This is a genomic window from Bradyrhizobium sp. USDA 336 (assembly GCF_044908355.1).
GTDB classification, from domain to species: domain Bacteria; phylum Pseudomonadota; class Alphaproteobacteria; order Rhizobiales; family Xanthobacteraceae; genus Bradyrhizobium; species Bradyrhizobium yuanmingense.
This window is the reverse complement of record NZ_JBIYDC010000002.1, coordinates 2191017-2245784: the sequence shown is the minus strand read 5'-3', so window position 1 is coordinate 2245784 and position 54768 is coordinate 2191017. Positions and strand designations below refer to the sequence as shown.

Below are 54768 nucleotides of genomic sequence, written 5' to 3'. Positions count from 1 at the left end.
TTGCGCTGGGCCTGGAGCAACATCCGCCAGCTCGTGCCCACCGTGAACGTCTGGCGCGGAGCTGGACCTGCGTCGCCTCTGCCGCGTGCGGACCGGGACATCGGCGCAGTCGCCTCGACCACGATGGACGGCCGACCCATGACGTTCGACAAGATGCTGGAGGAGACCTACACCGACGGCATCGCCGTGCTGCATCGGGGCAGGCTGATCTATGAGCGCTATTTCGGCGCGTTGAAGCCGCACAAGCCCCATATTGCGATGTCGGTGACGAAGTCGTTCACCGGTGTGCTTGCGGGGATTCTGGTCGCGGAGGGCAAGATCGATCCGCAGGCGCCCGTCACGGACTATGTGCCGGAGCTGAAGCCAAGCGCGTTCGGCGATGCGCGCGTGCACGAGGTCATGGATATGACCACGGGGCTGCTCTACACCGAGGTCTACACCGACAAGAACTCGGACGTGTGGGGTCTCAGGCGCGCCAACGGCATGGCGCCGATCCCGACGGATTATGATGGCCCGACCACTATCTTCGATTTCCTCATCGCGCAGAAGAAGCAGGGCGAGCACGGCAAGGCCTTTGCCTACAAGACCGTCAACACCGACGTGCTGGCGTGGATCGTCAGGCGCGCCAGCAACATGACGCTGTCCGATCTGCTCTCCGAGCGCATCTGGCAGCCGATGGGCGCGGAGGAGGATGCGCATTATCACGTCGACCGCATCGGCACCGAGAGCGGCGGCGGCGGTCTCTCCACGACCTTGCGCGATCTCGCCCGCTTCGGCGAGACGATGCGCAATCACGGCCGCTTCAACGGCCGCCAGATCGTGCCGTCTCCGGTCGTTGAGGACATCGCGCGCGGCGGCGATCCCGACAAATTCAAGCCGGCCGGCTACACCACGCTGCCGGGCGCGTCCTACCGCAATCAATGGTGGGTCACGCACAACGACCACGGCGCCTACATGGCGCGCGGCGTCTACGGCCAGGGCATCTACATCGATCCCAAGGCCGAGATGGTGATCGCCCGCTACGCCTCGCATCCCATGGCGGGCAACGCCGCCAACGATCCCGTGACGCTGCCGGCGTATATGGCGCTGGCGAAGGCGCTGATGGCGGGCGGGTAGGGTGGATTAGCCTGCGGTTGCGCGAAGCGCAGCCCGCCGGCGTAATCCACCATCTCTCGTCGCGCCGTGTTAGCAGATGGCGGATTACGCCTTCGGCTAATCCGCCCTACGAGCTGCCGCTGAAGTAGCGACCTCGGCCTTCATCGTTCGAGACGCCCGCTTGTGCGGGCTCCTCACCATGCTGGCCGCAAGACGAGACCTCATCCTGAGGGCCCGCCAGAGGCGGGCGTCTCGAGGGATGGGCCGCGGGTGAGCTCGTGCCTCAGTCGCGCGCCTCCTGCCAATGCGGATAGGTGACATAGGCGGTTACGGCGCCTTGCTCGTGCGAGCGGATCGTGACCGTCTCGCCCTTCGGCATATGGACGATCTCGCCGGGCCCCGCGGTCACGGTGCTGCCGTCGCCCGTGACCGACAGCTTCCCTTCGAGGACGATCATGACATCGTCGACCTTCATCGTCTCCTTGAGATTTTGGTTCGGCGCGTAGCGGCCGAAGCCGATCGTGATAGGTCCGCCGTGGCGCTGGTCGACCATGTTGGCAACGAAGATGTCGGCGTCCTGTCCCGGTGAACGCTCGAGCGAGGCGTCAGCGATGGCGAATTTGCGAACTTTCATGAGGTCTTTCCGTCTTGTGGGGCTGGAAGGGCACCAATAGACGCCGTGGCCGTTGTTTGGTTCCGCTCGCGGGGAGGTTGACGCAGTGGGAACGCACGAAATATAAGTATTGACTTATATTAGTAGCGGTCGATATTTGTCGGCAGATGGACCACAGGGAGAACCGAAATGCAGATCGACGTCGCCAGGGTCTTGGGGCTTGTGACGCGCTCGGTGAGGAGCTTCGAGAGAGACGGCAAGCCGGCCAGCGCGGTCACGCTGACGCGGCTCTACGACACCAGCGTGGACGATCTCTGGGACGCCGTGACCAGCAGGGAGCGGATCCCGCGCTGGTTTGCGCCGGTCGAGGGCGACCTCCGGCTCGGCGGACGCTACCAGGTCAAGGGCAATGCCGGCGGCACCATCACATCCTGCACGCCGCCGACCCATTTCGCCGCGACCTGGGAATTCGGCGGCGCCACGAGCTGGATCGACGTCAGCCTGACAGCCGAGCGAAGCCAGGCGCGCCTGACGCTTGAGCACACCGCGATCATCGAGGATCATTGGAATCAGTTCGGTCCGGGTGCGGTCGGTATCGGCTGGGACCTCGCGCTTGCGGGACTGGAGCGATATCTTGCGACCGGGGCATCGGTCGATCATGAAACGGCGGAGGCCTGGATGGTCTCGCCCGAGGGCAAGGAATTCATGACGACGAGCGGCGAATATTGGCGTGCGGCGCATGTCGCAAGCGGGGTCGATCCTGACGAGGCGAGGCAGCGCTCGGACCGCACCATCGCGTTCTACCGCGGCGAGACGCCGCCCGACATCGTTCATCCCGGCACCGGAAGCTGATGCACGCCTTCGAAGTCCTCGCCGATCCCGTGCGCCGCCGCATCCTCGAGCTGCTGGCGCCCGGTGAGTTGGCATCCGGCGAGGTCGTCGAAGTCATCGGTGCCGAGTTCGGCATCACCCAGGCGGCGGTCTCGCAGCACCTCAAGGTGCTGCGCGAGAGCGGCTTTGCGAGCGTCCGGGCCGAGGCGCAAAGGCGTCTCTATTCGGTCGACGCGGCCGGGCTGCAAGCGGTCGATGCCTGGGTCGGCCAGTTCAGGACGTTCTGGGAGCCGAAGCTGGACGCGCTGGCAACGGAGATCGCCCGCGGCAAACGCGAGCGTCGCAAAGCGCCGATCACCAGGCGGAGCGGCAAGAGGGCTTGAGGGAGTTGCGAATCTGGTGGTGAAGGAGCGAGTTCACGCAGGATGCGGGCCCGGCTCGCAATACTCGATCAGCAATTCGGTGAGAACCCGTATCTTCCGTGCGGGATGCTGGCCCGGAGGGCGGATCACATAGGCACCCGCCGGAGGCGGGGGATAGCGCGTCATCACCGGCACAAGCGCTCCGGACGCGACATGTTCATGGGTGAGGCGGTCGGGAAGGTAGGCGATCCCGAGTCCTGCCGTTGCGGCGGCGAGGAGAGCTGTGCCGTTGTCGGCCTTGAAGCGTCCCTGCGGACGAACCGTGATGATCTTGTCGCCATCCATGAGGTGCCACGCTTCGGTGCCTTGCATCAGCGCCTCATGGGCGACGAGCTCCTCCGGCGACTCCGGCGATCCGTTGGCCTTGATGTAGTCAGGGCTCGCGAGAAGCTTCCCGTGGATTGGTCCGATGCGTCTCGCAATCAAATTGGAGTCCTGAAGATAGCCAATCCGTATCGCACAATCATAGCCCTCCGCGATGAGATCGGCGAAGCGATCGCTGTAGCAGGTGTGGATCTGGAGATGCGGATGGCGGCGGGCCATTTCTGCAAGGATGGGAGCGAAGTGGGTCGGGCCGAAAGAAAGCGGCACTGCAACGCGCAAGCGGCCGCGCAGCTCTCCGGCGGGTAGGATCGCTTCCCTCGCTGCATCGATCTCGGCGCGGACCCTGGCTGCATAGTCTCGGAAAGTGAGGCCGGCTTCCGTGAGAGCGGCCCCGCGGGTCGTTCTTGCAAGAAGTTGGACGCCAAGTTCCGCTTCGAGCCGGAGAAGCCGACGACTGACGATCGATTTCGCGACCCCCAGCCGGGCCGCAGCGGATGAAATTCCTCCGGCGTCGGCAACTTCGACGAATGTCCGTATTTCTTCGAGATCCAACAGCGTTCCCCATTCGGCGACACAGCGTTCCGCGGCGGCACACTATCGTATCGCATCCGGGAACGCCAATGTCAGTGTAGGGCTACGTCGCTGCTGACGTGCGCCTCCGAACCAATGCCGCTCACGACGGCAGTAAAGGATGCAAAGATGACTTTTCGTAACGGCCTTGCTTCGCTTCTCCGCCCCGAAGATTCAGTGCTCGTCTTAATTGACCACCAGCCTTACCAGCTTGCGAACGTGAACAGCCATGAACCACAGATGGTGATCAACAATACGGCAGGTCTGGCCAAGGCCGCAAAAGCCTTCCGCGTCCCCACGATCCTGACCACGGTGATCGCTGAACGGGGTGGTCTGCTTTTCCCTCAGATCACGGAGGTTTTCCCCGGCCAGGAGGTGATCGACCGGACCTTCATCAACACCTGGGAAGATCGAAAGGTGGTGGACGCGGTCAAGGCCACGGGCCGCAAGCAGCTCATCATCGCTGGCCTGTGGACCGAGATCTGCGTCGCCATGCCGGCGATCCAGGCGCGCGGCGAAGGCTGGGATGTAACGGTGGTCACCGACGCGTCTGGCGCCGTTTCGGTGGAGGCCCATCAGGTGGCAATCCAGCGCATGATCGCGGCGGGCGTGAATATGATGACTTGGCTGGCGGTCGCTGCCGAATGGCAGCGCGACTGGGCTCGGATCGATCAAGCTGTCGCGCTCACGAAGGTGATCACGGAACATGCCGGCGGGAGCGGCATCGCGTATCTATGGGAGCAGCAATTGCTCAACACGCCTGTGCCCCGGTGAGCGGGATGATCTGAGCGGGTGAGGAGCCAGCGGCTGCGCGAAGCGTGGACCGCTGGCGCAGTTCGCCCGCCCGGCCTCCGCGCTGGCGCATAGCGAATTCACTTAGCCGGTCGTCTCTGCATCTTCTCGAACTTCTTGACCAGCCGTTCCCGTTTCAGCCGCGACAGCCGCTGGATCCAGAATAGGCCGTCGAGCTGGTCGATCTCATGCTGGTGACAGACGGCGCGCAAGCCTTCCGACTCCTCGGTGTGCACGTTGCCATCGAGGTCCTGATAGCTGATGTGCACGCGCGCGTGTCGCTGCACCTCGTCATTGACATCAGGCATCGAGACGCTGCCTTCGCGATGCATGATCATCTCGGGGGAAGCCCATGTGATCTCCGGATTGACATAGGTCCGTGCGCCGTCCTTGGCGTCGAGCTCCAGCACCACGACGCGCAAGGGCACACCGATATGCGGCGCCGTGATGCCGATGCCGGGCGCGGCGCGCATCGTGTCGAGCAGATCCTGCGCGAGCTGGCGTAAGCCATCGTCGAACGCGGTGACGGGGCGGGCAGGGCTCGCGAGCCGGCGGTCGGGGTAGCGGACGATCGGCCGAATGGTCATGCAGGCTCCTACCACTCACTCACGGATCATTGAAGCATTCCCGCTTGACCACCTACCTACTGGAAGGTAGCTTAGCGGTCATGAGCAACGCTTCCTCGACCGCCGACGACATTCTTGCCTGTGCCCGCTCGCTGATCATCGCCGGCGGCTACAACGGCTTCAGTTACGCCGACATCGCCGATGTCGTCGGCATCCGCAAGCCGAGCATCCACCACCACTTTGCCAGTAAGGTCGACCTGGTGCGCACCCTCGTGGCGCGCTATCGCGAGGAGGCCCAGGCGGGACTGGCGGCGCTCGAGCGCAATGTCGCCGATCCCGCCGAGCAGCTCAAAAGCTATGTCGCCTATTGGGAGACGTGCATCAAGGATGCGACGGCTCCGTTCTGCGTCTGCGCGCTCCTTGCCAGCGAGCTTCCCATCCTGCCCGAGGAAGTCGCGCTCGAAGTCCGCGCCCACTTCCGCTCCGTGTCGTCGTGGCTGGCTTCGGTGATGGAGCGCGGCAAGCGGCAAGGCCGGCTCCATCTCTCCGGCACGGCGCGGGCCGAGGCGGAGGGATTCATGGCGACCGTTCACGGCGCGATGCTGTCGGCGCGCGCTTATGGCGATCCAAAAATCTTCGGCACCATCACCCGGCCGCTGCTGGAGCGGCTTTCCACCAGGCACTGACGAGGCCTGTCTAAGCCCGGCAGGGCGGCGCTTCGGCGTAGCACGTAAACTACCAACTAGTAGGTAAGGAGCAGACAATGAGAAGCAACGAGATGGTTTTGAACTCGGCCGACCAGGCGCAATGGCTCAAACAGTACTACTTCGTGCGTGCCGCATTTTCCACCGCGTGGGTCATTGCGGCCTTCGCGATTGCGCCGTCGTCGGCGGCGATCGCAGCGACGTTGCTCGTCGCCTATCCGGCCTGGGACGCCGCCGCCAACTATCTCGACGCGCTCAGGAGTGGCGGCTTGAACCAGAACCCCACGCAAGGCCTGAACGTGCTTGTCAGCCTCGCGACCACCATCGCGGTCATCGTGGCCTTGCAGGTCAGCATGAACTGGGTGCTCGGAATCTTCGGAGCCTGGGCGATCCTGTCCGGATTGCTTCAGCTCGGCACGGCCGTGCGGCGCTGGAAGCGTTTCGGCGCGCAATGGGCCATGGTGCTCAGCGGTGGCCAGTCGGCCCTGGCGGGCGGCTTCTTCGTCTTCCAAGCCACAATGCCCGCGGTGCCGTCGATTGCGAATGTCGCGGGCTATGCCGCGGTCGGCGCGATCTACTTCCTGGTCTCGGCGGTCTGGCTCACGGTTGGCAGCTGGCGCCGTAGTGCGGCGCTCTGAGACGCTATGTCACTTACGGATAAGGTGTGCCGTCCTTGTGCAGGAAGCGGCCGTCCGCTGCCGGGCTCATCATGTCGATGTCGGAGCAGGTGATGAGGTCGGCTGGCGAGCGTGAGCCGATCTCGAGATAGACCGCCGTTGCGCTCGACCTGTTGATCATGTGATGGCCGTTGCCGCTGGCCTTGGGGAAGGCGGCGCAATCGCCGGCGCGCAGCACGGTTTCGCCGCCATCCTCGATCAGCGTCACCTCGCCTTCGAGAATGTAGACGAACTCGTCCTCGTGCGAATGCCAGTGCCGCTGGCTCGACCAGCCGCCCGGCGGCAGGCGCATCAGGTTGACGCCGAAATCCGACAGGCCTCCGGCGTCGCCAAGCCGCTTGCGAACGCGCTCGGCGCAAGGCGCGCTGAAGGGCGCCGGATAGCCGGAGCCCTTACGGGCCGGCACGGTGGCGACGTCGATCTTTGGCATGTGGGACTCCCTGCAATCAACCAACAGACCGTGAAGCACAGCCGCGCGGCCTGATCGCGGCGGCGCGAGGCATCGTCACGATGAACATCGGACCAGATCAATATCTGTGGGATGCTGTCATTCTGCGGCTGTTTTGCCCGACGTGTCAAACCGATCTGTGATGATGTCGCACGAGGACAGGGGAGCCGCTGAGCTGGTCGTTCCTGGTAGGTAAGTCATTGATCCCGCTGGCGCCGGCTACTGTGCATGGGGTTGTTTTTCGAGTTTTGCTGGCAGGTCACGAAAGCGTGCGGCAAAAACGACGTCGGTCTGTCGGCCGGCGCAGTTCCCATTCGTCTTCCACGCGAGACAGACCTGACGGGAGACTGAAATGATTTCTTCCAACTATCGCTGGGTGATCGTCGCCGCCGGCGGCCTGCTCGGCTGCGTTGCGATCGGCGGCATGTTTTCACTGCCAGTGTTCCTGCAGCCGATCGCCAAGGACACCGGCTGGTCGGTGACCGGCATCTCCAGCGCGATGACGATCGGCTTTCTGGCGATGGCCTTCACCAGCATGGCCTGGGGCACGCTGACGGACCGGTTCGGGCCGCTGCCGGTGGTGCTGACTGGATCAATCGTGCTGACGCTCAGCCTGTTCGCGGCGAGCCACGCCACCTCGCTTCTCGTGTTCCAGATCGTGTTCGGCCTCCTGGCCGGCGCGGCTTGCGCTGCGATCTTCGCCCCGATGATGGCGACCGTCACCGGCTGGTTCGACACCAATCGCGGACTTGCGGTGTCGCTGGTGTCGGCCGGCATGGGCATGGCGCCGATGACGATGTCGCCGCTGGCGGCCTGGCTCGTCTCCGGCCACGACTGGCGCACCTCGATGCAGATCATAGCGCTCGTGGTCGGCGCCATCATGATCCCGGTCTCGTTCCTGGTGCGCCGTCCGCCGGCGCTCGCGCAAGGCCCGGCCGCGCCCGTCGGCGAAGCCGCCGGGCAAAACGAGATGTCGATGGGCGAGGCGCTGCGCTCGCCGCAATTTCTGATCCTGCTCGCCACCAACTTCTTCTGCTGCGCGACGCATTCCGGCCCGATCATCCACACCGTCAGCTATGCCGTGAGCTGCGGCATCCCGCTGGTCGCGGCGGTTACGATCTACAGCATCGAGGGATTTGCCGGCCTCGGCGGGCGCATCGCGTTCGGCCTGATGGGCGACCGCTTCGGCGCCAAGCGCGTGCTGGTCTCGGGCCTGCTGCTGCAGGCCTTCGGCGCGCTCGCCTATGTCTTCGCGCAACAGCTCACGACGTTCTATGCGGTCGGCGGCATCTTCGGCTTCATCTATGCCGGCACCATGCCGCTCTACGCCGTTCTGATCCGCGAGAACTTCCCGCTCAAGATGATGGGCACGGTGATCGGCGGCACGGCGATGGCCGGCAGCCTCGGCATGGCGACCGGCCCGCTCGCCGGCGGCCTGATCTACGACGCCTTCTCCAGCTATGCCTGGCTCTACATTGCCTCCTGGGCGATGGGCTTAGGGGCCTTCCTGATGGCGATGACGTTCCGCCCCTTCCCAAAGCCGCAAGGCGAGGTGGCGCCGGCGGCGGCGTGAATTCGAGATCGAGGCGCGGCGTCACAGCTGCGCCTCGATCGCGGCCTTGTCGATCACCGACCAGACCTGCCGGATCTTGCCCTCGTGAAATTCGTAGAAGGCGTTTTCGCAGAAGGACACGCGCCGCCCGTTGACGGCAAGACCGAGGAATGCCCCGACCGGCGTGCAGTCAAACTTCAATCGGGCGGCGATGCGGGGAGGATCGCAGATCAGCATCTCGATCTGGAACTGCAGATCGGGGATCTCCCGAACATCCCGTTCCAGCATCGCGCGATAGCCGTCGAGCCCGAGCGGCCGCGCGTTGTGGGCGGCATCATCATGCACGAATTGTCCGAGCGCCGGCCAATCCCGCCGATTCAGGCAAGCGATGTAGGCGCGGTAGATGTCGGCGAGGTCGTCTCTCATCATATCGAAGCTCCCACGGCCTCGACCAACGCGCGAGGACCGCGAACCGGTCCAGCGTCAGAGGCGCTTTTCGAAGAAGAGGTCCGGATAGGGATCGTCGTTGAAGCGCGGGATCTCGCGCCAGCCCGTGCTGCGATAGAGCCGGCCGGCTTCGGGCAGTGCGCTGTTGGTGTCGAGCCGCAGCAGCGCGATTCCGAACTCGCGCGCGGCGCTCTCGGCCGCATCCATCAGGCGGCGGCCGAGCCGCAACCCGCGCGCGGCGGGCGCGACCCACAGCCGCTTGATCTCGGCGTAGCCGTGATCGGTGCCCTTCAAGCCGACGCAGCCGATCGGCAGCGTATCCGACATCGCAACGAGGAATGTGCCGCGCGGCCGGCGCATGTCCTTGGCGTCGGGGTCGCGTGACAGCGAGACGTCAAAGCCCTGGCTGAAGCGGCGGCCGAGCTCGGCATAGTACTCGCCGAGGCAGTAGCGCGCTTGCTCGCAGCGCGGATCCATCTCGTCCAGCGCGACGCGCTCGCGCGTCAGCGCGGAGGCGATCAGGTCCATCGCCGCCAGCAACGCATCGCGTTGCGAATGTTGCGCGAGGAGGCCTTCGGCCTGCGCGTTGGACAGTGCCTCGTAGGCTGTGAACTCGCGCCGGCCCGCCCGCGTCAGCTTTGCCATACGCCGCCGCGCATCGTCCTCGTGCGCGATGGTCTCGATCAGCCCTTCGTCCTCGAGGCTGCGGAGCAGCCGGCTCATCAGCCCGGAATCGAGACCGAGATAGTCGCGGATCTCCGCCACGTCCGATCGCCCGTGCCCGATCGCATTGAGCACGCGCGCGGCACTCAGCGGCCGGCCGCGCCCGAGAAACGACGTATCGAGTGCTCCGACGGCAGAGGTGACGGCGCGGTTGAAGCGGCGGACGCGGGCGGCGGGATCGAGCATGATATCTGACTTTAGTCAGGTATCGCGGCTTGTCAATCGAGCGAGAGCTGATCGAGTTGCAGTTGCGCGCCTCTTTGTGAGTTGTTCTCGGGTCGCGAGCCGTTACCATGCGGCCGCTCGGGGAGTCTGAATTCACAACGAGCGGAGGCGACATTGGGCGGGATGGAACGCAAAGCGAAGGGATCGGACCTTTTCGTCGCGGCGTTGGAGAATGAGGGTGTCGACCGCATCTTCGGCATTCCCGGCGAAGAGAATCTCGATCTTGTCGAATCGCTGCGTGCTTCGAGAATCGAGCTGATCCTGACCCGCCACGAGCAGGCCGCGGCCTTCATGGCCGCAACCCACGGGCGGCTGACCGGCAAGCCCGGCGTTTGTCTGTCGACGCTCGGCCCGGGTGCTCTCAACCTGTCGACGGGCGCCGCCTATGCGCATCTCGGTGCCATGCCGATGATCCTGATCACCGGCCAGAAGCCGATCATGAGCAGCCGGCAGGCCCGCTTCCAGATCGTGGACGTGGTCGCGACCATGAAGCCGCTGACCAAGCTGTCGCGGCAGATCGTCAGCGCCTCCAGCATTCCAACCGTGGTGCGCGACGCCTTTCGCGTCGCGATGGAGGAGCGGCCCGGGCCGGTGCATCTCGAACTGCCCGAAGACGTTGCCGGCGACGAAGTGCCTGATGTCCCGGTGATCCCCGTTCACCCGATCGAAATCCCGATTGCTCATCGCGCCGCGCTCGACCGCGCCGCCGAGATGATCATGGCCGCAAGGCGCCCGCTGGTGATGATGGGCGCTGCGACCAGCCGGCCGCGGTCGACACACGGCATCGCAAGCTTCGTGCGGCGGACCGGCATTCCGTTCTTCACGACGCAGATGGGCAAGGGCACCGTGCCTGGCGGCACCAATCTCTACATGGGCACTGCCGCCTTGTCCGAGCGCGACTATGTGCACGATGCCATTGACGCGGCCGACCTGATCGTCGCAATCGGCCACGACCCGATCGAGAAACCGCCATTCATCATGGGCCCTTCGGGGCCGAAGGTGATTCACGTCAGCTACACGCCGGCGAGCGTCGAGCAGGTCTACTTTCCGGACGCCGAGGTCGTCGGCGACGTCGGCCCGAGTCTGGAGCTGCTGGCGGATCGGCTCGAAGGCAAGCTGCCGCAAGCGGCGGCGCTGCTGCCGTTGCGGGAGGAAATCCTTGCTCACATCGCCGATCGCGCCACCGAGGCGCGCTGGCCGCCGACGCCGCAGCGTATCGTGCACGACATCCGCCAGGTGATGCCGGAGAACGGCATCGTCGCGCTCGACAACGGCATGTACAAGATCTGGTTCGCGCGCAACTATCGCACCCGCGTCGCCAACACGCTGCTGCTCGACAATGCGCTGGCGACCATGGGCGCCGGCCTGCCGTCGGCGATGATGGCCGCGATGCTCTATTCTGACCGCCGTGTGCTTGCGGTTGCCGGCGACGGCGGCTTCATGATGAACAGCCAGGAGATGGAGACGGCGGTCCGCCTCAAGCTCAACCTAGTCGTGCTGGTGCTGGAGGACAACGCCTACGGCATGATCCGCTGGAAGCAGGCCGTCGACCGCTTTGCCGATTACGGCATGACTTTTGGCAATCCGGATTTTGCGCTGTACGCCAGGGCTTATGGCGCCAAAGGTCACCGCATCGAAAGCATCGACAGCTTCGGCCCGACGCTCGATGCCGCCTTCAGGGAGGGCGGCGTGCATCTGGTCTCGATCCCGATCGATTATTCGGAGAACGTGCGCGTACTCGTCGACGAGTTGCGGTCGCATGAGAAGGCGAAAGCGTGATTTGACGATGCGAGCTATTTCCACATTCGTCATTGCGAGCGGCAGCGAAGCAATCCAGAATCTTTCCGCGGTGGCAGTCTGGATTGCTTCGCTGCGCTCGCAATGACGGAGACTGTGGCGGAGACCCTCCGTCGATCCGACAACCACACTTGTCTCGCATGCCCGATCGCCGACACTCTCAAACACTCACCAACCACAGGAATATGAAATGACCCGCATTCGTTGCGTCACCGAGATGGGCATGGGCGTCGACGTCCACGGCAGGGACGCCACCAAGGCGGCCAAGCGCGCGGTGTCGGACGCCATCAGGCATTCCAGCCTCGGCTTCTTCCGGATGATCGGCAAGACCGCGAACGACATGTTCGTGGACGTCACGATCGGCGTGCCGAATCCAGAAGCCGTCGACAAGGAAGCCGTCGCCAAGGAACTGCCTTACGGCACCGTGACCGTCACTGCGGTCAAGGGCGGGCTGGAGATCCCCTCGGCCACGGAAGTGGCCAACGATCCCATCCTGATCGCCAATGCGGCCGTGATCGTCAGCTTCGACAAGGATTAGGCCGATGTCCGCGAGTGATGAAGCGCTGCTGGATCGCCCGATCTGGAGCGCGTTGACGACGAGCCAGAAGCATCTCGCCGAGGGCGGCCCGCGGGCTCTGCGCTATCCCGTGGACATGGCGCCATTTGCCGATCTGGCGGACATGTCCGCAACGAGTTTTGCGGCGCTCGGCGATCTCATGTCGGGCTCGCAAGTTGCGGTGCTGTTCACGCCCGAGCCGGTCGAAATTCCCGCCGGCTTCAAGGTGCTGCTCGCCGAGCCCGGCGAGCAGATGATCGGCTCGCCCGCCGACGCCTCGCTGCACGATGCCGAGATTGTCCGCCTCGGCGCGACTGACGTTCCCGCCATGATGGCGCTGACCGAGCTGACCAAGCCTGGGCCCTTCGCGGCGCGGACGCACGAGCTCGGCACCTTCCTCGGCATCCGTGCCCGCGGCGAGCTGGTCGCCATGGCCGGCGAGCGGATGAAGCCCGGCAATTTCACCGAGATGACGGCGGTCTGCGTGCATCCCGATCATCGCGGTCGCGGATACGCACAGGCGCTGCTTGCCGCCATCGCGCGGCAGATCGAGGCGCGCGGCGAAATTCCGTTCCTGCACGTGTTCGCGAGCAATACGTCTGCCATCGCGCTGTACCAGCGGCAGGGCATGCGGATACGGCGCCGCCTGCAGGTAACCGTGCTGATGAAGCAGGGATGAGCTGCACCGTGGGCTTCATATCCTGAGAAATCGCGCTATATCGATCTCAACCACAATTGGGGGGAGCACATGGACGCCAGGACGCCTGATTTTTCCGCCGTACGGACGGCGATGCAGCGCTACGTCCATCAGGAGATCATTCCCGGCGTATCCTGGGCGGTGCTGCGCGGCCGCGAGGTGGTCGATCAGCAATGCGTCGGCTTTGCCGACCGCGAGGCCAATACTGCGTTGCGGCCAGACCACATCTTCCGCGCGTTCTCCAACACCAAGATCTTCGTCACCTGCGCGATCATGCTGCTGGTCGAGCAAGGCCGCATCGGCCTCGATGACGCAGTCGAAAAATTCCTGCCGCAACTCGGCAGTCGCAAGGTGCTGAAGCAGGGCGCTTCGAGCCTTGCCGATGTCGAGCCGGCGAAGAGCCCGATCACGATCCGCCAGCTGCTGACCCACACCTCCGGCCTCAGCTACGGCATCTTCGATCCCGGCACGGTGCTGTTCAAGGGTTACAACGAGGCGCGGGTGCTCAATCCGCTGACGCCGCTCAGCGACATGATCGACAAGCTCGCCGATCTGCCGCTGTCCTATCACCCCGGCACGGCCTGGGAATATTCCGTGGCGACCGACGTGCTCGGCCGTGTGGTCGAGGTCGTCTCGGGCCAGCCGCTCGATGCCTTCCTGAGGGCGCGCATCTTCGATCCCCTCGGCATGACCGATACCGGCTTTTATGTCCCCGAGACACAGCAGGGCAGGTTGGTCGCGCTCTACAACGGCGCCGACGTGCTCGACCCCATGAAGCCCGGCCTCACGCGGGCCGACCATCTGCCTTACCCGCAAGCCTACCGGCGGCCGCTGCCGCGGCTCTCGGGCGGCGGCGGTCTGGTCTCGACCTTGCCGGACATGCTCGCACTGTTGCGTGCGCTGCTGCCCGGGTCGGATGCGCTACTGAAGCCGGAGACGCTGCGGCAGATGATGACGAACCAGCTGCCCGCAGGCCAGACTATCCGATTCGCCAATCTCGGGCCGATTCCCGGCAAGGGCTTTGGTCTCGGCGGCGCCGTCACCTTCGCGCCGACACCGCTCGATCCGCCGAACTCAACCGGCGAATTCCAATGGGGCGGCCTGGCCGGCACCCATTGGTGGATTTGCCCCGAGGCCAATACGGCGGGCGTGCTGATGGCCCAGCGCTATATGGGCTTCTGGAATCCGTTCTTCTTCGAGTTCAAGCGCCTGGCCTATCAGGCGGTCGGAGCCTGATCGCAAAAAATCTTCCGTCAGCGCGAATCCTTCTTGGCCGTCGCGTCCTCTTGTTGGTCGAGGCAATCGGTCTCGGCCCATATCGGAGGATGTGATGGGATTCTATCGAAAGAACATCGGCGGACTGCATCAGGCGGTGCGGGTCGTCCTGGGGATTGCGGTGGCGGCTGCGGCGTTCGTTTATCTTGCCGGCGCGACGGCATGGCTGGTCGCGCTCGGTGGCGCCGGTTTCGCACTGACCGGTCTTGTCGGTTATTGCCCGATGTGCGCGATGGCAGGCATCGGCAAGGGAGGGATGTCGTGAGCGCGGCGGCGATCTCGCCAAATCTTTTCGAGGCCGCGCGGCTCGGCGATGCCGAGGCGATTGCGCGTCTGCTCGAGACGACGCAGCCGGACATCCGTCGCTATGCGCGCGCGACCTGCCGCAGCTCGGCGGACGCCGAGGATGCGACGCAGGAGGCGCTGTGGATCCTGTTCCGCCACGTCGGCACCATTCGTTCGCTGCTGGCATTGTCGGCCTGGCTGTTCAGCGTGGTCCGGCGCGAATGCCTGCGGCTCGCGCGCCGGACCGGCCTTGTGCCGGCGGTCGATGGCGCCGAGGCGGAGGCCGCACTGCTGTTGCGCCCCGAGGCCGATCTGCGGCTCGACGTCGCCGCGGCCTTCGGGGCCCTGCCGCCGCACTATCGCGATGTCGCGCTGATGCGCGACGTCAAGGAAATGACGATCGACGAGATTGCCGCCACGCTCGGCGCGAGCAGGCAGACCGTGAAGGCGCGGCTGCATCGCGCCCGCGCCTTGATGCGCGAATATCTGACGAGATGAGAGACGACCGGATTCAAAGGAAAAAAATGGAGTGACGTGGGCGGGAGACGTCGCCTCCCGCCCACGGTTTCGCTTTAGTCCTTCCAAGGATCGAACTCGCCTTCGCCGGCCATGGCGACGGCGAACGGCCGTAGCGTGTGCAGCACGCGCACGGTGCCGGCATGCTGCGCCAGCACGTCCGGCAGGCGGCGATAGGCCATCGGGCTCTCGTCGAGGTCAGCACCGATCAAGGTGACGCCGCGCTCGTTCAGCCAGCGGTCCATCTCCTCGCGCGAGAAGCGCCGCTTCGCCTCGCGTCGTCCGAACAGGCGGCCGGCGCCGTGTACGGTCGAGTAGAGCGAGGCCTTGGCTTCCGGGCTGTCGACGCCTTCGAGGATGACGGCGTCGTCGCCCATAGAGCCGCCGACGAACCCCTTCTGGCCGGGAAACGCCGGCGTCGCGCCCTTGCGCACCACCCACAAATCCTTGCCGTCGTGGGTCTCACGCCAGGCATAATTGTGGTGGTTGTGCACGCTCTCGGTGACGCTGCCGCCGATGATCCGGCGGACGCGCTCGACCACCCACTCGCGGCCCGCATAGGCATAACGCCCGGCGAGCTGCATCGCCGCGATGTAGCGGCGGCCGAGTTCGCTGTCCTCGTCGACCACGGCGGGCGGGACGTTCATGCCGTCCTTGCCGCCGGCGGCCTTGAGGTAGCGCGTCGCGGAGGTGTGCCCGAGGCCGCGGCTTCCGAAGTGGACGCCGATCCAGACGAAGCCTTCCTCGTCGCGCATGAGGTCGACATAGTGGTTGCCCGATCCGACCGTGCCGAGCTGCTTCACCGCCTTCTGGCGGTAGTCCTCCATGTCGCTCTCGCGCCAGGCGTCGCCGTCGTCGAACAGGTCGTGCTCGGCCCGTTCCGCGTTGGCACGGCCAACGCCGAACGAGATCACCTTGGCGACGTCGCGGATGATCGTGGGAGCGATCCCCGCGATGTCGTCGAAGCGCGTGTCGAGCCGGGCCGCCATGTTGCCGCAGCCGATGTCGAAGCCGACACCGGAGATGCTGATCTGCTTCTCATAGGCGATGACCCCGCCGACCGGCTGCGCATAGCCGAGATGGCCGTCGGCGCAGATCACGCCGGAGACGACGTTGCCGATGGCCATGCAATTGCGCATCTGCGCAATCGTCGCCTCCTCGTGGGGTCCGAACACCTTCAGCGGCGCATTCTGGAAACGGGCGTCTTGCGTCCGGAACGCGGCGATCGAGCTCGCGGTCGCGTTGGCCTCGCGGGCAAGATGCTCCTTGCGCGCGGCGTCCTTGTACAGGCACCAGGCCGGCTGGCCGCGTCCTTCGCCGACGCGCGAGTCGGGATCGACACCGGCGGCGAGGCAGAGCTCGCGGGCGCGTTCCATGTAGGGATCGGGTCGTCGCATGGTCCGAGATCCTTGTCATTCCGCGCGCACCATAACGGGGCGGGCGGATCATTTCAGAAATTTCGCTGACCCCGGGCGCATCTCGCGTCCGGGGCCGTTGTCGTTGCGCATCAGTTCAACGCCGTCTCCGACGCCGCGATCCACGCGACCACGGCCTCGGAGAAGCCGTTGACGCGGGTCCAGGCGCCATGACCGACACCGTGCTGATACGAGGCCACGTTGACGATCGTGCCGCGCGCCTTGGGCTCGGGCACCTGGTCGTGGCTCTGCTCGTCGGTGAAGACGATGAGGCGATCGCCCTTGCGGTCGATCTCCGTCACCGCCTTGCCGAGATAGGTTCCGCCATGCGGCTGCGAGTTGATGATCGCATCCCGCAGCGCGAAGCCGCGGCGGGGAGGGACCTTCACGACCTCGTTGGAGAAGGTGAAGATCTCGACCTCGTCGCAGATCTCGCGGGCGAGAATGGCAAGGCCACACGCCGCCTCCGCGCGCGTCATTTCCGACTGCGCGGAGAGCGTTGCGAACATCGAGCCGGACACGTCGATCAGGAGCCGGGTGCGGCCCGGAAGCCGCACATGGTCCTTGATCGACTTGAGCATCGCAGCCTCGAGCTCAGGCTCGAAGTCCGGCGCATAGCGCGCCGCCGTGATGAAGCGATAGGGAAGGATACGATCCGTCCGCATCGCCTCGATCGCGCCTGCGATGGTCTCGCGCGGGACCTGCGCGTTCTGCATCAGGCGCAGATTGCGCAGTAGCGCCAGGCCGCCGAGCTTTCGCTCGGCGATCAGCCGCTCGAAGGTCTCGCGCTTGTTCTTGCCGGCCGAGAGCGAAACCTCCCAGGTGTCGGGGGAGGCGAGCTCGCCATCGACGAGCTGCTTCCACACCTTCGCCTGATCGGCGTCTTTCGGCTTGGCGTGCACCAGGAACAGAACGTCCCTGATCCGCACCGCGCCGTCGCGGTCCCACTTGGCGAGCTGATAGGCGTCGAACTTGGTCAGCGCGCGGGCAAGACCCTTCTTCACCTGCGCCGAGACCGGCTGGCGCTTGCGCTGCTGCATCGGCCCCAGCGCATCCGCCCAGTAGATCGCGAGCAGCTCCGTCATCTCGTCGGGACGCTGGATCACCTGGGCGAGCGTGTCGGCAACGAGGGTGCGGTGCTTCTCGCTGCGCGCCATCTCGCGGATGACGAGCAGCGGTGCGTGCCGCAGCTTCATCACCTCGCGGGCCTCGATTGCGAGCTGCGCGACGCGCTCCGGCGCGACCTCGGGCACGAGGGCCTTGATGCGGTCGGCAATCGCAACGCCGTCCTCGTAGAACTGGTCCTCCCACAGGAGGCAGTTCATCAGCGCGCGCTTCAGCTCCATCTCCGGGGTGAAGCGCACAGCGCGCGCACCCTCCCGCGTGAGGGCGCGAACGATCTTGTTGAGCCTGACCATGATGGCCTCCTCTTGGGTTGATGGGCGAATGAAAAGGGGTGCCGGGGAACAGGCGAGGCTGTTCGTGCTCTACCCACTGAGCTACGGACTTTCGTCCGGGAGGATTTGAACCTCCGACACCGAAGTAACAGCGCTCTTCACCACCGGCGGTGGCTAAGGGACACGATCCGGGAACGGGCGATTGCTGTACCCGACGAGCCGAAGCTCGCCGGAAAGCGCTCTATCCTCTGAGCTACCGGTGCATGGGACACCGGGCGGGATTCGAACCCGCGACCTCTCGCGTTGCAGGCGAAGTAACAGAAATCTTCACCACGGATCGTGATGGGGTTGGCGGGGAACGGGCGATGCTGTTGCTGCCCTTGCGGGCGGTCGTTTTACTGACGAAGTAACAGACATGTTCACCACCGCCTGACCGATGCTCTCGCATCGGCCTTTGATGGGTACGCTGGGGAACGGGCGATATCGGCTTTCAGTGACGACAACACAGTCTCCCGCCCTCCACGGACGGATCCTGCGCCGGGCCGCGTGCGTACCTTTTCCGAGGCCGCATCCCGGTGCGTGTGTCAAAGGCGGGAGGCATACCCGCTGTGCCGTGTGGAGAAGTATCCGACATCTTCACCACCAGCGTCGGTTGAGCCGCGATCCCTCACGGCAAACCGAGTTACAAAAATTCGATCGCGGCGCTGTCGACGCGCCGCATCTTGCGAACCTCTGGGTTCGCTCTGCCATCGGTGTCCGGCTCATCGCCTCGTTCCCTCCGGCAGGCCCCGCGCACTTGGGCACGCGCCTTCTCAGCGCGAGCCCCGAGATCCGGGTCTCTCGTTCCGGCCATTGCCGGGATGTTCGGTGGGGCCGCGCGGCGGGCAACAAAAAACCCTCCGGAGCGGCAGGCTCGGGAGGGTCCGTGAGAAGCGGACTGTCGATCTCGCGGTCAGGCAAGATCGCTCCCATGAGCCGGGTATGCGCAATCGAACAGCTTTGGGCTATTCGGCATGCGGACAATTCTTTCGTAGCGGTGCGACATCGCTCGGTTCATGGTGTCTGTCGCAAACGGAAGTGCTTGCGAGGGCGCGGGACATACGCCCGCAACTTGCGGATGTCAAGCGAGACGCGCGCGGAAACTGAAATTGACGGACGCATGACTTGCAAAAACTATCTGGGGCTCGACGGATTTCGCTTTGGCTGGGTCGCAGCGTGGATCGATGAGCGCGGCGATCAAGGCTTCGATTATTCGCCAAGCCTGATGCGTCTGCTCGCAATCCCGCACGCCCGCGCGATGGTCGACATGCCGATCGGACTGAACACGAGCGGCTACCGCGCCTGCGATTTGCGCGCACGCGAACTGATCGGCCCAGCCGTGTTTCTCGGCGCGCGCCGCGACCTCTGGACGTTCCAGGACATGGCGGCGGCCAATCGCCATTACTGGACGCACGAAGGCGAGGGCAGGGGCGTGTCGGCGCAGCTGTGGAATATCAGGGACAAGATGAGGGAGGTCGACGAGGCCATGACGCCGGCGCGGCAGGCGACGATCGGCGAGGCGCATCCGGAATTGATCTTCTGGAATCTGGCAGGGCGCGTGCGGCTCGAACCGAAGACCTCGCCGCGCGGGCGAGAACAGCGTATCGCGCTTTTGAGAGGCCGCGGCTTCACTGAGGTCGAGAGATGGCTCACGCTTCGCCACGGCACCGGGATCGGTCGCGACGATCTCATCGACGCCTGTGCCTGCGCCGTCGCAGCGCGCGACAGCACGCAATCCGTTGGTGACGGCACGGCCGATACGCGCGGACTACGGATGGAGATCAACTTCTGAAGGCGATCAGCCCTGCCGCTCGCCTTTACCTTCCAGCTGGCAGCGACTATTGCGGCTTGGCGTCGAGCGGACGTCTTCGTCCAGTCTTGTTGCTCGCGCTTCGTACTCGTCGGCCATCGCCCGCAACCGCTGCGCGGCTTTGCTGTGCGTGAGATCGTTCGCGACGCGGCGACAGCGTTCGGCGTGGTCGAGCAGGGCGCGTTTCTCGATGTTCATCGAGCGACAACGCGCGAGGCGGCCATTGGTCCCTTTGGGAGCCGCCGGAACAGAGCGATGCCGTCGCAGCGAGATCGGGAAAAAATAGCAATATATTGTTGCCGCCTGGAACGTGGCGCCTGAGCCGACGTTCTATGCCCGAGGCTGTCGAGGGATATAAAATACCATGTACGACGTGTGCCAATTGGCGACCGCGATGCTCGCGATCGCCTTTACGGCCCTGCTGCTGATCACGGGTCAACGGTTCATCGAGTCTCGGCTGCAGTATGAAGCAATGCCCCCGTTCGTGGCGATGGCGACACTGCCGCCTTAGCACAGCCGGAAGTGACTTGCGCGGTGCGGTATCTTGCCTAGATTGAGCACGCCTCAGTCCATGCACCCAGAGTCCCGATGCCCGATCTGTCCGTCTTCCCCATCACCAGGCGCTGGCCCGCCAAGCACCCCGAACTGCTCCAGCTCTATTCGTTGCCGACGCCGAACGGCGTCAAGGTCTCGATCATGCTGGAGGAGATCGGGCTTCCTTACGAGGTCTACCCGGTTGATTTCGGCAAGGACGATCAGAAGACCGCCGAATTCCTCTCGCTCAATCCGAACGGCAAGATCCCGGCGATCCTCGATCCGAACGGGCCCGGCGGCAGGCCGCTGCCGCTGTTCGAGTCCGGGGCGATCCTGCAATATCTCGCGGAGAAGACGGGCAAGCTGCTGCCGCAGGATGCCGCGCGGCGTTATCAGACACTGCAATGGCTGCACTTCCAGATGGGCGGCGTCGGGCCGATGTTCGGCCAGGTCGGCTTCTTCCACAAATTTGCCGGCAAGGATTACGAGGACAAGCGGCCTCGCGACCGCTATGTCGCCGAAGCCAAGCGCCTGCTCGGCGTGATGGAGGCGCATCTCGCCGGCCGGCAATGGTTCATGGATGACGACTACACCATCGCCGACATCTCCATGCTCGGCTGGGTGCGCAATCTCATCGGCTTTTATGGCGCCGGCGATCTCGTCGAGTTCAGTCAGTTCAGGGCGGTCGGCGCCTGGCTCGAGCGCGGGCTTGCGCGCCCCGCGGTGCAGCGCGGGCTCAACATTCCGGCAAGGTCCTGACAAGACCCTGAGGCTAGAACAGCCTTCCGCCGTTCGGCACCGGCTTGCTCGGCTGCACCAGCACGACCTTGCCGTCGGCATCGGGGAAGCCGAGCGTCAGCACCTCGGAGACGACCGGGCCGATCTGGCGCGGCGGGAAATTGACGACGGCCGCGACCTGTTGGCCCACGAGGGTTTCGAGCGGGTGGTTTTCGGTGATCTGGGCCGAGCTCTTGCGCACGCCGATGGCGGGGCCGAAATCGATCCACAGCCGCCAGGCCGGCTTGCGCGCTTCCGGAAACGGTTTGGCGTCGACGATGGTGCCGACACGGACGTCGACCGCGAGGAAAGTGTCGAAGTCGATGGTCGGTGCGGCCGCCGCTGCGGGATCGTGGGTGACGTGCATGGGATGTCCGTTCGGTGGGGTGACGCGTCTCGCGACATTGTCGCGCGACGCGGAGTTTCGTACAACGCCACGCACATCACCGCTACGCCATGCGCGAGGACCGTCTTGCCCACCATCATCTACGGCATCAAGAACTGCGACACCATGAAGAAGGCCCGCGCCTGGCTCGATGGCCATGGCGTGGCTTACGCGTTTCACGACTACAAGGCGGCGGGTGTCGAGAAGGACAGGCTGAAGCAGTGGAGCGACAAGGTCGGTTGGGAGACCCTGCTCAATCGCGCCGGGACGACCTTCAAGAAGCTGCCCGACTCCGACAAGGAAGGCCTCACCGAGAAGAAGGCGCTGGCCTTGATGCTAGCGCAACCATCGATGATCAAGCGGCCGGTGCTCGAAATCGGCGGCAAGCTGTTGGTCGGCTTCAAGCCGGATATCTATGCCAAGGAGGTCGGCGGCAAGGCGCGCTGACGGCTAGTTCAGCTCAATGATCTCGTTGGAGATGGCGGGGCCCGGCTGGTCCGAGAACTCGACCGGATCGGCGGGTGCGATGCGGCCGGGGGCGCGATGAAACAGCTCGCGATCGATCACGGCCCGCAGCTTCGGGCGCGGCAGCGCGTCATTTCCGCGCATCAGATTCTTGATCTCGAAGCCGCCGTCCTCGCAGAAGGTCTTTACTGACGCGATGACGTGGCTGACCCTGCCGTCGGTCAGGAACGGCAGCAGCAGCCGCTCATACGCGACGATGCGGCCATAGGTGTCGTCGACGTCGGCAACGCTGTAGACCGGAAGGCCGCGCGCGACGCATTCATGATAGATCGGCACCACGTGCGGCGCGAGCCGCGGTCCGACGTAATCATCGAGCGAAACGCCTTTTCCGGTATGCCCATAGGCGCGCGAGATGCGGGTGCCCTCGCTCTGGATGACGAGGCGCGGCGTCGGCGTCGAAAGCTCCACCGTATAGTAGATGAGCTCCAACAGCTCCTCCTCGAGCCGCGCGGGCTGATACTCCCAGATCGACGGAGCGATCTTCTGGAGCGCATAAAGTCGCAGCCACGTGTTGAGGAGATCACGCTGGCGGATCGACTTGACGACGGAGGGAGCCGCGCTTGCAAAATCCAAGACAATATTCTCCGCGCGTGAAAACCCCGGGATGATCAGGCCTGCGGGAAAATTTTCGATGAAGGCTGGCGCGGGAGACGAAAGACCGTTAACGACAGCTTGATGGCCGGTGCCTTGCGAACCGGGTGGCCGGGCAGGCACACATCGAAACGTCTCCGACTAAGGGAGCATTTGGCCCCCGGCCGGAGGCCTGACCTGCTCAGCTTTCCGCCTTGCCTAACCCCCGTCACCTCCGGCATATTCCGCGCCCGGAGGCGGCGCCCCGGTGGGCTGCAAGTCCTCCGGACAGCCGAAGTAACAAGGACAGCGCCGCGCGCGGGCAGGGGGAAAACTGTTTGGCCGATGAGTTCATTCTCGAAACGGAAGGCTTGACCAAGGAGTTCGCGGGCTTCTTCGCCGTCCGCGACGTTGCGCTCAAGGTTCGCCGTGGGAGCATTCATGCGTTGATCGGCCCGAACGGGGCCGGCAAGACGACCTGCTTCAATCTCCTGACCAAGTTCCTCAAGCCGTCGGCCGGGAAAATCCTGTACAAGGGGCAGGACATCACCGCGATGGCGCCGGCGGATGTGGCCCGCATGGGGCTGGTCCGTTCGTTCCAGATTTCGGCGGTGTTTCCCCATCTCACCGCGCTCGAGAACGTCCGTGTCGCGCTGCAGCGCCAGCATGGCTCCTCGTTCGATTTCTGGCGCTCCAAGACCGTGCTCAACCGCTTCAACGATCGCGCCCGCGAGCTGCTCAACGATGTCGGCCTCAGCGAGTTTGCAAACACGCCGGCGGTCGAGATGCCCTATGGACGCAAGCGCGCGCTCGAGATCGCAACCACGCTGGCGCTCGACCCCGAGATGATGCTGCTCGACGAGCCGATGGCCGGCATGGGCCACGAAGACATCGACAAGATCGCGGCGCTGATCAAGCGTATCTCCGCGAAATACACCATCCTGATGGTCGAGCATAACTTGAGCGTCGTGGCCAACCTCTCTGACATCATCACCGTGCTGACGCGCGGGCAGGTGCTCGCGCAGGGCCATTACTCCGAGCTCACCAAGGACGAGCGCGTCAAGGAAGCTTACCTGGGAGCCGGTCATGCCTGACACTGCGATCGCCGAGGCTCCGGCCAGGGCTGCGACGGGCGGGAACATCCTGCAAGTCCGCAACCTGGAAGCCTGGTACGGCGAGTCTCACATCCTGCACGGGATCAACTTCGACGTGAACGCGGGCGAGGTCGTCACCCTGCTCGGGCGCAACGGCGCCGGCAAGACGACGACGCTGAAGTCGATCATGGGCATCATCGGCAAGCGCACCGGCTCGGTGAAGTTCAACAACCAGGAGATCATCCGCGCGACCTCCGACAAGATCGCGCGCATGGGCGTCGCCTTCTGTCCGGAAGAGCGGGGCATATTCTCCAGCCTCGACGTGCGCGAGAATTTGATGCTGCCGCCGGTGGTCCGCGAAGGCGGTTTGCCGCTCGACCAGATCTTCGAGCTGTTCCCGAACCTGAAGGAGCGGCTGAACAGCCAGGGCACCAAGCTGTCGGGCGGCGAGCAGCAGATGCTGGCGATCGCGCGCATCCTGCGCACCGGTGCGAGCTTCCTGATGCTGGACGAGCCGACCGAGGGTCTTGCGCCCGTCATCATCCAGCAGATCGGCCATACCATTGCGCGGCTCAAGAAGGAGGGCTTCACCATCCTCCTGGTCGAGCAGAACTTCCGCTTCGCCTCCACCGTCGCCGACCGCTACTACGTGGTCGAGCACGGCAAGATCATTGACGGGTTTTCCAATTCGGAGCTTGCCGCCAACATGGACAAGCTCCACACCTATCTCGGCGTGTAGCCGAGCAGGCCGGACGATCGAGAGTAACTATCAAAGGAATATTGGGAGGTCGGATTATGAAGCACAGCATTTCGGCAATGTTGCTCGGGACGGCCCTGGCGCTCGGCGTGGCGGGCGGCGCGGTCGCGCAGGACAAGAACATCAAGATCGGCGTGCTGACCGACAATTCAGGACTTTATGCCGATCTCGGTGGCGCCGGCTCGACCGTCGCCGCACAGATGGCGATCGAGGATTCCGGGCTCGCTGCCAAGGGCTGGAAACTCGACCTGATCTCCGCCGACCATCAGAACAAGCCCGACATCGGCTCCACGATTGCTCGGCAATGGATCGACGTCGAGAAGGTCGACATCTTCATGGATGTCCTGAACTCCGGCGTTGCGCTGGCGGTGAACAATATCGTCAAAGAGAAGAATTCCATCCTGATCAACACAGGTGCGGCGACGTCGGATCTCACCAACGCGCAATGCTCGCCGAATACGGTCCACTGGGTCTATGATACCTATATGCTGGCCAACAGTACCGGGCAGGCGCTGGTGAAGGCGGGTGGCGACACTTGGTATTTTCTCACCGCGGACTACGCCTTTGGCCATGCCCTCGAGCGCGACACCGCCGCGGTCGTGGTGAAGTCGGGCGGCAAGGTGATCGGCAACGTCAAGCATCCCCTGAATACCGCTGACTTCTCGTCGTTCCTGCTTCAGGCGCAGGCCTCCAAAGCCAAGATCATCGGCATGGCGAATGCCGGCGGCGACACCACCAACACCATCAAGCAGGCGTCCGAGTTCGGCATCGTCTCGGGCGGCCAGAAGCTTGCGGGCCTGCTGCTCTTCATCACCGACGTGCACTCGCTCGGTCTGAAGGTGGCGCAGGGCTTGAACTTCACCGAGACCTTCTATTGGGACATGAACGACGGCACGCGCGCCTTCTCCAAACGCTTTTCCGAGCGCATGAAGAACAAGGCGATGCCTTCGATGGTGCAGGCCGGCGTCTATTCGGGCCTGCTCCACTATTTCAAGGCGCTGGAGGCGATGGGCGGCAATCCGCATGACGGGGCCAAGGTGGTCGCCAAGATGAAGGAGATGCCGACCGACGATGCGTTGTTCGGCAAGGGAACGATCCGTGCGGACGGTCGCAAGCTGCATCCGGCCTATCTGTTCGAGGTCAAGAAGCCCGAGGAATCCAAGGGCCCCTGGGACTATTACAAGCTGATCGGCACGACCCCCGGCGACCTGGCCTTCCGGCCGCTGTCGGAAAGCGCCTGTCCGCTGGTGAAGAAGTAACGGTGAACGATGCGGGCCGGCGCGCAGCGGTGCCGGCCTGTTGTTGAGGAATAGAAGGGACCGGGTGCGGGATCGATGCAGGCTCTCTACGCTCAGCTACTGGTGGGACTGATCAACGGCTCGTTCTACGCGCTGCTCAGTCTCGGGCTTGCCGTCATCTTCGGCATGCTCAACATCATCAATTTCGCCCATGGCGCGCTCTACATGATGGGCGCTTTCGTCGCCTATTTCCTGCTGAACCTCGGCGGCATCAACTATTGGTGGGCGCTGCTGCTGGCGCCGATCATCGTCGGCATCTTCGGCATGATCCTGGAGCGGACCATGCTGCAATGGCTGACCGGGCTCGATCATCTCTACGGCCTGCTCCTGACCTTCGGCATCGCGCTGATCGTGCAGGGCGTGTTCCAGAACTATTTCGGCTCCTCGGGCCTGCCTTACGCCATTCCCGACCAGCTCAGGGGCGGCATGAATCTCGGCTTCATGTTCCTGCCGATCTACCGCGGCTGGGTCGTCGTGTTCTCGCTGGCGGTGTGCCTTGCGACCTGGTTTTTGATCGAGAAGACGCAGCTCGGCGCCTACCTGCGCGCCGCCACCGAAAATCCGACGCTGGTGCGTGCCTTCGGTATCAACGTGCCGCGCATGATCACGCTCACTTACGGTCTCGGCGTCGGCCTTGCCGCGCTCGCCGGCGTGCTCTCGGCGCCGATCAACCAGGTGCGGCCGCTGATGGGCGCCGACCTCATCATCGTCGTGTTCGCGGTGGTGGTGATCGGCGGCATGGGCTCGATCATGGGCTCCATCATCACCGGCTTCGCGCTCGGCGTGATCGAGGGCCTGACCAAGTATTTCTACCCCGAGGCGTCCAACACCGTCGTGTTCGTGCTGATGGTGCTGGTGCTGTTGGTGAAGCCGACGGGATTGACGGGAAGGGCGGCCTGAGATGACAACCCTGACGGACGACACGCTTCCTGTGACCCCGCGTGCGATGCGCGACGAGATGATTGTATTCGCTGTGATGGCGCTGCTGCTCGCAGCGGTGCCGTTCACGGGCGTCTACCCCTTCTTCGTAATGCAGGCGCTGTGCTTTGCGCTGCTCGCCTGCGCCTTCAATCTGCTGGTCGGCTATGGCGGCTTGCTGTCGTTTGGCCACGCGATGTTCTTGGGCACGGCCGGCTATTGCAGCGCGCATGCGCTGAAGGTCTGGGCACTGCCGCCCGAGCTCGGCATTCTCGTCGGCGTCGCCGCGGCGTTCGTGCTGTCGATCGTCACCGGCTACATCTCGATCCGTCGCCAGGGCATCTATTTCTCGATGATCACGCTGGCCCTGTCGCAGCTCCTGTACTTCATCTATCTCCAGGCCCCGTTCACCCATGGTGAGGACGGCATCCAGGGCATCCCGCAGGGACGCATGTTCGGCCTGCTCGATCTGTCCAAGCCGACGGTGCTGTATTATGTCGTGCTGGTCGGCTTCCTCGCCGGCTTCCTCCTGATCTTCCGCATCATCAACTCGCCGTTCGGCGAGGTGCTGAAGTCGATCCGCGAGAACGAGCAGCGCGCGATCTCGCTCGGCTACCGTACCGACCAATACAAGTTCCTGGCCTTCGTGCTGTCGGGGACGCTCGCCGGCTTTGCCGGTGCGCTGAAGGTGTTCGTGGCCCAGAACGCTTCGCTCACCGACGTGCACTGGACGATGTCGGGCGAGGTCGTGCTGATGACGCTGGTCGGCGGGCTTGGCACCGTTTTCGGTCCCGTGGTCGGCGCCTTCGTGATCATCGCCATGCAGCAATATCTGGCGGGCTTCGGCCAGTGGGTGACGGTGATCCAGGGCGTGATCTTCGTGGTCTGCGTGCTCACCTTCCGCCGCGGCGTCGTCGGCGAAATCGCGCATTACCTCCGGCGTTCGCTCTAAGTAACTGATATTGCATCAATTTCATTGATGCACGAAAGCGGTGGATGATCCGGCTCCGCGGGCGTGAGACGACACGCGCGCGGATCGAAAATGGTCTATGACAGTTTTATGACAGCCCTCGCGGGCCTGACCATTTTCCAACCGGTAGCCTATCCCCCATGATGCGATGGTTTCGTGCGTTCCTGCCCAGGGAAGAGCGGTTTTTCGACCTGTTCGATCGGCATGCCCAGACCGTGATTCAGGGCGCAGTCGCGTTGCAGGGCATGCTCAAGGGGGGCGAGGAGACGCCGGTCTATTGCCAGCGCGTCAACCAGTTCGAGAACGACGCCGACAACATCACCCGCGAGGTGCTGACGGCGGTGCGCCGCACCTTCATCACTCCGTTCGACCGCGGCGACATCAAGAACCTGATCACGTCGCTGGACGATGCCATCGACCAGATGCAGCAGACGGCCAAGGCCGTGATGCTGTTCGAGGTGCGCAGCTTCGAGCCGCCGATGCGCGAGATCGGCGGACTCTTGATCGAATGCGCCAATCTGGTCGGCCGTGCGCTGCCGCTGATGCAGGAGATCGGCAAGAACGTCGCCATGCTGACCGCGATCACCGAGGAGCTCGGCAATCTCGAGGGCCGGGTCGACGATCTCCACGACATCGGCCTGAAGGAGCTGTTCCTCAAGCACCGCGACGGCAATGCGATGGATTTCATCGTCGGGGCCGAGATCTACGACCATCTCGAGAAGGTGGCCGACCGCTTCGATGACGTTGCGAACGAGATCAACAGCATCGTCATCGAGCAGGTGTAGGGCCTCGCCGTGGATGCCGCGTTGGGTCTTCCCGTCCTGGTCGGCTTGATCGCCGTCGCGCTGCTGTTCGATTTCCTGAACGGCCTGCACGACGCCGCAAATTCGATCGCGACCATCGTCTCGACCCGCGTGCTGCGGCCGCAGTTCGCGGTGTTCTGGGCCGCGTTCTTCAATTTCATCGCCTTCCTGGTGTTCGGGCTGCACGTCGCCCAGACCATCGGCACCGGCATCATCGATCCCGCGGTCGTCGACGCCCAGGTGATCTTCGCAGCCCTCGTCGGCGCCATCGTCTGGAACCTCGTGACCTGGGCGCTCGGCATTCCATCGTCGTCGTCGCACGCGCTGATCGGCGGGCTCGTGGGCGGCGGCTTGGCCAAGGCCGGTATTTCGGCCGCGGTATGGAGCGGCCTGTCCAAGACCGCGCTGGCGATCGTGCTGTCGCCGCTGGTTGGCTTCCTGCTCGCAATGGCGCTGGTTGCGATCGTGTCCTGGGCCTCGGTACGCTCGACGCCGTTCGCGGTCGACCGCGCCTTCCGCATCCTGCAATTCGTCTCCGCGTCGCTCTATTCGCTCGGCCATGGCGGCAACGACGCGCAGAAGACCATGGGCATCATCGCCGTGCTGCTCTATTCGCAGGGCTATCTCGGCAGCGACTTCTCGGTGCCGTTCTGGGTGGTGCTGTCCTGCCAGGCGGCGATGGCGTTGGGCACGCTGATGGGCGGCTGGCGCATCGTCCGCACCATGGGCCTGCGCATCACGAAATTGACCCCCATGCAAGGCTTTTGCGCCGAGACGGGAGGCGCGGTGACCCTGTTCATGGCGACCTATCTCGGGGTTCCCGTCTCGACCACCCACACCATCACCGGCGCTATCGTCGGCGTCGGTGCCGCCCGCCGCGTCTCGGCCGTGCGCTGGAACGTCGCAAGCTCCATCGTCTATGCCTGGGTGATCACGATCCCGGCCTCGGCCATTGTGGCCGCCCTGACCTGGTGGGTGGTCCAGCTCGTCAGGTGACGAGCTTCAGTCCGATGATGCCGGCGACGATCAGGCCGATGCTGGCGAGGCGGAAGGCCGTCGCCGGCTCGCCGAACAGAACCATGCCGAGCGTCGCCGTACCGACCGCGCCGATGCCGGTCCAGACCGCATAGGCGGTTCCGACCGGCAGTGATTTGAGCGCGAGCCCGAGCAGGATGACACTGCCGGCCATGGCGACCAGCGTGACCACGGACGGGACAAGCTTGCTAAAGCCCTCGGTGTATTTCAGGCCAATGGCCCAGGTGATCTCGAGGAGACCGGCGACGAACAGGATGCTCCAGGCCATGGCGACCCTCCATTCAAGGCAGGGTCGTCCCCGCGGCTGGTGTGCTGATGGGCAGGGAGGTCGTCCTCCCAAAAGGGGAATATGGGGCTGGCCGGAAACCTTCGCAATCACCAAATGAGGCTTGATCAGGCCCGTTTTCCCTGCCACACGCTCCCGCCATGTCCGACATCGCCGCCACCACAGCCGAATCGCCGGCCCGTTCCCCGCTTGCCGCCGAGGTGGCGAGGCGGCGGACCTTTGCGATCATCTCCCACCCCGACGCCGGCAAGACCACGCTGACCGAAAAGCTGCTGCTGTTCGGCGGCGCCATCAACCTCGCCGGCCAGGTCAAGGCCAAGGGCGAGCGCCGCAACACCCGATCTGACTGGATGAAGATCGAGCGCGAGCGCGGCATCTCGGTGGTGACCTCGGTGATGACCTTCGAGTTCGAAGGCCTCGTCTTCAATCTCCTGGACACGCCGGGCCACGAGGACTTTTCGGAAGACACCTATCGCACGCTGACGGCGGTCGATTCCGCCGTGATGGTGATCGACGCGGCCAAGGGCATCGAGGCGCGCACCCGAAAGCTGTTCGAGGTGTGCCGTCTGCGCGACATCCCGATCATCACCTTCATCAACAAGATGGACCGCGAGAGCCGCGACGTGTTCGAGCTGCTCGACGAAATCGAGAAGACGCTGGCGCTCGACACCACGCCGATGACCTGGCCGGTCGGCCGCGGCCGCGACTTCCTCGGCACCTATGACGTCGTCAATGGCGGCGTGCGCCTGCTCGAAGGCGGCGGCGCCAAGACCGGCGCGGCGCTCGAGATCGAGATCGAAGAGCTCGCCAAGCTCAACGCCAATCTCGACGTCTCCGCCGTGAAGGACGAGCTCGAGCTCGTCACCGAGGCGTCGAAGCCGTTCGAGCTCGACGCGTTCCGCGAAGGCCACCTGACGCCGGTCTATTTCGGCAGCGCGCTGCGTAATTTCGGCGTCGGAGACCTCCTGGAGGGCCTCGGCAAGTTCGCGCCCGAGCCGCGCGCGCAGGACAGCGACCAGCGCAAGGTCGAGGCCACCGATCCCAGGATGAGCGCCTTCGTGTTCAAGATCCAGGCCAACATGGATCCCAACCACCGCGACCGCATCGCGTTTGCGCGCCTGTGCTCGGGCAAGCTCAGCCGCGGCATGAAGGCGAAGCTCGTGCGCACCGGCAAGAGCATGCCGCTGTCGAGCCCGCAATTCTTCTTCGCGCAGGACCGCTCGGTCGCGGACGAAGCCTTCGCCGGCGACGTCGTCGGCATTCCCAACCACGGCACGCTGCGCATCGGCGATACGCTGACGGAGGGCGAGGATTTCAACTTCGTCGGCGTGCCGAGCTTCGCGCCGGAAATCGTCCGCCGTGTCCGTCTCACCGACGCGATGAAGGCGAAGAAGCTGAAGGAAGCGCTGCAGCAGATGTCGGAAGAGGGCGTGGTGCAGGTGTTCCGCCCCCGCGACGGCGCCCCGGCGCTGGTCGGCGTGGTCGGCGCGCTGCAGCTCGATGTGCTCAAGGCCCGGCTCGAGGCGGAATATTCGCTGCCGGTCGAGTTCGAGGTCAGCGAGTTCCAGCTGGCGCGCTGGGTCTCCTCGGAGGACCGCAAAAAACTCGACAGCTTCATCGCCGCCAATAGTTCGAGCATTGCCGATGATGTCGATGGCGATCCCGTCTATCTCGCCCGGAACGAGTTCTACCTCGGCTACACCAAGGAGCGCGCCGAGGGCATCGAGTTCAGCAACGTCAAGGATGTCAAGAAGAAGGGGTAATCTTTCCCAGACCTTTTCCGTGAAGCAGGACAGCGAGGTCGACGGTCATGAGGCGGCGCGAATTCATCATGCTCGCTGCAGGCGCGGCGGCCTATCCGCTGAGCACATCCGCGCAGGGGAATGTGCGGCGGATCGGTGTATTGGCGGGAGGCAGGGCGAGCGATCCGGAGAGCCAGGCCGGCTACCAGAAACTGAGACAGCGTCTGGGCGAGCTCGGTTGGGAACAGGAGCGCAACATCCATATCGAGTATCGCTGGTGGGCCGGCGATCCGAATGTCGCCGATGCCCAGGCGGCGGAGCTCGTGAAGTGGGGGCCGGATGTGCTTCTGGCAATCGGCACTCCGTCCGTGGAAGCCCTGAGGCGACGCGCGCCGACCTTGCCGATTATCTTCACCGTCGTTGCCGATCCGGTGGGTGCCGGTTTCGTTCAAAGCCTGGGCAAGCCGGGCGGAAATATTACGGGCTTCACGACTTTCGAGCCTGAAATGGCCGGCAAGTGGCTGCAATTGCTCAAGCAGGCGGCCCCGGCGATACGACGGGTTGCCGCAGTCTTCAATCCGCGCACGGCGCCCATGATCTTGATGCCGTCCGTGGAAGCGGCCATTCCGGCAGTCCAGCTCCAGCTCGTTCCGGCGCCGGCGCACAACGCCGCCGAGCTCGAACAGGCGATCTCCCGCTTTGCAGAGCAGCCAGACGGCGGGCTGCTGATCTTTCCCGACGCATTTCCACTCGTTCATCGGCAACTGATTCTGAACTTGGCGGCCGCGCATCGTCTGCCGGCGATGTATCCGTTCCCGTCCTTCGTCACGGACGGCGGGCTGATGTCTTACGGAGTCTCGATTACGCAGCTCGTCGGTCGCTCGGCGGATTATGTCGACCGCGTCTTGAGAGGAACCCGTCCCGCAGACTTGCCAGTCCAACAACCGAATGAATTCCAGTTCCTGCTCAATCTCAAGACAGCCAATGCGTTGGGGCTGAATTTACCGCCCACGCTGGTGGCGCAAGCGGATCAAATTGTCGAGTGAAGCGAACCATCGCGGCCAGCCTTGAAGCTTTTATAGCCGTCGCCACCTGTTGCAAATGCCATTGCGGTCCCGGTACATGTGGCGCTGCATTCTTGTTCTTGCCTTGCTGGCGATGACCTCGATCGCCGTCGACGCGCAGCGACGCCAGATCAATCCGATTCCGTTCGCGCACGAACTTTGCAGCGTGCTCGACGGCGAGCCCTGCACGCCATCCTATTGCAGTCCGCTCGAGCCCGGCCCCTGCATTCCCGAGATCGACTACCCTTACGGGCAGAACCTCCAGCTCACGATCGAGAGCGTGCCCGCTGAAGCCGACCGCGCCAAATACCGGAAGCCCGATCACGATCTCGACACGATCGGCGACCTCTTCGCCGCGCTGCGCAGCTGCTGGTCGCCGCCATCGGACCATGCGCGCGCGGGCATGCAGATGTCGGTGCGTTTCAGCTTCAACAAGAACGGCAGCCTGATCGGTCCGCCGCGCCTCACATACGCGACTACGGGTGTGCCGGCGGACACCCGGACGACCTATCTGAACGCCATCAATGCATCGCTGAAGGCCTGTCTGCCGTTGAAGTTTACCAGCGGTCTCGGCGGGGCGTTGGCCGGGCGACCCATCGCAATCCGTTATGTCGACAATCGGGAGCCCGGCAAATAGCGCGCGAGTTGCGACCATCGGCCAATCGATGATACCTCAGTGATGGGGGCTGCTTTGTGGGGAGGATGTCGTGGGTCTGCTGGTCATGATCCTGGGGCTGGTGCTGTTTTTTGCGTCCCATATCTTCACAACCAAACGAGAGGCGCGCGCGCAGGCGATCGCGAGACTGGGCGAGGGGACCTACAAGATCATCTATTCGCTGGTCTCGCTGGCGGGGCTGGCGCTGATCATCTGGGGCTATGCCCATTACCGCAGCTCCGGCTGGATCGACGTCTGGTATCCGCCGAAGGCGATGAAGCACATCGCGCTGGCCTTGATGCTGCCTGCAGTCATCCTCGTGGTGGCGTCCTACATGCGTGGCCGCATCTATGCGACGTTGAAGCATCCGATGTTGGCCGGCATCAAGCTGTGGGCGGCGGCGCATCTGCTTGCCAATGGCGATCTCGGCTCCATCATCCTGTTCGGCTCGTTCCTTGCCTGGGCGGTCTATGACCGCATCTCGCTGAAAGCTCGCACCGACGCCGGTGCCCCGCCGATTCCGGTCGGCGGCCCGACCAACGATCTGATCGCCGTCGCGGTCGCCGTCCGGTCGGCGTGGTCGCCTATCTGGCCCTGGCCTTCGCGTTCCATCCGGTGGTGATCGGCGTGCCCGTGATCGGGGTCTAGCCGGTCAGCACAAGACGAAACCCGCATGTCCATGCGGGGAAGATAACAAGAGCAACAAGCCGAGGGCATCCCCATGGACTGGTCGCGAGCTCAGATCCCGCCGATGCGGCTCGAGGCGCGGTTTGGCGATCGGGTTGTGCCGGCATTTCTTGATCGGCCTTCGAGCCTCTGGGCGATGATCGCGGAGGCATGCGGCCGCAATGCCGATGGCGAAGCGTTGATTTGCGGCAATGTCCGCCTGAGCTGGCGGCAAACAATGGAGCAAGCCGCGCGGATCGCTGCCGGATTTCGCAAGCTGGGATTGCAGCGCGGCGATCGCGTTGCCATCCTGCTCGGCAATCGCATCGAATTTCCGCTGCTGCTGTTTGCCGCCGCGCATGAAGGGCTCGTCACCGTGCTGCTCAGCACGCGCCAGCAGAAGCCGGAGATCGCCTATGTGCTCGCGGATTGCGGTGCCAAGATCCTGATCCACGAAGCCGCGCTCGCCGAGCGGCTGCCCGATGCGCATGATGTGCCCGACGTGATCCACCGCATCGCAGTCGCCGATGATCCGGCTCTGTCGCGTTTCGCAGTGCTCGCCGACAACCCGCCGGCATCGGCGCCGATCGAGGTGAGCGAAGAGGACACCGCGATGATCCTCTACACCTCCGGCACCACGGGCAAGCCGAAGGGCGCGATGCTGGCCCATTGCAACATCGTCCATTCCTCGATGGTGTTCGTGTCCTGCCTGCAATTGACGCAAACCGATCGCTCGATCGCAGCGGTGCCGCTCGGCCATGTCACGGGCGTCGTCGCCAACATCACCACCATGATCCGCTGCGGCGGCGCGCTGATCATCATGCCGGAGTTCAAGGCCGCCGATTACCTTAAGCTCGCCGCGCGCGAGCGCGTCACCTACACGGTGATGGTGCCGGCGATGTACAATCTCTGCCTGCTCCAGCCCGATTTCGACGGCTATGATCTCTCGAGCTGGCGCATCGGCGGCTTCGGCGGCGCGCCGATGCCGGTCGCCACCATCGAGAAGCTCAAGGCGAAGATTCCCGGCCTGAAGCTGATGAACTGCTACGGCGCGACCGAAACGACCTCGCCCTCGACCATCATGCCGGGCGAGCTGACGGAGCGCCATATCGACAGCGTCGGCCTGCCGTGCCCCGGCGCGCGCATCGCCGTGATGGGCCCGGACGGGCGCGAGCTGCCTCCCTGGGAGATCGGCGAGCTCTGGATCCAGAGCGCCTCCGTGATCAAGGGCTACTGGAATAATCCGAAGGCCACCGCCGAAAGCTTCACGGGTGGGTTCTGGCACTCCGGCGACCTCGGCTCGATTGATGCGGAAGGATTCGTTCGCGTGTTCGACCGGCAGAAGGACATGATCAATCGCGGCGGCCTGAAGATCTATTCGGCCGAGGTCGAATCCGTGCTGGCCGGCCATCCCGCCGTGGTCGAGAGCGCGATCATCGCCAGGGCCTGCCCGGTGCTGGGCGAGCGCGTCCACGCCGTGGTGGTGACGCGACAGCCGGTGACCGATACGGACCTGCGCGCCTGGTGCGCCGAGCGCCTGTCCGACTACAAGGTTCCCGAAACCATGGCGATCACGGCAGACCCGTTGCCGCGCAACGCCAACGGCAAGGTGCTGAAGCGCCAGCTGCGGGAGCTGCTGGGAGCTTGAGCCGGGCAGGGGCATCCGGGATGTCCCGGGTGGTTAACGCCTTGATCGGGCTCGCTTTGCCTTGCCACCGCCATATCGTTAGGCTACCTCGCCGCCACACGGGGACGGGATTCCTGACGCGAACGCTTTGGCGCGCGCACCCGGACGGGCATGGGATTGGCATAAGTGTCTGAATTATTTGACGAAGTAAACGAGGAAGTACGTCGCGAACAGTTCAAGAAGCTGTGGGACAAGTATTCGATCTACTTCATCGCGTTGATGGTGCTGATCGTCGCCGGCGCAGGTGGCTGGCAGGGTTATAGGTACCTGGAGGCCCAGAAGGCCGCCGAGGCGGGCGCCGCTTTCGAGAAGGCCGCCGAGCTGTCCGAGCAGGGCAAGCATGAGGACGCCGAGAAGGCCTTCACCGAGCTCGCCGCCAAGGCGCCGTCCGGCTATCGCACCCTGGCGCGGCTGCGTGCTGCGGCCGAGGCCGCGAGCCGCGATCCCAAGGCGGCCGCGAAGATGTATGACGACATCGCCGCCGACCGCAGCATTGGCGGCGAGTGGCAGGATCTGGCCAAGATCCGCGCCGCGGGGCTCCTGCTCGACAGCGCCGGCTATGCCGACATCCAGCAGCGGCTGGAAGCTTCCGCCGCGCCGAAATCGACCTTCCGCCACACCGCCCGCGAGATGCTGGCGCTGTCGGCCTGGCGTAACAACGACATGACTGCAGCCCGCAAATGGCTCGAGGCGATTGACGGAGACGGCGAAACACCGCCCGGCCTGCGTTCTCGCGCCGAGGCGCTTCAGGCTTTGTTGCCACCCGTCGCCAAAAGCTGACGACGGTTCTCTGACGTAACGAGACACCAAGATGCGCCGCACGCCACGCTTGATCGCAGCCGCCGTCCTGATCGCCTTCACCGGCGTCCTGGGCGGCTGCTCCAGCTTCGATCCGAGCGATCTGCTCGACTTCCTCGACACCAAGAAGAAGCTGCCGGGCGACCGCAAGCCGGTCTTCCCCGAGGGCGTGCCGGGGCTCGAGCAGGGCGTGCCGAGGGACCTGTACAAAGGCGCACAGCAGCAGCAGCCCGATCCCAACGCACCTGCCGTCGCGGCATTGCCTGCCGAGCCCGAGCCGGCCAAGCCGGCGAAGGGGGCCAAGGCAAAGCAGACCAGGCAGCCCGCCACGGCCGCCGCGCCGGCCGAAGCACCCGCCGGTGAGGTCGATGGCGAGGCGCAGCCGGAGGCAGCGCCCGCGACGTCCGCTCCGCCGCCCAAGCACAAGATCGTCCGCAGGCGCACCACCGCGCCGCCGCCGGATCAGCCGGCCCAGCAGGCGCAGCCAACCCAGCAGGCGCAGCCGACCAAGCCCCCCCAGCAGCAATCGCAGAGCGCCTTCCCGGCACCGCTGCCGAGCGGCAGCTTCTCCCGCTAGAGCATGATCCGGAAGCGTGTGAAGCGGTTTCCGAAAAGATCATGCTCAAACAATATTTCCCGTTGCATTGACAGGCGCAGCCCCGGCAGCGCACGAATGACCGATGTCCTTCACGATCGCCATCATCGGCCGGCCCAATGTCGGCAAGTCGACGCTGTTCAACCGCCTGGTTGGGCAGAAGCTCGCGCTGGTCGATGATCTGCCGGGCGTCACCCGCGACCGCCGCGAAGGCGAGGCCAGGCTCGGCGATCTCCACTTCACCATCATCGATACCGCCGGCCTCGACGAGGGCGCCAAGGGCTCGCTGACCGCGCGCATGCAGGAGCAGACCGAGACCGCGATCGCGCAGGCCGATGCGCTGTTCTTCGTCATCGACGCCCGCATCGGCCTCACGCCGACCGACCGCGCCTTCGCCGATTTCGCCCGCAAGGCCGACAAGCCGGTACTGCTCATCGCCAACAAGAGCGAGGGCAAGCACGGCGATGCCGGCGCGATGGAGGCGTTTGCGCTCGGCCTCGGCGATCCCATCCAGATCTCGGCCGAGCATGGCGAGGGCATGGGCGAGCTTTACGACTCGCTCGCGAGGCTAATGCCCGAACCCGTCGAGGAAGACGACGATGAGGACGACGCGCCGATCTCGGAGGAAGAGGCCGCGACGCGCCCGATCCGGGTCGCGATCGTCGGCCGGCCCAATGCCGGCAAGTCGACGCTGATCAACCATCTGCTCGGCGAGGAGCGCCTGCTGACGAGCCCGGAGGCCGGCACCACGCGCGATGCCATCGCGGTCGAGATCAACTGGAAGGGCCGCGATTTCCGTGTGTTCGACACCGCGGGCCTCCGCCGGCGCTCGCGCATCGAGGAGAAGCTGGAAAAGCTCTCGGTTGCGGACGCACTGCGCGCGGTGCGCTTTGCCGAAGTGGTCGTGCTGATGATGGATTCGCAGAACCGCTTCGAGGAGCAGGACCTGCGCATTGCCGACCTGATCGAGCGCGAGGGACGGGCGGTCGTGCTCGCCGTCAACAAATGGGATCTGATGGAGACCAAGGGCGGCGGCGCGATCTCGGGCCTGCGCCGCGATGCCGATCATTGGCTGCCGCAGCTCAAGGGTGTGCCCATCGTCGCTGTCTCGGGCCTGATGGGCGAGGGCATCGATCGCCTGATGCAGGCGATCCAGGACGCCTATGCGATCTGGAACAGGCGCGTGCCGACGGCAGCGCTCAATCGCTGGTTCGAGCAGGCGATTCAGGCCAACCCGCCGCCGGCGGTCTCCGGCCGCAGGCTGAAGCTGAACTACATCACCCAGACCAAGGCGCGCCCGCCGAGCTTCGTGCTGTTCTGCTCGCGCGCGGACGCCGTGCCGCAATCCTACTTGCGCTATCTCACCAATTCCATGCGCGAGACCTTCGAGCTGCCGGGCACGCCCGTGCGCATCACGCTGCGCGAGAAGGCCAATCCGTTCGCGCACAAGCGCAAGCGGCCGTCGTGAGCGACGGCGCCGGCGGGGCGGTGGTGCAGCACGCAGCGCCGGCCCCGCGCGGCGCGGTCGCCTTCATCTTCGTCACCATCCTGCTCGACATGGTCGCGCTCGGCGTGATCATGCCGGTCCTGCCGAAGCTGATCGAGAGCTTCGTCGACAACGACACCGCTCATGCCGCGCGCATCTTCGGCCTGTTCGGCACCGCCTGGGCCTTGATGCAGTTCGTGTTCTCGCCGGTGCTTGGCGCGCTGTCCGACCGTTTCGGACGGCGGCCAGTGGTGCTGCTGTCGAATTTCGGGCTCGCGGCCGATTACGTCTTGATGGCGCTGGCGCCGTCGCTTGCGTGGCTGTTCATCGGCCGCGTGATCTCCGGCATCACCTCGGCGAGCATCTCGACCGCCTTCGCCTATATCGCCGACATCACGCCGCCGGAACGGCGTGCGGCGGTCTTCGGCCGGATCGGTGCGGCCTTCGGCGCCGGCTTCATCTTGGGGCCGGCGCTCGGCGGCCTGCTCGGCGATATCGATCCGCGCCTGCCGTTCTGGGCCGCGGCGGCCCTGAGCTTCGCCAACGCGCTCTATGGCCTGTTCGTGCTGCCGGAGTCGCTTGCGCCCGACAAGCGCGCGGCGCTGCGCTGGCGCAGCGCCAATCCGCTCGGCGCGCTGCATCTGCTGCGCTCCAACGCGGTGCTGGCCGCGTTGTCGATCGTCAATTTCATCGCGCAGGTCGCGCACGTCGTGCTCCCCTCGACCTTTGTGCTCTACGCGACCTATCGCTACGGCTGGGATGCCAAGACGGTGGGCCTGACGCTCGCCATGGTCGGCATCTGCGCCATGGTGGTGCAGGGCTTTGCGATCGGCCCCATCGTGCGCGCGCTTGGCGAGCGCAACGCGCTCCTGCTCGGCCTCTGCTGTGGCGCGGTCGGCTTCGTGGTCCTCGGCGCCGCGCCGACCGGACCGCTATCCTGGCTCGGGATTCCCATTCTGGCTCTGTGGGGCATCTCCGGTGCCGCCTCGCAGGCGCTGATGACGCGGCTCGTCGCGCCGGATCAGCAGGGCCAGCTGCAGGGCGCGACCGCGAGCGTGCAGAGCGTGTCGCAGCTCGTCGGCCCGTTCCTGTTCACGCTGACATTTTCCTATTTCATCGGCGCCAGCGCGCCGCTGCATCTGCCCGGCGCACCGTTCCTGCTCGCCGCGGTGCTGATGGTGGTGTGCGTGGCGATCGCGGTGCGGTCGCTGGGTGCGACCAGGACAGTCTCGTAGGGTGGGTTAGCCTCGCGGTTCGCGCGAAGCGCAAACCGCGAGGCGTAACCCACCTCTTTCATTTCCGCGGAGGCGGAAGAGGTGGGTTACGCCAGCGGACTGCGCTTTGCGCAGCCGCATGCTAACCCACCCTACGATCCTACTTCTTCACCAGCGGGCAGTCGCTGTCCTTGAGCGGCTTGGCCGCATCTTCCGGCGCGATGGTGGCGACCAGCTTGTAATAATCCCACGGTCCCTTCGACTCCTCGGGCTTCTTCACCTCGAACAGATAGGCGGGGATGAGGCGGCGTCCGTCCTGGCGCAGCGGGCCCTTGCCGAACAGCGGATCGTCGGTCGGCAGCTCCTTCATCTTGGCGACGACCTTGGCGCCGTCACGCGGATTGCTGCCGAGCGCTTCCATCGCCTTCAGGTAATGCAGGATCTCGGCATAGAGGCCCGCAACCGTCATCGAGGGCATCGAGCCCTTGGGCGAGACCTTCTGGAAACGCTTCGACCATTCGCGGGTCTGGTCGTTGAGGTCCCAGTAGAACGACTCGGTGAAGGTCAGGCCCTGCGCGGTCTTCAGGCCGAGCGAGTGCACGTCGTTGATGAACAGCAGCAGCGCGGCGAGCTTCTGGCCGCCCTGGACGATGCCGAACTCGGCGGCCTGCTTGATCGCGTTGGTGGTGTCGCCGCCCGCATTGGCAAGGCCGATGATCTTGGCCTTGGAGGACTGCGCCTGCAGCAGGAACGAGGAGAAGTCCGCCGTGTTGAGCGGGTGCTTGACGCCGCCGAGCACCTTGCCGCCGGTCGCGGTGACGACCGCGCCGGTGTCACGCTCCAGCGCATGGCCGAAGGCATAATCCGCGGTGAGGAAGAACCAGCTGTCGCCGCCCGCCTTGGTCAGCGCCTTGCCGGTGCCGTTGGCGAGCATGTAGGTGTCGTAGGTGAAGGACACGGTGTTGGGCGTGCAGGCCTTGCCGGTGAGGTCGGCGGTCGCGGCGCCCGAATTGAGCAGCACCGCGTTCTTTTCCTTGACGAGGTTGCTGACCGCGAGCGCGACGCCGGAGCTCGGCGTGTCGGCGATGGCGTCGACCTTGTCGGAATCGATCCATTGCCGGGCGATGTTGACGCCGATATCGGGCTTGTTCTGGTGATCGCCGGAGAGCACCTCGATGGTCCAGCCCTTGGCCTTCAGGCCGGAATCCTCGACCGCCATCTTCACGGCCGCCACCGAGTTCGGGCCGCCGATGTCGGCATAGAGGCTCGACATGTCGTTGAGCACGCCGATCTTGATGGTCTTGTCTTGCGCGAATGCGGATGTGGCAAAGCCGAAAGCGGCACAGGCCAGAAGAGCCGCGGCGCGGCGTGCGGGCATCGTCATAAAGGCTTCCTCCATTGTCAAATATGCGGACGGCTCTCTTCGGGAGCCTTGTTCCAATTGACGCTCTACCGTGTCCCATGGCCGACGGCAATGCACCTAAAGCCGGATGACGCTGCGTCGTAGCGTCATCCATCGGTTAACTTTTGGGCAAAATGCGTTGAGACGCTATTTTCAGTGTGTTCGATGTCGGCTTGAATTTCTAAATGCGCTTTCCGGTATCGAGCTCGGCGGTACGGTCATTACCGCCGGCATGACGTCCAAGGCGTCGGAGGGCAATCAGGCCGGCGCGCGGAAGCTCATCAGGGCGCGGGTCTTGTAATCGTAGAATTTGCCGGTCTCGGTCCAGTCGGGCGTGCACAGCGGCACGATGAATTCTGCGACCTGCTCGGGCGTGTCGAGCGTCGCCGGATCCTCGCCGGGCATCAGGGTGGCGCGCATGCGGGTGCGCACCGGGCCCGGATTGAACAGATTGACGCGCAGCTTGGTGTTCGCGGTTTCCTGCGCCCAGGCACGCGCCAGCGTCTCCAGTGCGGCCTTGGACGCGGCGTAGGGGCTGACGTAAGCGGTGGCCTTGTTGGCGGCACCCGAGGTGATGAACACGGCGCGGCCGGCATCGGATTGCCTGAGCAGCGGTTCCATGCAGCGGATCAGCTGGAAGTTCGCGGAGACGTTCACCGCCATCACCTCGTTGAAGGTCTTCAGCTCAATATGGCCGATCGGCGAGGAGGGGCCGAGCACGCCGGCATTGCCGACCAGGATGTCGAGCTTGCCGTAGCGCTCGTACAGGCCGGCGCCGAGACGCGCGATGCCGTCGGAATCGGTGAGGTTGAGCGGCACCAGGGTGGCGCTGCCGCCGTCTTTGCGGATCTCGTCGTCGAGCTCTTCCAGCCCTCCTTGCGTACGCGCCGTCGCCACGATATGCGCGCCGGCCTTGGCCAGCGCGATTGCGGTGGCATAGCCGATGCCGCGCGAGGCGCCGGTGACGAGAGCGATACGGTTGGCGAGAGGTTTGGTCATCGTCGAATACTTCCGTCATGCCCGGGCTCGTCCCAAGCATCCACGTTCTTTGCGGCGGGTATTACAGACGAAGATGGCCGGGACAAGCCCGGCCATGACGAAAAGAAGTCTCGGATGAGCCCCCGGGGACGATCCTTGGTCAGCTCGCCTCGGCCAGCAGCGACAATTGCCGCGGCTGCGGCTCGGTCTGGGTCTGGTCGGTGAGGTGGGTCGGATAGACGCCGGTGAAGCAGTGATCCGCAAACTTCGGATTGGCGGGGTCTCGGCCTGGCTCGCCCATGGCGCGGTACATGCCGTCGATCGACAGGAAGGCGAGCGAGTCGGCGCCGATGAGCTCGCGCATCTCCTCCAGCGAATGCGTCGCCGCCAGCAGGCCGCCACGGTCGGGCAGGTCGATGCCGTAATAATCGGGATAGAGGATCGGGGGCGAAGCGAGGCGGAAGTGCACTTCCTTGGCACCGGCATCGCGCATCATGCGCACGATCTTCTTGGAGGTGGTGCCTCGCACCAGGGAGTCGTCGATCAGGATGATGCGCTTGCCTTCGATCGCGGCGCGGTTGGCCGAGTGCTTCATGCGCACGCCGGATTCGCGGATCGCCTGCGTCGGCTGGATGAAGGTGCGGCCGACATAATGGTTACGGATGATGCCGAGCTCGAACGGCACTCCGGAATACTGGCTGTAGCCGACCGCGGCGGGCACGCCGGAATCCGGCACCGGCACCACGACGTCGACCGGCACGTGGCTCTCGCGCGCTAGCTGCGCGCCGAAATTCTTGCGCACCTCGTAGACCGAGCGGCCGTGCACGATGGAATCCGGCCGCGAGAAGTAGATGTATTCGAAGATGCAGGGGCGCGGCGCCATCGGCGGGAACGGCTTGTGGATGTCCTGGCCGTTCTCGTCGAACACGATGACTTCGCCGGGCTCGATGTCGCGCACGAAGCGGGCGCCGATGATGTCAAGCGCGCAGGTCTCGGAAGTCAGGATCGGACAGCCGTCGAGCTCGCCGAGCACCAGCGGGCGGATGCCGCGCGGATCGCGCGCGCCGACCAGCTTCTTGTTGGTCAGCGAAACCAGCGCATAGGCGCCCTCGATCTCGCGCAGCGCGTCGATGTAGCGCTCGATGAAGCGGACGCGCTTGGAGCGAGCCACCAGGTGCAGGATCACCTCGGTGTCGGAGGTCGATTGCATCATGGCGCCGTTCTTGACGAGCTCGCGGCGCAACGTCAGGCCGTTGGAGAGGTTGCCGTTGTGAGCGACCGCGAGACCGCCGGCATTGAGCTCGGCGAACAGCGGCTGCACGTTGCGCAGGATGGTGGCGCCGGTCGTGGCGTAGCGGACATGGCCAACCGCCACACTGCCGGGCAGGCGGTCGATCACCTCGCGGCGGGAGAAGGTGTCGCCGACGAGGCCGAGGCGGCGTTCGGAGTGGAAGCGGCTGCCGTCGTAGGAGACGATGCCGGCGGCCTCCTGGCCGCGGTGCTGGAGCGCGTGAAGACCGAGCGCAGTGATGGCGGCCGCATCAGGGTGGCCGTAGATGCCGAAGACGCCGCATTCCTCGCGAAGCGTATCGCCTTCCAGATCGTCCTGAAGCTCAAGCGCCGCCGGGCCTGGACCGGCGTTTGGATCGAGATCAAGCAGGGCGTCCTGGTCAGGGTGTCGCATCTCGTTCTCGCCTCTCTTTTGGGGCTCTATCAACGCGCCGCAGGTTTCTCGATCAGCTTTTTCATGCCGTCACGAGCCGACTTACTGTACCCGTCGCCACTGCCCGAAGGCTGCTGCTCGGATTCAGCTTGATCATCATCTGGTTTGTTTTTCTTGAATCTCTTCAAGATGGTGTTCTCGGGGTCGTCAGGCAAGAGGGCCATCAGCCAATCGCCGGTTCCCTGCAGCACCACGCGGGACTTGGCCCCGCTGACCCAATCCGGACGCTGCTTGTCCGGCACCAGCCAGGTGAAGAACAGGAACGCGACCACGACTATCAAAAGCCCGCGAGCCAGCCCAAACAGGAAGCCGAGGGTCCGATCCAGCGCGCCGATCCGCGAATCCAGGATCATGTCGGAAATCCGGACCGTGATGACGGAGACCACGACCAGGGTGCCGATGAACACGCCGGCCACCACGACGACGCTCGCGACCGTGTCGTTGTTGAAATAGGTCTTGGCGGTCGGCAGCAGCTTCGAGAACGAATACAGCGTCACGATCGCCGCGGCGCCCCAGGCCGCGATCGACAGGATTTCGCGCATGAAGCCGCGAACCATCGCGAGCAGGCCCGAGATCAGCATCACACCGAGCAGGATCAGGTCGAGGATGGTTACTGGCATCGGCTGGTCTGGTCCGCTCGTACTTCAAAGGTGCTCTAGCGAATCGGTGCTTGGCCGCTGCCCTAAAAGAAGGGCAGACGGCGTTCCCGGCAAGGCCGCAACCACGCAATCCCATGCTGCTTTTGTGACGGCTGTATAGCGGCGGAGGCCTCCGGCGTCACCTCCACCTAACCCTCTCCACGGCGGAATCTGGCCGGTGTGGCATTTTTCTCTGGCTGTGCACTGGATTCGCCCCGACGGGAGCCCCGCGCTGCGATCTCGGCCACCAATGTCGTCAGGCTGTTCACCGCGTTCAGGGAGAGCCCGGCGTCGCCGCCGGCATCGCCGCGCGCCGATTCGGGCAGCACGGCGCGCTGGAAGCCGAGTTTTGCCGCCTCCTTGAGCCGGGCCGGGGTCTGCGCCACCGGCCGCACCACGCCCGACAACGAGATTTCGCCGAAATAGACGGCATCGGTGGGTAACTGCGCATTAACCAGCGATGACACCAAGGCTGCGGCGGCGGCGAGGTCCGCCGCCGGCTCGTGGATGCGCAGGCCGCCGGCAACGTTCAGATAGACGTCGTGGCCGGACAGCTTGACCCCGCAATGGGCCTCCAGCACCGCCAGCACCATCGAGAGCCGGCTCGGATCCCAGCCGACCACGGCCCGGCGCGGGGTGCCGAGCGAGGTCGGGGCTACCAGTGCCTGCAATTCGACCAGCACGGGCCTCGTGCCCTCGATGCCGGCAAAGACCGCAGTGCCGGGCGTGCCGAGATCGCGCTCCGACAGGAACAGCTCGGAGGGGTTGGTGACCTCGCGCAGGCCGAGGCCCGTCATCTCGAACACGCCGATCTCGTCGGTCGGCCCGAAGCGGTTCTTCACCGCGCGCAGGATGCGGAATTGCTGCGAGCCTTCGCCCTCGAACGACATCACCGCATCGACCATGTGCTCGACCACGCGGGGGCCGGCGATCTGGCCGTCCTTGGTGACGTGGCCGACCAGGATGATGGCGGCCCCGGTCTTCTTGGCGAAGCGGATCAGCGCCTGCGCCGAGGCGCGCACCTGCGTCACCGTGCCGGGCGCCGATTCCACCGTGTCGGTCCACATGGTCTGGATCGAGTCGATCACGATCAGCCGGGGCACCGCGCCCTCCGACAGCGTCGAGACGATGTCCTCGACCGAGGTTTCGGCCGCGAGCTGCACCGGCGCGTCCGACAGCCCGAGCCGCTCGGCGCGCAGGCGCACTTGGGCGACCGCCTCTTCGCCGGAGATGTAGACGACGCGGTGGCCGGCGCGCGCGAGCAGGCTGGTCGCCTGCGTCAGCAGCGTCGACTTGCCGATGCCGGGATCGCCGCCGACCAGCAGCACCGAGCCGCGCACGAAGCCGCCGCCAGTGACGCGGTCGAGCTCGGTCATCCCCGAGGACAGGCGCGGCGCATCCGGGCTCCTGCCGGCGAGGCTCTCCAGCGCGAAGGTTCTTCCCTTGCGCTTGGAGCGGATCGACACCGGCACGCTTCCGCTGGTGTCTTCTTCCGCAAGCGTATTCCACTCGCCGCAGGACTCGCACTTGCCTTGCCAGCGGTTATAGGCCGCGCCGCAGTTCTGGCAGACGAAGGAAAGTGTGGATTTGGCCATGGGGGAGCGCGAGTCGCGGGTTTCAGATGTGCTGATAGCACGGATTGGCCGGCCGATCGCTGGCGCTTCGAATATCTCAATTCGGCACGGGAGATATACCTTTCGTTAGCCCTGCGCCGCTGTGCCCGGTGCGATTTTGCCAATTCTTAGCGGACGTGGGTCCAATCTCGGAACCAATGGGGGCGGCAAAATTGACGAGATTCCTGCGAATATTGCTCGCGGCGGGCATGGTCTGCGGCGTTTTTGGGTCGGTTGGCGGTAGCATCGCCAAGCCCCTCAACATCGTCTTCGTCAATCCCGGCAAGTCCGGCGAGGTCTATTGGGACATGGTCGCGCAGACCATGCAGGCCGCCGGCCGCAAGCTCGATTCGCATGTCGAGGTGCTGACCAGCGAGCGGAACTACCGCACCATGCAGGAGCTCGGCTTCGGCGTGGTGGCCCGTCCCGACAAGCCCGACTTCCTCATCCTGTCGAACGAGGAATCCGCCGCCGTTCCCATCCTGGAGGCGGCCGAAGCCGCGGGCGTCAAGACGCTGCTGCTTTCGAACACGCTGATCGGCGAGGACGCGGTGCGCCTTGGACCGCCGAGGCAAAAGCTCGAGACCTGGCTCGGCGACATCACGACCGATCTTCAGACCGCGGGCGCGCGGATGGCCAATGCGCTGATCACCGCGGCGCGTGCCGAGAAATGGCAGAGCGCGGACGGCAAGATCCACATTCTCGGCATCGGTGGCGACGAGACCACGCCCGCCTCGATCGCCCGCAACGCCGGCCTCACGCTCGCGGTGGATGCTGCGTCCGACGTCGTGGTGGACCGCATGCTGTTCGCCAACTGGACGAAGTCCGAGGCCGAGCGGGTCACGGCAAACTACCTGAGCTGGGCCGCGCGCAAGCAGATCCGGCCCGCCGGAATCTGGGCCGGAAACGATCCGATGGCGCTCGGCGCGCTGCGCGCGACGATCGCCGCCGGCCTTGTGCCCGGCGAGAACATCCAGGTGGTCGGCCTCAACTGGTCGGAGGATGCTCTGCGCGAGATCAAGGCGGGCCGCATGCTCCTGACCGATGGCGGGCATTTCCTGCTCGGCGGCTGGTCCGTCGTTCTCCTGCGCGATTATGCCGATGGCTGCGATTTTGCAGCCGTCTCGCCCCGCGTCGAGGTCAAGACGTCGGCGATCACGCGCGACAATCTCGCTTCGGTCGGCGATCTCATCAAGACCCGTGCGTTCGACCGGATCGACTTCGCGCGGTTCCGGGCGAAGGCCGGGCGCTGCGGCCAGTATGACTTTTCCCTCGATGCGCTCATCTCGTCGCTGCCGGTCGCCGAAGGCGTTGCCGACTGATGGGCAAGGATGAGGCGATGACCGAGCCGGATCGCAACGAGCAGGCAGCGCCGCCGCGCTTGCGCTCGGTCGTCCACGCGATGATCTGGGCCACCGTGCCCGTTCTGCTGCTGGTGCAATTGCTCGCCTCCGCCGGCGTCGAGGCATCGAGCTTCTGGTCGCAGCTCAGGCAACTCGACGCCCGCATGGCCCGCGTCGCCGAGAGCCGGGCCGAGCTGATCGCCGAGCCGCTCTGGAAGATGCGCTACGACCAGGTCACGGGCGTGCTCAACGAGATCATGCACGACGAGACCATTGCGGCGGCGGCCGTCTACGACGATACCGGCGCTGCGATCGCCCGCGTGGTCGCGCGCCCCCAGGGCCAGTCGGTCGCCGAGGTCTCGCACCCGATCCACTACAGCAACGGTAACATGGCCGTTCAGGCCGGCCGCATCGCCATCGCCTATTCGCGTGCGACGCTGTACGCGGATGCGGGCAGCCGCCTGATGCTGCTGCTGGTCGTCGGGCTGCTCGCAACGTTCGCGACCCTGATCGCCATGCGCATCTCCGCCAACATCTTCATCGGCAGGCCGCTCGCGGCCATGATGTCGGCGGTCCAGCGCAGCAAGCAGGACGGCCGGGCCTATCCGGCCGACGTCACCTCCTCGAACGAATTCGGCCAGCTCGCGCGCGCCTTCAACGCCATGCAGCACACGACGTCGGGCGCGCTGGACCGGCTCGGGCACATGGCGACGCACGATCCGCTCACCGGGCTGCCGAACCGGCGCTCCCTGACCGAGCGCCTGGCCGTGACGAGCCAGAATGGAGGCGCGCCGGATACGCTGGTCGCGTTCTGCTTCATCGATCTCGACGACTTCAAGGGCATCAACGACACCTTCGGTCACGAGGCCGGCGATGCGTTCCTGGTCCAGATTTCGCAGCGCCTTCGTCGCGCGGTCGAAGCCGAGGACTGGGTCGCCCGGCTCGGCGGCGACGAGTTCGTCGTCATCCGCCCCGAGGTGAGCGACGAGCAGGCCGCGCACGCATTCGCTCAACGCGTGCTCGATGCCATTTCCGAGCCGATCCGCCTCCACGACAAGCAGGTGGTGCCGCGCGCCAGCATCGGCCTTGCCGTGCGCCACGCCGACGATCCGGAGCTGTCGCATCTGCCGACGCTCGCCGACATCGCGCTCTATCACGCCAAGAGCAAGGCGCCCGGCACGGTCGCCGTGCTGGACGAAGCGCTCCAGCGCGACTATCGCCGCCGCAGGGATCTCGAGCTCGCCATTCCCACCGGATTCGCCGAGGGCCAGTTCGAGGTCTGGTACCAGAGCCAAGTCGATCTCGACAGCCATGAGGTCGTCGGGCTGGAAGCGCTGATCCGCTGGCGCCATCCCGAGCACGGCGTGATCGGCCCCGGCGAATTCCTGCCGCTGATCGAGCGCAGCGGCAACAATGCGCGGCTGACCCGCCTACGTGCTGACCGATGCCTGCCGGGCCTTGCAGCAATTGGCCGCTGCGGGCAGGCCGCAGCTGCGGATCGCGATCAATCTGCCGCCGTCCGAGCTTGCCGACCACTCGCTCGCCGCCGAGCTGCACGCGACCTGCGCGCGCTTCGGTGTCGCGGCATCGATGCTCGAGCTCGAGATCACGGAGGGATCGCTGATCAACAACATCGCCAGCGCCTCCGAAACGCTGCATCGCCTGCGGCGCCTGGGGGCCACGATCGCGCTCGACGATTTCGGCACCGGCTATTCTTCGCTCGCCCATCTGCGGCGGTTTCCGCTCGACAAGGTGAAGATCGACAAGGCGTTCATCAGCGAGATCCCCGACAGCGCCGAGGACAAGGCCATTGTCGGCGTCATCGCCTCGCTCGGCGCCACGCTGGGACTGACGTTGGTCGCCGAAGGCATCGAGCGCGCCGAGCAGGCGGAGGCCATGCGCGAGATGGGCGTGCGGCTCGGGCAGGGGTTCCTCTATCAGCGGCCGCAGCCGCTCGAGGCCGTGCTGCGGGGGCTCGACGGGCAGCCGGCCGTGGCGAGCCGCGTCGTCTCTGATAGCCCATCGATCACCCCCGAATTCGCCGTCTGAGTTGCGGCTGGGTCACGGCTGCGCCGCGGTCCAGAGCATCGAGAGCCCCGCCGCGATCATGATCGCGTCCATCAGCAGGCGGAAGGTTTCCGGCCTCAGATGCAGCACGAAGCGTTTGGCGATGAAGGCGCCAAGCATCAGTGAGGCGCCCGCGATCAGACCCTTGATGAAGACCTCGCCGGTGAGCGCGCCGAAACGCTCGAAAGTCACCGACTTCGCGAAATAGAGCCCGAGCGAGGAGGCCGCTTCGGTGGCGAGAAACGCGCCCTTGGACAGGCCATAGAACAGGAACAACGGCACGCTGAGTGGCCCGGTCGAGACCACGATGCCGGTGAGATAGCCGATCAGCGCGCCGCCGATGGCGAGATGCCAGAGATTGGCCTTGAGCTCGTGCCGCGCCAGAAAGTGCCGCACCGGCACCATCGCGATCAAGAAGAGGCCGATGGTGAGATCGACGGCATGCGAGGGCAGTGCCAGCAGCGTCCGCGCGCCGAGCGCCACCGCCGGGATGCCCGTCGCCGAATAGGCCGCGCAGGCCCGCCAATCGACCTCGCGCCACCACGCCAGGATCCGCGAAAAATTCGCCATGACGGAAGCGACCGCCATGATCGGCACCGCTTCCTTCGGGCCATAGGCATAGACCAGCACCGGCATCAGCATGATCGACGAGCCGGTGCCGACGATGCCGGAGATGGTGCCGGCGACGAGGCCGACGGCGAGGACGAAGAGAAAGGCCAAAACAGCCTCCAGGAATCGGGAGAGTTTAGCCGCGGGCAGCGATGCGGGCGATCAGTCCTACGCGAGGGAGCCCATCGCTCTGCGCATGGGCATGCCGGTCTGGGCGCCGGCCTTGAGGCATTTCAAAGCCGCCGCTTCGCAACTCACTTCGAGCGCGCGTTGCAGCGACACGCCTTCGCTGATCATCGCCGCAAAGGCGCCGACGAAGGTGTCGCCGGCGCCGGTCGTGTCCACCGGCGTGATGCGCTGGGCGGGCGCCCGCAGGCGGGTGCCTTCCGCCGTCACGGCGAGCGCGCCTTGTGCGCCGGCGGTGACAATGCAGGTGAGGTTGCCGGACTTCGCGAGTCCGGCGCTTGCGGCTTCGTAGTCGGCGGACGCCAGGCCGATGGCGGTGGCGGCGTCGCGGGCCTCGTGCTCGTTGACGAGGAGATAGTCGGTGACGGCGAGAAGCTCCGTGACCATCTCACGCGTCATCTGCTCCGGAACGGGTGCAAGGTTCCAGATGACGGTGCCGGAGGCGGCGGCGGTTCTTCGGGCAGCTTCCAGCGCGTGCGCAAAGGGCACCTCCATCTGAAGCACTAGCACGGTGTCCAAATTGAACAGCTCGCTCGCAAGATCGCCGGCACGCGCCGTCATGTTGGCGCCGCTCGCCACCGTGATTGCATTCTCGCCGGCCTGATCGACGGTGATGAAAGCGGAGCCGGTCGGCTCGTCGGCTCTGATGACGCGGTCGGCGTCGACGCCGTTGGCTCTGAGGTTCTCGATCGCGCTGTCGCCAAATCCGTCCCGGCCGACGCGGCCAGCCATGCTCACGCGTCCAGGCCCGGCGATCCGCGCGGCGGCAACGGCCTGATTGGCACCCTTGCCGCCGAAATGCGTCCGGTAGGACGGCGCCAGCACCGTTCGGCCGGGACCTGGAATCACCGGGACCTGCGCGACCAGATCGATGTTGAGCGATCCGAACACCAGGATCATGGCGGAGAGCCCTCAGCCTTCCTCGTCCATGACGCGCAGCTTCTCGACGCGGCGGCGGAAATCCTCGTCGGTGGAGAATTCGGCGGACAGGTACGACGACACGAGATCGACAGCGAGCCACGCGCCGACGATCTGCGCGCCGATGCACATGACGTTGACGTCGTCGTGCTCGACGCTCTGATGCGCGGAGTGGACGTCGTGGCAGACCGCGGCGCGGATGCCCTTCATCTTGTTGGCGGCGATCGAGGCGCCAACGCCGGTGCCGCACACCATGATGCCGCGCGCGGCTTCGCCCGACGTCACCTTCGCCGCCACGGCGCGGGCGATGTCGGGGAAATCCACCGGCTTGTCGTCATAGGAGCCGACATCGATGACGTCGTGGCCGAGCTTGCGGATGTGGTCGATGACGGTCTGCTTGAGCGGCCAGCCGGCGTGGTCGGATCCGATGACGAGACGCATTCTTTGTCCTTCTTGATCATTGCATGACCGTGACAGCCGGGCGCGGCTGTCACGATGTCTTTCCCCGTGGTTCAGCTGCGCATGTCCGCCGGCAGATCGACGCCGTGGAATTTCTTGTAGATGGCGTTGAGCTTGCCGTTCTTGACGTTCTCGGTGATCCAGGCGTTGAGCTTGTCCATCAGCGGCTGCTCACCCTTCTTCAGGCCGATCGCGAGGTCGAAGGTCGCCAGCGGAATCCGGGACTCGAACACGCGCGAGGGATTCTTCACGCCGATCTGGTTGATGATTGTCGCGGACGAGCCGACGCAGTCGACCTGACCCGAGACCGCCGCCGTCACCATGGTGGCGTCGTCGTCATAGCGCGCGATCTTGAGGTCCTTGTCCTTCATGCTGGACAAGGTTGTGTCCTGCGTGGTGCCGCGCGAGACGCCGATCGACTTGTCCTTCAGGTCCGGCCAGTCCTTCACGGTCGACGATTTCAGGCAGCCGACGTCGGATTGCAGCGTCGCATAGCGCTTGGTGAAGTCGATCACCTTGGCACGCTCGGCCGTCACCGACAGGGTCGAGATGATGATGTCGGCCTTGCCGGTCAGGACGTTCGGGATGCGGGTCGCACCGGTGGTCTGGATGAATTCCAGCTCGAGGCCCCAATCCTTGGCGAGGAGCTGCGCCACTTCGACATCGGAGCCGGTCGGCTTCATCGTGGAATCCATCATGCCCGAGGGCGGGATGGCGAGGTCGGTCGATATGCGGATCTTCTTTGCCTTCATGATGTCGTCGAGCAGATCGGCCGATGCGGGCGTTGCCGCGATCATGATGAGGCCGCACAACGCGGCGGCCGTTCCCAGCACTATCTTCTTGGTCATCCCTGGTTCTCCTCTCCCTGTTATGATTTTAGGTTTCCCGTTCCCACGAATTGCGTGAGTTCGGGCGTGGTCGGCGACGTCAGGATCGAGGCAGGTCCGGTCTCGTGGACCTTGCCTCGATGCATGAACACGATCCGGTCGGCGATGCCCTTGGCGAAGCCCATTTCGTGGGTGACCATCACCATGGTCATGCCGTCAGCCGCGAGCTGTTCGATCACCTTCAGCACTTCGCCGGTGAGTTCGGGATCGAGCGCGGAGGTGACCTCGTCGAACAGCATCACCTTCGGCTGCATGGCGAGCGAGCGGGCGATTGCGGCGCGCTGCTGCTGGCCGCCCGAGAGCTGCTCGGGATAGGCGTGCAGCTTCTCATCCAGCCCGACCTGCGCCAGAACTTTTCGTGCGAGATCCTTGGCCTGCGACGTCGCCATGCCCTTCACCGCGCAGGGCGCGAGCGTGATGTTCTGCTCGATGGTGAGGTGCGGAAACAGATTGTAGCTCTGGAACACGATGCCGACGTCCTGGCGTAGCGCACGCAAGTTCACGTCGGGACGGTCGACGCGATGCCCGCAGACCACGATCTGGCCGCCGTCGACCTTCTCGAAGCGGTCGATGCAGCGCAGCGCGGTGCTCTTGCCGGAGCCGGAGCGGCCGATCAGGGCGAGCACCTCGCCACGTGCAACGGCAAAGGAGACGCCGTCGAGCACGCGGAGCGCGCCAAAGCTCTTCTGCACGTTGTGGAGCGATACGATCGGTTCAGAGGAGGGGGCGTTTTGCTGCATGTCAGGCTGGCGCGAGGTTGGACCTGCCACGCCCCATCCGCCGTTCCAGCCTCTGGCTGAACAGCGACAGGGGATAGCACATGGCGAAGTAGGTGACGGCGATGATGGCGTAGATGGCGAACGGTTCGAACAGCGAATTGTTGACGATCTGGCCCGAGCGCATCAGCTCGACGAAGCCGACCACGGACGCGAGCGAGGTGTTCTTGATGATCTGCACCATGAAGCCGACGGTCGGCGGCGTCGCGATGCGGATCGCCTGCGGCAGGATCACCTTGACCATGCGCTGGGTGCGGTTCAGCGCCAGGCCTTCGGCGGCTTCCCATTGCGGCTTCGGCACAGACTGGATGCAGCCGCGCCAGATCTCGCCGAGATAGGCCGCGACGTAGAGCGTCAACGAGGCACCTGCCGCGACCAGCGGCGAGACCTTCAGGCCGATCGCGGCAAGACCGAAATAGCCGAGGAACAGAATGACGAGCAGCGGCGTGCCCTGGATCAACTGGACATAGATCGCACTGGCGAGCCGCACCGATTTCAGCGGCGAGATGCGCGCCAGTGCGATCACGAAGCCGACGATGCCGCCGCCGATCAGCGCGATCAGCGACAGACCGATGGTCCACAGCGCGCCCTGGCCGAGGAACATCAGGTGGTTGATGTTGAGATGTCCGCCCATGGTCATCTCACAACGGCGTGCCGAGCCGGCGCCGGCGCGGAAATAGGAGGAGGCCGAGGCCCCAGAAGCCGGCACGCATCACCAGCGACAGGATGACGTAGAGCACGGCGACGATGATGTAGGTCTCGAACGCGCGATAGGTGTCCGACTGGATGTAGTTGGCGACCGCGGTGAGCTCCTCGGCCGAGATTTGCGAGCAGACCGAGGAGGCCAGCATCAGGAGCACGAACTGGCTGGTGAGCGCCGGATAGACCTTCTCGACCGCCGGCAGCAGGATGATGTGCCAGTAGATCTGGAAGCGCGAAAGCGCCAGCCCTTCGGCGGCCTCGATCTGCCCGCGCGGGATCGCCTCGAAGCCGGCCCGCATGATCTCAGCGGTATAGGCGCCGACATTGATGGTCAGCGCCGCCACCGCCACCGTGAAGGCGGAGTATTTCAGGCCGAGGCTGGCGAGGCCGAAATAGACCAGGAAGATCTGCACCAGCAGCGGGGTGTTGCGGATGGTCTCGACATAGACTTTGCAGGCACCTGCAATCAGCGAATTGTGTGTGCCGCGTCCGACCGCCGCGAGTGTGCCGAGCAAAGCGCCTAGCACGGTCGCGAAGAATGCCAACTCAAGCGTGAGGACGGCGCCGGCCAGAAAGCTCGGCCAACGCTCCAGCACTGCGGGAAAGTCGAGTTGGAGGCTCATCGTTCCAGGGTCAGCCGGTGGTCTGGTTGGTCATGCGGTCGTAGACGCGGAACAGCGCCTGGTTGCCGTTGCTGCCTTCGCCATGGGCGCGCGCATCGACATATTGGCTGGTGACGAGCGCAGTGCCGGGCAGGGGCACGTTCAGGGCCTGTGCGTGCTCCTGCACCAGGCGAAGGTCTTTGAGCTGCAGATCGATCCGGAAGCCCGCG

The 54768-nt window shown here is 65.0% G+C and carries 57 protein-coding genes, 1 tRNA gene and 3 pseudogenes (2 of these 61 running past the window's edge); 35 read left to right on the top strand and 26 right to left on the bottom strand.

The genetic code is table 11. The annotated features are described in order from the left end of the window. On the top strand, positions 1-1116 hold the 3' portion of the coding sequence (locus tag ABIA45_RS11605) for a serine hydrolase domain-containing protein (RefSeq protein ID WP_404652085.1). Its footprint begins 138 nt before the window's first position; only the last 1116 of its 1254 coding nucleotides appear in the window; its start codon lies off the left edge, out of view; it ends in the stop codon at positions 1114-1116. Between the two features lie 262 nt (positions 1117-1378). Here the strand turns inward: ABIA45_RS11605 and ABIA45_RS11600 are convergent, their stop codons facing one another. Continuing rightward, complete coding sequence (locus tag ABIA45_RS11600; protein ID WP_404652084.1) at positions 1379-1729, bottom strand: cupin domain-containing protein; 351 nt, start codon at positions 1727-1729, stop codon at positions 1379-1381. A 168-nt stretch (positions 1730-1897) separates the two neighbouring features. On the opposite strand from ABIA45_RS11600, the gene ABIA45_RS11595 reads away from it, so the two are divergent. Beyond that, positions 1898-2560: an SRPBCC family protein gene (locus ABIA45_RS11595; RefSeq protein ID WP_404652082.1), complete on the top strand. Its 663-nt coding sequence runs from the start codon at positions 1898-1900 to the stop codon at positions 2558-2560. Then, positions 2560-2922, top strand: a complete 363-nt coding sequence (locus ABIA45_RS11590; RefSeq protein WP_271547114.1) for a helix-turn-helix transcriptional regulator — start codon at positions 2560-2562, stop codon at positions 2920-2922. Before ABIA45_RS11595 ends, ABIA45_RS11590 begins: the two co-directional genes overlap by 1 nt. 33 nt (positions 2923-2955) lie before the next feature. Here ABIA45_RS11590 and ABIA45_RS11585 read toward each other — a convergent pair whose 3' ends face one another. After that, positions 2956-3837, bottom strand: coding sequence for a LysR family transcriptional regulator (locus ABIA45_RS11585; protein ID WP_157284525.1), 882 nt, complete (start codon positions 3835-3837; stop codon positions 2956-2958). A 147-nt stretch (positions 3838-3984) separates the two neighbouring features. Here ABIA45_RS11585 and ABIA45_RS11580 point away from each other — a divergent pair, with 147 nt between their 5' ends. Next, complete coding sequence (locus ABIA45_RS11580) at positions 3985-4629, top strand: hydrolase (protein WP_157284526.1); 645 nt, start codon at positions 3985-3987, stop codon at positions 4627-4629. A 98-nt stretch (positions 4630-4727) separates the two neighbouring features. Here the strand turns inward: ABIA45_RS11580 and ABIA45_RS11575 are convergent, their stop codons facing one another. Then, entirely contained in the window at positions 4728-5234 is a 507-nt protein-coding gene (locus ABIA45_RS11575; RefSeq protein ID WP_404541650.1) for a peptide deformylase, read from the bottom strand. 80 nt (positions 5235-5314) lie between these two features. Between ABIA45_RS11575 and ABIA45_RS11570 the strand changes: the two genes are divergently transcribed. Then, entirely contained in the window at positions 5315-5899 is a 585-nt protein-coding gene (locus ABIA45_RS11570; protein ID WP_275499469.1) for a TetR/AcrR family transcriptional regulator, read from the top strand. A 77-nt stretch (positions 5900-5976) separates the two neighbouring features. Further along, entirely contained in the window at positions 5977-6555 is a 579-nt protein-coding gene (locus tag ABIA45_RS11565; protein WP_275509549.1) for a DUF308 domain-containing protein, read from the top strand. A gap of 13 nt (positions 6556-6568) precedes the next feature. On the opposite strand, the gene ABIA45_RS11560 is transcribed toward ABIA45_RS11565, so the two are convergent. Continuing rightward, positions 6569-7024: a cupin domain-containing protein gene (locus ABIA45_RS11560; RefSeq protein WP_271547109.1), complete on the bottom strand. Its 456-nt coding sequence runs from the start codon at positions 7022-7024 to the stop codon at positions 6569-6571. Between the two features lie 370 nt (positions 7025-7394). On the opposite strand from ABIA45_RS11560, the gene ABIA45_RS11555 reads away from it, so the two are divergent. Further along, the gene (locus tag ABIA45_RS11555) at positions 7395-8615 is read left to right on the top strand and encodes an MFS transporter (RefSeq protein ID WP_404652079.1); all 1221 of its coding nucleotides are present in this window, start codon (positions 7395-7397) and stop codon (positions 8613-8615) included. A 21-nt stretch (positions 8616-8636) separates the two neighbouring features. On the opposite strand, the gene ABIA45_RS11550 is transcribed toward ABIA45_RS11555, so the two are convergent. Both ABIA45_RS11550 and ABIA45_RS11545 read right to left on the bottom strand, forming a co-directional pair. Next, on the bottom strand, positions 8637-9023 hold the full coding sequence (locus ABIA45_RS11550) for an ester cyclase (protein WP_404652077.1): 387 nt from the start codon (positions 9021-9023) through the stop codon (positions 8637-8639). A gap of 54 nt (positions 9024-9077) precedes the next feature. Then, a complete protein-coding gene (locus tag ABIA45_RS11545) occupies positions 9078-9950 on the bottom strand; it encodes a GNAT family N-acetyltransferase (protein WP_404652076.1) in 873 nt (290 codons plus the stop codon). A 162-nt stretch (positions 9951-10112) separates the two neighbouring features. On the opposite strand from ABIA45_RS11545, the gene ABIA45_RS11540 reads away from it, so the two are divergent. The 6 genes from ABIA45_RS11540 (at position 10113) to ABIA45_RS11515 (ending at position 15097) form a co-directional block, all read left to right on the top strand. Continuing rightward, a complete protein-coding gene (locus ABIA45_RS11540; protein WP_404652074.1) occupies positions 10113-11768 on the top strand; it encodes an acetolactate synthase large subunit in 1656 nt (551 codons plus the stop codon). 208 nt (positions 11769-11976) lie between these two features. Continuing rightward, positions 11977-12324, top strand: a complete 348-nt coding sequence (locus tag ABIA45_RS11535; RefSeq protein WP_128262042.1) for a Lin0512 family protein — start codon at positions 11977-11979, stop codon at positions 12322-12324. A gap of 4 nt (positions 12325-12328) precedes the next feature. Continuing rightward, a complete protein-coding gene (locus ABIA45_RS11530) occupies positions 12329-13021 on the top strand; it encodes a GNAT family N-acetyltransferase (protein ID WP_404652073.1) in 693 nt (230 codons plus the stop codon). A gap of 69 nt (positions 13022-13090) precedes the next feature. After that, the gene (locus ABIA45_RS11525; protein WP_404652072.1) at positions 13091-14275 is read left to right on the top strand and encodes a serine hydrolase domain-containing protein; all 1185 of its coding nucleotides are present in this window, start codon (positions 13091-13093) and stop codon (positions 14273-14275) included. Positions 14276-14369: 94 nt separating this feature from the next. Next, entirely contained in the window at positions 14370-14579 is a 210-nt protein-coding gene (locus ABIA45_RS11520; protein ID WP_197958279.1) for a DUF2892 domain-containing protein, read from the top strand. Next, positions 14576-15097, top strand: coding sequence for an RNA polymerase sigma factor (locus ABIA45_RS11515; RefSeq protein ID WP_404541633.1), 522 nt, complete (start codon positions 14576-14578; stop codon positions 15095-15097). Before ABIA45_RS11520 ends, ABIA45_RS11515 begins: the two co-directional genes overlap by 4 nt. A gap of 74 nt (positions 15098-15171) precedes the next feature. On the opposite strand, the gene ABIA45_RS11510 is transcribed toward ABIA45_RS11515, so the two are convergent. The 3 genes from ABIA45_RS11510 to ABIA45_RS11500 all read right to left on the bottom strand — a co-directional run bounded on the left by ABIA45_RS11510 (position 15172) and on the right by ABIA45_RS11500 (position 18187). Then, the gene (locus ABIA45_RS11510; protein WP_404652071.1) at positions 15172-16512 is read right to left on the bottom strand and encodes an RtcB family protein; all 1341 of its coding nucleotides are present in this window, start codon (positions 16510-16512) and stop codon (positions 15172-15174) included. A 110-nt stretch (positions 16513-16622) separates the two neighbouring features. After that, entirely contained in the window at positions 16623-17948 is a 1326-nt protein-coding gene (locus ABIA45_RS11505; RefSeq protein ID WP_404652070.1) for a TROVE domain-containing protein, read from the bottom strand. Between the two features lie 90 nt (positions 17949-18038). Next, positions 18039-18187 (bottom strand) — tRNA-OTHER (locus ABIA45_RS11500). An 899-nt stretch (positions 18188-19086) separates the two neighbouring features. On the opposite strand from ABIA45_RS11500, the gene ABIA45_RS11495 reads away from it, so the two are divergent. Next, complete coding sequence (locus tag ABIA45_RS11495; protein ID WP_271547099.1) at positions 19087-19758, top strand: DUF429 domain-containing protein; 672 nt, start codon at positions 19087-19089, stop codon at positions 19756-19758. A 6-nt stretch (positions 19759-19764) separates the two neighbouring features. Here the strand turns inward: ABIA45_RS11495 and ABIA45_RS11490 are convergent, their stop codons facing one another. Further along, complete coding sequence (locus tag ABIA45_RS11490; protein ID WP_271547098.1) at positions 19765-19974, bottom strand: hypothetical protein; 210 nt, start codon at positions 19972-19974, stop codon at positions 19765-19767. Between the two features lie 166 nt (positions 19975-20140). On the opposite strand from ABIA45_RS11490, the gene ABIA45_RS11485 reads away from it, so the two are divergent. Together ABIA45_RS11485 and ABIA45_RS11480 are read left to right on the top strand one after the other, a co-directional pair. Next, positions 20141-20287 carry a hypothetical protein gene (locus ABIA45_RS11485; RefSeq protein ID WP_275515944.1) on the top strand — a complete coding sequence of 49 codons (147 nt, stop codon included), beginning with the start codon at positions 20141-20143 and terminating at the stop codon, positions 20285-20287. 77 nt (positions 20288-20364) lie between these two features. Then, positions 20365-21069 carry a glutathione S-transferase family protein gene (locus tag ABIA45_RS11480; RefSeq protein WP_404652069.1) on the top strand — a complete coding sequence of 235 codons (705 nt, stop codon included), beginning with the start codon at positions 20365-20367 and terminating at the stop codon, positions 21067-21069. 13 nt (positions 21070-21082) lie between these two features. Here ABIA45_RS11480 and ABIA45_RS11475 read toward each other — a convergent pair whose 3' ends face one another. Then, positions 21083-21454: a tRNA-binding protein gene (locus ABIA45_RS11475; RefSeq protein ID WP_157284543.1), complete on the bottom strand. Its 372-nt coding sequence runs from the start codon at positions 21452-21454 to the stop codon at positions 21083-21085. 105 nt (positions 21455-21559) lie between these two features. On the opposite strand from ABIA45_RS11475, the gene ABIA45_RS11470 reads away from it, so the two are divergent. Next, positions 21560-21919 carry an ArsC family reductase gene (locus tag ABIA45_RS11470; protein WP_036000881.1) on the top strand — a complete coding sequence of 120 codons (360 nt, stop codon included), beginning with the start codon at positions 21560-21562 and terminating at the stop codon, positions 21917-21919. Between the two features lie 3 nt (positions 21920-21922). Here ABIA45_RS11470 and ABIA45_RS11465 read toward each other — a convergent pair whose 3' ends face one another. Next, positions 21923-22570, bottom strand: coding sequence for a hypothetical protein (locus ABIA45_RS11465; protein ID WP_271547095.1), 648 nt, complete (start codon positions 22568-22570; stop codon positions 21923-21925). A 335-nt stretch (positions 22571-22905) separates the two neighbouring features. Here ABIA45_RS11465 and ABIA45_RS11460 point away from each other — a divergent pair, with 335 nt between their 5' ends. The 7 genes from ABIA45_RS11460 to ABIA45_RS11430 all read left to right on the top strand — a co-directional run bounded on the left by ABIA45_RS11460 (position 22906) and on the right by ABIA45_RS11430 (position 29403). Then, positions 22906-23661, top strand: coding sequence for an ABC transporter ATP-binding protein (locus ABIA45_RS11460; RefSeq protein WP_197958268.1), 756 nt, complete (start codon positions 22906-22908; stop codon positions 23659-23661). Continuing rightward, the gene (locus tag ABIA45_RS11455) at positions 23654-24400 is read left to right on the top strand and encodes an ABC transporter ATP-binding protein (RefSeq protein ID WP_036022650.1); all 747 of its coding nucleotides are present in this window, start codon (positions 23654-23656) and stop codon (positions 24398-24400) included. The genes ABIA45_RS11460 and ABIA45_RS11455 overlap by 8 nt, the downstream gene beginning before the upstream one ends. A gap of 56 nt (positions 24401-24456) precedes the next feature. Continuing rightward, entirely contained in the window at positions 24457-25677 is a 1221-nt protein-coding gene (locus ABIA45_RS11450; protein ID WP_404652068.1) for an ABC transporter substrate-binding protein, read from the top strand. 75 nt (positions 25678-25752) lie between these two features. After that, positions 25753-26616 (top strand): branched-chain amino acid ABC transporter permease, encoded by an 864-nt coding sequence (locus ABIA45_RS11445; protein WP_036000843.1) that lies wholly within the window; start codon positions 25753-25755, stop codon positions 26614-26616. A 1-nt stretch (position 26617) separates the two neighbouring features. Further along, the gene (locus ABIA45_RS11440) at positions 26618-27586 is read left to right on the top strand and encodes a branched-chain amino acid ABC transporter permease (protein WP_157284548.1); all 969 of its coding nucleotides are present in this window, start codon (positions 26618-26620) and stop codon (positions 27584-27586) included. A gap of 158 nt (positions 27587-27744) precedes the next feature. Continuing rightward, positions 27745-28389, top strand: coding sequence for a DUF47 domain-containing protein (locus ABIA45_RS11435; RefSeq protein WP_157284549.1), 645 nt, complete (start codon positions 27745-27747; stop codon positions 28387-28389). A 9-nt stretch (positions 28390-28398) separates the two neighbouring features. Next, positions 28399-29403, top strand: a complete 1005-nt coding sequence (locus ABIA45_RS11430; protein ID WP_271547091.1) for an inorganic phosphate transporter — start codon at positions 28399-28401, stop codon at positions 29401-29403. On the opposite strand, the gene sugE is transcribed toward ABIA45_RS11430, so the two are convergent. Continuing rightward, the gene (gene sugE / locus ABIA45_RS11425) at positions 29396-29710 is read right to left on the bottom strand and encodes a quaternary ammonium compound efflux SMR transporter SugE (RefSeq protein ID WP_157284551.1); all 315 of its coding nucleotides are present in this window, start codon (positions 29708-29710) and stop codon (positions 29396-29398) included. The genes ABIA45_RS11430 and sugE overlap by 8 nt on opposite strands. Positions 29711-29868: 158 nt before the next feature. On the opposite strand from sugE, the gene ABIA45_RS11420 reads away from it, so the two are divergent. The 9 genes and pseudogenes from ABIA45_RS11420 (at position 29869) to ABIA45_RS11380 (ending at position 39656) form a co-directional block, all read left to right on the top strand. Next, on the top strand, positions 29869-31491 hold the full coding sequence (locus ABIA45_RS11420) for a peptide chain release factor 3 (protein ID WP_404652067.1): 1623 nt from the start codon (positions 29869-29871) through the stop codon (positions 31489-31491). 47 nt (positions 31492-31538) lie between these two features. Beyond that, entirely contained in the window at positions 31539-32516 is a 978-nt protein-coding gene (locus ABIA45_RS11415; protein ID WP_157284552.1) for an ABC transporter substrate-binding protein, read from the top strand. Positions 32517-32592: 76 nt separating this feature from the next. Continuing rightward, positions 32593-33171: a hypothetical protein gene (locus tag ABIA45_RS11410; protein WP_404652066.1), complete on the top strand. Its 579-nt coding sequence runs from the start codon at positions 32593-32595 to the stop codon at positions 33169-33171. A 70-nt stretch (positions 33172-33241) separates the two neighbouring features. Beyond that, positions 33242-33837: pseudogene (locus ABIA45_RS11405) on the top strand (NnrU family protein). Positions 33838-33910: 73 nt separating this feature from the next. Then, on the top strand, positions 33911-35503 hold the full coding sequence (locus ABIA45_RS11400) for a class I adenylate-forming enzyme family protein (RefSeq protein WP_271547081.1): 1593 nt from the start codon (positions 33911-33913) through the stop codon (positions 35501-35503). Between the two features lie 165 nt (positions 35504-35668). After that, complete coding sequence (locus tag ABIA45_RS11395; RefSeq protein WP_404652065.1) at positions 35669-36322, top strand: tetratricopeptide repeat protein; 654 nt, start codon at positions 35669-35671, stop codon at positions 36320-36322. Positions 36323-36353: 31 nt separating this feature from the next. Further along, complete coding sequence (locus tag ABIA45_RS11390; RefSeq protein WP_271547077.1) at positions 36354-36917, top strand: hypothetical protein; 564 nt, start codon at positions 36354-36356, stop codon at positions 36915-36917. A gap of 103 nt (positions 36918-37020) precedes the next feature. Then, positions 37021-38403: a ribosome biogenesis GTPase Der gene (gene der / locus ABIA45_RS11385; RefSeq protein WP_271547075.1), complete on the top strand. Its 1383-nt coding sequence runs from the start codon at positions 37021-37023 to the stop codon at positions 38401-38403. Next, the gene (locus tag ABIA45_RS11380) at positions 38400-39656 is read left to right on the top strand and encodes a TCR/Tet family MFS transporter (RefSeq protein ID WP_271547073.1); all 1257 of its coding nucleotides are present in this window, start codon (positions 38400-38402) and stop codon (positions 39654-39656) included. The genes der and ABIA45_RS11380 overlap by 4 nt, the downstream gene beginning before the upstream one ends. A gap of 139 nt (positions 39657-39795) precedes the next feature. Here ABIA45_RS11380 and ABIA45_RS11375 read toward each other — a convergent pair whose 3' ends face one another. The 5 genes from ABIA45_RS11375 to radA form a co-directional block, all read right to left on the bottom strand. Further along, positions 39796-41019 (bottom strand): ABC transporter substrate-binding protein, encoded by a 1224-nt coding sequence (locus ABIA45_RS11375; protein ID WP_157284558.1) that lies wholly within the window; start codon positions 41017-41019, stop codon positions 39796-39798. A gap of 276 nt (positions 41020-41295) precedes the next feature. Next, complete coding sequence (locus tag ABIA45_RS11370) at positions 41296-42036, bottom strand: SDR family NAD(P)-dependent oxidoreductase (RefSeq protein WP_271547071.1); 741 nt, start codon at positions 42034-42036, stop codon at positions 41296-41298. Between the two features lie 139 nt (positions 42037-42175). Next, complete coding sequence (purF, locus tag ABIA45_RS11365) at positions 42176-43699, bottom strand: amidophosphoribosyltransferase (RefSeq protein WP_157284560.1); 1524 nt, start codon at positions 43697-43699, stop codon at positions 42176-42178. 29 nt (positions 43700-43728) lie between these two features. Continuing rightward, positions 43729-44358 (bottom strand): CvpA family protein, encoded by a 630-nt coding sequence (locus ABIA45_RS11360; protein WP_036000794.1) that lies wholly within the window; start codon positions 44356-44358, stop codon positions 43729-43731. A gap of 167 nt (positions 44359-44525) precedes the next feature. Then, positions 44526-45971 (bottom strand): DNA repair protein RadA, encoded by a 1446-nt coding sequence (gene radA, locus ABIA45_RS11355; protein WP_157284561.1) that lies wholly within the window; start codon positions 45969-45971, stop codon positions 44526-44528. Between the two features lie 227 nt (positions 45972-46198). Here radA and ABIA45_RS11350 point away from each other — a divergent pair, with 227 nt between their 5' ends. Together ABIA45_RS11350 and ABIA45_RS11345 are read left to right on the top strand one after the other, a co-directional pair. Beyond that, entirely contained in the window at positions 46199-47311 is a 1113-nt protein-coding gene (locus tag ABIA45_RS11350) for an ABC transporter substrate-binding protein (protein WP_404655654.1), read from the top strand. After that, a pseudogene (locus ABIA45_RS11345) lies at positions 47311-49381 on the top strand (putative bifunctional diguanylate cyclase/phosphodiesterase). Before ABIA45_RS11350 ends, ABIA45_RS11345 begins: the two are co-directional and overlap by 1 nt. 12 nt (positions 49382-49393) lie before the next feature. Here the strand turns inward: ABIA45_RS11345 and ABIA45_RS11340 are convergent. The 8 genes and pseudogenes from ABIA45_RS11340 to ABIA45_RS11305 form a co-directional block, all read right to left on the bottom strand. Further along, entirely contained in the window at positions 49394-50119 is a 726-nt protein-coding gene (locus ABIA45_RS11340) for a sulfite exporter TauE/SafE family protein (RefSeq protein WP_404652064.1), read from the bottom strand. Between the two features lie 57 nt (positions 50120-50176). Further along, positions 50177-51094, bottom strand: a complete 918-nt coding sequence (locus tag ABIA45_RS11335) for a ribokinase (protein WP_404652063.1) — start codon at positions 51092-51094, stop codon at positions 50177-50179. 12 nt (positions 51095-51106) lie between these two features. Beyond that, a complete protein-coding gene (gene rpiB, locus ABIA45_RS11330; RefSeq protein WP_157284566.1) occupies positions 51107-51553 on the bottom strand; it encodes a ribose 5-phosphate isomerase B in 447 nt (148 codons plus the stop codon). A 71-nt stretch (positions 51554-51624) separates the two neighbouring features. Next, on the bottom strand, positions 51625-52419 hold the full coding sequence (locus ABIA45_RS11325) for a transporter substrate-binding domain-containing protein (protein WP_404541607.1): 795 nt from the start codon (positions 52417-52419) through the stop codon (positions 51625-51627). A 20-nt stretch (positions 52420-52439) separates the two neighbouring features. Beyond that, a complete protein-coding gene (locus ABIA45_RS11320) occupies positions 52440-53198 on the bottom strand; it encodes an amino acid ABC transporter ATP-binding protein (RefSeq protein WP_036000768.1) in 759 nt (252 codons plus the stop codon). A 1-nt stretch (position 53199) separates the two neighbouring features. Continuing rightward, on the bottom strand, positions 53200-53868 hold the full coding sequence (locus ABIA45_RS11315; RefSeq protein ID WP_198399789.1) for an amino acid ABC transporter permease: 669 nt from the start codon (positions 53866-53868) through the stop codon (positions 53200-53202). Between the two features lie 7 nt (positions 53869-53875). Next, positions 53876-54559: an amino acid ABC transporter permease gene (locus ABIA45_RS11310; RefSeq protein ID WP_036000766.1), complete on the bottom strand. Its 684-nt coding sequence runs from the start codon at positions 54557-54559 to the stop codon at positions 53876-53878. Positions 54560-54569: 10 nt separating this feature from the next. Next, positions 54570-54768 (bottom strand): annotated as a pseudogene (locus ABIA45_RS11305) (NAD(P)-dependent oxidoreductase) (its annotated part continues 704 nt past the right edge of the window); the annotation flags it as partial.

What these genes read in the sequence shown, in the direction of transcription:
- ABIA45_RS11580 (WP_157284526.1), top strand. Translation starts at nt 3,985, where the DNA reads ATGACTTTTCGTAACGGCCTTGCTTCGCTTCTCCGCCCCGAAGATTCA.
- sugE (WP_157284551.1), bottom strand. Translation starts at nt 29,710, where the DNA reads ATGGCCTGGAGCATCCTGTTCGTCGCCGGTCTCCTCGAGATCACCTGG.
- ABIA45_RS11455 (WP_036022650.1), top strand. Translation starts at nt 23,654, where the DNA reads ATGCCTGACACTGCGATCGCCGAGGCTCCGGCCAGGGCTGCGACGGGC.
- ABIA45_RS11435 (WP_157284549.1), top strand. Translation starts at nt 27,745, where the DNA reads ATGATGCGATGGTTTCGTGCGTTCCTGCCCAGGGAAGAGCGGTTTTTC.
- ABIA45_RS11400 (WP_271547081.1), top strand. Translation starts at nt 33,911, where the DNA reads ATGGACTGGTCGCGAGCTCAGATCCCGCCGATGCGGCTCGAGGCGCGG.
- ABIA45_RS11335 (WP_404652063.1), bottom strand. Translation starts at nt 51,094, where the DNA reads ATGATCCTGGTGTTCGGATCGCTCAACATCGATCTGGTCGCGCAGGTC.
- ABIA45_RS11540 (WP_404652074.1), top strand. Translation starts at nt 10,113, where the DNA reads ATGGAACGCAAAGCGAAGGGATCGGACCTTTTCGTCGCGGCGTTGGAG.
- ABIA45_RS11530 (WP_404652073.1), top strand. Translation starts at nt 12,329, where the DNA reads ATGTCCGCGAGTGATGAAGCGCTGCTGGATCGCCCGATCTGGAGCGCG.
- ABIA45_RS11545 (WP_404652076.1), bottom strand. Translation starts at nt 9,950, where the DNA reads ATGCTCGATCCCGCCGCCCGCGTCCGCCGCTTCAACCGCGCCGTCACC.
- ABIA45_RS11310 (WP_036000766.1), bottom strand. Translation starts at nt 54,559, where the DNA reads ATGAGCCTCCAACTCGACTTTCCCGCAGTGCTGGAGCGTTGGCCGAGC.
- ABIA45_RS11575 (WP_404541650.1), bottom strand. Translation starts at nt 5,234, where the DNA reads ATGACCATTCGGCCGATCGTCCGCTACCCCGACCGCCGGCTCGCGAGC.
- ABIA45_RS11505 (WP_404652070.1), bottom strand. Translation starts at nt 17,948, where the DNA reads ATGGTCAGGCTCAACAAGATCGTTCGCGCCCTCACGCGGGAGGGTGCG.
- ABIA45_RS11320 (WP_036000768.1), bottom strand. Translation starts at nt 53,198, where the DNA reads ATGCAGCAAAACGCCCCCTCCTCTGAACCGATCGTATCGCTCCACAAC.
- ABIA45_RS11570 (WP_275499469.1), top strand. Translation starts at nt 5,315, where the DNA reads ATGAGCAACGCTTCCTCGACCGCCGACGACATTCTTGCCTGTGCCCGC.
- ABIA45_RS11520 (WP_197958279.1), top strand. Translation starts at nt 14,370, where the DNA reads ATGGGATTCTATCGAAAGAACATCGGCGGACTGCATCAGGCGGTGCGG.
- ABIA45_RS11375 (WP_157284558.1), bottom strand. Translation starts at nt 41,019, where the DNA reads ATGACGATGCCCGCACGCCGCGCCGCGGCTCTTCTGGCCTGTGCCGCT.
- der (WP_271547075.1), top strand. Translation starts at nt 37,021, where the DNA reads ATGTCCTTCACGATCGCCATCATCGGCCGGCCCAATGTCGGCAAGTCG.
- rpiB (WP_157284566.1), bottom strand. Translation starts at nt 51,553, where the DNA reads ATGCGTCTCGTCATCGGATCCGACCACGCCGGCTGGCCGCTCAAGCAG.
- ABIA45_RS11370 (WP_271547071.1), bottom strand. Translation starts at nt 42,036, where the DNA reads ATGACCAAACCTCTCGCCAACCGTATCGCTCTCGTCACCGGCGCCTCG.
- ABIA45_RS11420 (WP_404652067.1), top strand. Translation starts at nt 29,869, where the DNA reads ATGTCCGACATCGCCGCCACCACAGCCGAATCGCCGGCCCGTTCCCCG.
- ABIA45_RS11550 (WP_404652077.1), bottom strand. Translation starts at nt 9,023, where the DNA reads ATGATGAGAGACGACCTCGCCGACATCTACCGCGCCTACATCGCTTGC.
- ABIA45_RS11440 (WP_157284548.1), top strand. Translation starts at nt 26,618, where the DNA reads ATGACAACCCTGACGGACGACACGCTTCCTGTGACCCCGCGTGCGATG.
- ABIA45_RS11600 (WP_404652084.1), bottom strand. Translation starts at nt 1,729, where the DNA reads ATGAAAGTTCGCAAATTCGCCATCGCTGACGCCTCGCTCGAGCGTTCA.
- ABIA45_RS11325 (WP_404541607.1), bottom strand. Translation starts at nt 52,419, where the DNA reads ATGACCAAGAAGATAGTGCTGGGAACGGCCGCCGCGTTGTGCGGCCTC.
- ABIA45_RS11560 (WP_271547109.1), bottom strand. Translation starts at nt 7,024, where the DNA reads ATGCCAAAGATCGACGTCGCCACCGTGCCGGCCCGTAAGGGCTCCGGC.
- ABIA45_RS11535 (WP_128262042.1), top strand. Translation starts at nt 11,977, where the DNA reads ATGACCCGCATTCGTTGCGTCACCGAGATGGGCATGGGCGTCGACGTC.
- ABIA45_RS11450 (WP_404652068.1), top strand. Translation starts at nt 24,457, where the DNA reads ATGAAGCACAGCATTTCGGCAATGTTGCTCGGGACGGCCCTGGCGCTC.
- ABIA45_RS11495 (WP_271547099.1), top strand. Translation starts at nt 19,087, where the DNA reads ATGACTTGCAAAAACTATCTGGGGCTCGACGGATTTCGCTTTGGCTGG.
- radA (WP_157284561.1), bottom strand. Translation starts at nt 45,971, where the DNA reads ATGGCCAAATCCACACTTTCCTTCGTCTGCCAGAACTGCGGCGCGGCC.
- ABIA45_RS11595 (WP_404652082.1), top strand. Translation starts at nt 1,898, where the DNA reads ATGCAGATCGACGTCGCCAGGGTCTTGGGGCTTGTGACGCGCTCGGTG.
- ABIA45_RS11390 (WP_271547077.1), top strand. Translation starts at nt 36,354, where the DNA reads ATGCGCCGCACGCCACGCTTGATCGCAGCCGCCGTCCTGATCGCCTTC.
- ABIA45_RS11555 (WP_404652079.1), top strand. Translation starts at nt 7,395, where the DNA reads ATGATTTCTTCCAACTATCGCTGGGTGATCGTCGCCGCCGGCGGCCTG.
- ABIA45_RS11360 (WP_036000794.1), bottom strand. Translation starts at nt 44,358, where the DNA reads ATGCCAGTAACCATCCTCGACCTGATCCTGCTCGGTGTGATGCTGATC.
- ABIA45_RS11475 (WP_157284543.1), bottom strand. Translation starts at nt 21,454, where the DNA reads ATGCACGTCACCCACGATCCCGCAGCGGCGGCCGCACCGACCATCGAC.
- ABIA45_RS11415 (WP_157284552.1), top strand. Translation starts at nt 31,539, where the DNA reads ATGAGGCGGCGCGAATTCATCATGCTCGCTGCAGGCGCGGCGGCCTAT.
- ABIA45_RS11350 (WP_404655654.1), top strand. Translation starts at nt 46,199, where the DNA reads ATGGTCTGCGGCGTTTTTGGGTCGGTTGGCGGTAGCATCGCCAAGCCC.
- ABIA45_RS11525 (WP_404652072.1), top strand. Translation starts at nt 13,091, where the DNA reads ATGGACGCCAGGACGCCTGATTTTTCCGCCGTACGGACGGCGATGCAG.
- purF (WP_157284560.1), bottom strand. Translation starts at nt 43,699, where the DNA reads ATGCGACACCCTGACCAGGACGCCCTGCTTGATCTCGATCCAAACGCC.
- ABIA45_RS11590 (WP_271547114.1), top strand. Translation starts at nt 2,560, where the DNA reads ATGCACGCCTTCGAAGTCCTCGCCGATCCCGTGCGCCGCCGCATCCTC.
- ABIA45_RS11410 (WP_404652066.1), top strand. Translation starts at nt 32,593, where the DNA reads ATGTGGCGCTGCATTCTTGTTCTTGCCTTGCTGGCGATGACCTCGATC.
- ABIA45_RS11490 (WP_271547098.1), bottom strand. Translation starts at nt 19,974, where the DNA reads ATGAACATCGAGAAACGCGCCCTGCTCGACCACGCCGAACGCTGTCGC.
- ABIA45_RS11485 (WP_275515944.1), top strand. Translation starts at nt 20,141, where the DNA reads ATGTACGACGTGTGCCAATTGGCGACCGCGATGCTCGCGATCGCCTTT.
- ABIA45_RS11480 (WP_404652069.1), top strand. Translation starts at nt 20,365, where the DNA reads ATGCCCGATCTGTCCGTCTTCCCCATCACCAGGCGCTGGCCCGCCAAG.
- ABIA45_RS11510 (WP_404652071.1), bottom strand. Translation starts at nt 16,512, where the DNA reads ATGCGACGACCCGATCCCTACATGGAACGCGCCCGCGAGCTCTGCCTC.
- ABIA45_RS11565 (WP_275509549.1), top strand. Translation starts at nt 5,977, where the DNA reads ATGAGAAGCAACGAGATGGTTTTGAACTCGGCCGACCAGGCGCAATGG.
- ABIA45_RS11445 (WP_036000843.1), top strand. Translation starts at nt 25,753, where the DNA reads ATGCAGGCTCTCTACGCTCAGCTACTGGTGGGACTGATCAACGGCTCG.
- ABIA45_RS11315 (WP_198399789.1), bottom strand. Translation starts at nt 53,868, where the DNA reads ATGGGCGGACATCTCAACATCAACCACCTGATGTTCCTCGGCCAGGGC.